We start from the raw sequence: 57671 nt of genomic DNA, 5'->3' as shown, positions 1-57671 counted from the left end.
CATCGAGCCCTGTTTGACTATCAAACAGGGCTTTTTTTTGCATAACCGGTTGAATTACGGTTGAAAACTAAAAATCGCAGCGTGTTTATTGGTTGGAAATCATCCCGATATTGGTTATGGTATAGACGGTTTGAAATTATCACCATCGTGTTGATACCAATAACGACCTAATTATCTTGTTGTTGGTAAGAAAATCACATTAAAGGAAATATTATGGAAAGTGAACAAAAAAACATGGACAACCTTGCGCCTACTTTTAGCAAAACTGATTTTAGCTTTCATGGTAAAGCCGGTGAATTTTTTGGCATCTGGATAGTCAATGTTCTTCTGAGCATTGTAACTCTGGGTATTTATTCGGCTTGGGCTAAGGTGAGAACCTATCGTTATATTTATGGTAATACCGAACTCGATAGTCACCGTTTTGACTATTTAGCAACAGGCGGACAAATTTTAAAAGGTCGTCTTATTGCCGTGGCTATATTTGCCATCTACTGGGTTATATCGGCGGTATCGCCGACCATTAGTATCTTATTTGGTTTGGCATTTTTATTCGCCATGCCATTTCTTATTTGCTCAAGTTTGCGTTTTAATATGCGAGTAACGAGTTATCGCAACGTTCGTTTTGATTTTACTGGTCGTTATGGTCAAGCCGCGATTAATTTTATTCTACTACCGGTATTGTCGGTGTTTACCTTGTATTTACTGTTACCTTGGGTACTTAAGCGCATTGATCACTTTATTGTTAGCAACACCAAATACGGTAATAAGCCGTTGCAGACAAATTTATCTACCAGTACTTATTATATGGCCAGTATCGTAACCATGTTGATAGCGATCGGTTTAGGGATTGTCGTGGCGATTACCTTTGGTATTGTCGGGCTAAATGCTGAACAAATGGCAGAGCAAACGGCCTTGTCAGGCGTTATGACCTTCTTAATTATTGCCCTTTATGTGGTCTTTTTTACCTTCATTCAAGCCTACTATAAAGCGACGATTCGTAACCATATCTTTGCTTCAAGTAAAATTGATAACCTGGTGAAGTTTGATTCGACGTTTAGCTTTGCAAGCTTAGCCTTTTTACAATTAACCAATTTATTGGCCTTAATCTGTACCTTTGGTTTGGCCTATCCTTGGACTCGGATCCGTAGTGTTAATTATCAAGTCAATCGCACCGACATTCATGTAGCTGAAAATCGTACAAAAGTCTTAGATAACTTGGGGGCTAATACGTCAGCGGTTAGTGATGAAGTTGCCAACGTGTTTGATGTTGACGTTGCCCTTACTTAGGCAAACGAATGCAAATTAATGCGACCTTATATCGTTCTGGTAGCGACAGCTGCCAGTCGATTACAATAGGCTTAACACCTCAGGGCTTATCGGTTGAGTGTCCTGAGGGGACGATGAAGCCACAAGTATACCCATACAATCAACTGTCGTTGTCAACTAAGTTGGGTCAGTTACCGACGGTTATAACGGTAGCTGAACTCGGTAACATTGAGTTTCGTCAACAACCCGATTTTGACCGCCAATTACGTATTCATCATAGCCCAAGAAAGCCTTGGCTGTACTGGTTTGAAGGTGCTCGCAGCTTTTGGTTTGCCTGTGTACTTCTCGTGCCATTATTATTTTATTTATGTGTCGAATATGTTGTCCCTACGATGGCCAAGTCGGTTGTCGGGGTGTTGCCATATTCAGTGGCTAGACATGTTGAAGACGAGACCTTACAACTGATGCAAGATCGATTTGTTAAGGAGTCAAAAGTTGATCAAGGCACTCAAGCTAAGGTTTTAACGCAATTCAACCAATTATTGGCCCAATTGCAGTTATCCGATAGTAAATACCGTTTATTCTTTAAACAGTCCGAATTCTATGGTGCCAATGCCTTTGCCCTGCCTGGGGGGGCTATTGTGATCACCGATGATTTATATACCCTGTTTAAAGATAAGCCCGATGCGCTGCAAGCCATTTTTTTACACGAAATTGCCCATGTTGAGTATCAACACGGATTGCAAGTGCTGGCGGAAACCGTAACCACGACTTTATTGCTCAATTATTTTTTGGGGGATTTGCAAGGGATGGCGGAATTGTTATCAGCGAGTTCGATGACCTTACTGCAAAATAATTTTTCGCGTTCGCTTGAAGGGCAAGCCGATGATTATGCTCTTGCCAAAATGGCAGAGCTGGGTATATCGCCCGATGGCTTTATTGACGCAATGACCGCATTTGAAATTGAACAAACTGGACAAGCCAAAATGATGCAGTATTTTAGTAGTCATCCGCAAATTAGTGATCGGATTAAAAAAGCCAAACAAGCCGCAAAAGACTAGTCAGTAAAGGACTTTATCTACTCTTGCAGACTGTTTGTAGGCGTTTAATTGACATAAGGGCAAGCAAAAGCTTGCCTAAAAACCTTTATATTCTCGCTGAGTAAGCAAAAACTTAATGGGATTGGTTTTATTGCGCCGCCATTTGACGCTTTTTGTGTTTACGGTGTTTAAAAGAATCCCAGCTATATAGCATCAACGCTGCCCAAATACAGGCAAAGGTTAATAATTTTTCAAGCGCTATGGCTTCATTGTAAAAACTGATGGCAACAATAAACATCAAACTTGGGCCAATATATTGGAAAAAACCTAAGGTCGCTAAAGGCAGACGTTTCGCCGCGCCGGTAAAGAATAACAACGGTGCTGTAGTCACTAAGCCTGCAGCGATTAAGGTGATATTTAATGATGCATTATTATCGAGCATATTACTGGTCGGGCTATCGAGAAGTACAAACCAGTAGGCAAGAGCCAAAGGCAATAAACAGGCCGATTCAATAAATAAACCGGCGAGTGAGTCAACGGGGATCTTTTTACGAATCAAGCCATAAACCCCAAAACTGGATGCTAAGGCCAAGGCTAAATAAGGAATGGAACCTAGGCTTATCACTTCAATTAACACCCCAATAAACGCCAACCCTACGGCGAAAATTTGCCATTTACGTAGGCGTTCAGCAAAAAATAACATGCCAAGTAAGACGTTAAATAAAGGGTTTATATAATAGCCCAAACTGGCTTCGAGAATTTGTCCACTATTTACCGCCCAAATAAAAATCAACCAGTTTAAGCCTAAAATAAGCGCACTAGCGAACAACCAAAGCAAGGTTTTTGGGCTTTTAAGGATCTGACTGACATTTGCCCACTTACCTAAACCAAGAATTAAGGCAATTAAAAACACAAATGACCAGACGATACGATTGACTAGGATTTCAGGTGCACTGACATCGATAAGTAATTTAAAATAAATCGGGGCGATACCCCAAAGAGTGTAGGCGCATACGGCATTAATCGCACCAGTTTTGGTATCGTCTGTGCTCATCTAGAATAGGCTTTAGGTCTGAATAAGAATTGGCGCGAGTTTAGCACACTGCTGACGAATTCACAGCTTTGGTTTGGTTAAACGGGCGCCAACCATGTAATTTAAAAGCAAACTTATTCGGTTAACCAACACCGTTAAAATAACTTTCAGCTTTAAACCATATAGGTACCTGTACCAAACGCTATGTGTTCACCTTTTTCGTTATGAAGTTCCATTCGAGTGACGGCAATTTTACTGCCGTGGCGAATGATTCGAGCCGTGGCGATAAAGTGATTGCCTCGACCGGGTCTAAGAAAGTCGGTTCTAAAGTCTATAGTACTTAACCGAGCTAGCTTTTTAGTGATGGTTGTTTTATCGGTTACCGGCAAGCGACTGAGCATATTGGCAGCTGCCACGACACCACCAGCCATATCTAACACGGCCGCCGTCACACCGCCGTGTAATGTTTTAGTGATGGGGTTGCCAATTAAATTGGCTTGCCAGTCAAATTCAATCTGAGCATGGTCTTGTTCCATTTTAGTCACTTTAAGGCCCAAGTGGCGATTAAACGCAATATCGGTGTTCCATACCTTAAGCATTTGAGCAAAAATTTGTTGTTTGTCCATAGGTTCTCATTTTTATCACCCTGTGTTTAACCACCTTAGCATTGATTCGAGTAAAAATTAACCAGCAGCAAGCGGGAGTTTAAAGTGGCCTAGGATAAAAACTATAAAACCCTATCGAAATACCCTTAAGCTGGGGTAAAATGGTTTTCTTTTTGTCTAATCGCGCCACAACCTTGAATCAATCTAATGCCCAGCTGCCAAGCCATGCTGATTTGCACCATTCGTTGCAACATCATTTTGGCTATACGGAATTTCGCAAAGGTCAACAACAAGTCATAGAACACTTGTTGGCGGGACAAGATTGTCTGGTGTTAATGCCAACGGGCGGCGGTAAATCTTTATGCTATCAATTACCCGCAACCATCATGTCTGGCTTGACGGTGGTCGTTTCACCTTTGATAGCGTTAATGAAAGATCAAGTCGATGGTCTTACTAGGCAAGGGATCAAAGCCGCTTTTGTTAATTCTTCAATGAGTCCAGAACAACTCAATGAAACCATGCGTCAAATTGGCCGCGGTGAGGTCAGTATTTTGTATGTATCGCCCGAGCGATTATTAAGCTATTACTTCTTACAAAGTCTGCAGAGCATGCACATAAGCTTTTTTGCGATTGATGAAGCCCATTGTATTTCGCAATGGGGCCACGATTTTCGGCCTTCATATACCCAACTTGGGCGTCTTAAAGAGCATTTTCCTTACACCCCAATTATGGCGTTAACGGCAACCGCGGATGTGACGACCCGCAAAGATATTTTACAGCAGCTAAAACTCAACCAGCCTTATGTGCATTTGGACAGTTTTGACCGACCGAATATTCGCTATACCTTAACCGAAAAATACAATGGTGAAACCCAGTTATTAGAATACTTAAATCGCTGCCCTGAAGACAGCGGTATTATTTATTGTAATAGTCGTTGGCAAGTCGATAAGTTAAGTCAAACCTTGGCGCAAAAAGGTTTTAACTGCGCTGGTTATCATGCCGGCTTAGAGCCTGAAATTCGTAATATTATACAAGAAGGTTTTACCAAAGATAACATTCGCATTGTCGTCGCAACGGTGGCCTTTGGTCTTGGTATTAACAAGCCTAATGTGCGCTTTGTGATTCACTACGAAATGCCTAGAACGTTGGAGTCGTTTTATCAAGAAACCGGGCGAGCGGGGCGTGATGGCTTATCCGCTGAAGCGTTGTTTCTATATGATCATCAAGACATTGATAAAATCAAAAAACGGATCAGTGAAAACGATAATGAACACCGAGTGAATGTGGAACAACAACGATTTTCAGCGATGGCAGGCTTTGCTGAAGCGCAAACCTGCCGCCGCCAAGTGTTACTGAATTATTTTGCCCAATACACGGACAATGGCTGTGGTAATTGCGATATATGTTTAGATCCGCCAAGTCAGTACGATGCCACCGTTGATGCACAAAAAGTACTGTCCTGTGTCTATCGCATTGAGCAAAGCGGAGATATTCATTACGTTATTGATGTATTGCGTGGACGTGAAACTGAGGCAGTTAAAAAGCGCCAGCACCAAGACGTTTCAACTTTTGGCATTGGTAAAGACAAAACTCGAGGGTATTGGTTTTCAGTGATCAGGCAACTGATTCACCTTGGTTTGTTACAACAAGACATTGAAAAACAATCGGCGCTTTGTTTAACCAAGGCGTCAAAGGTCGCGCTCAAAGGCGAACGTCCATTAATGATTGCCAGACCGCGATTGCAACAAAAAGGTTATTGGCAACAAAATAAGACCACGGCTAATTATGATAAAGCCTTGTTTAAACAATTGCGCTTATTACGTAAAGAACTTGCTGACTTGGAAGATATTGCCCCGTTTATAGTCTTTAACGATGCCAGTTTGATTGAAATGGCCAGACGTAAACCGATAACCACGGATGAGTTTTTAACCATCAGTGGTGTTGGTGACACTAAATTATTGCGTTATGGGGCGTCGTTTATTGAGTTGATCAAACGATACAAGTAGCCCATATAAGTGGCCTTTGAAATTTAATGGCTAACGCTTAACGCCTAAAGGATACGAACGGCTATATCCAAACCGGTTCATATTGAAAGATGATCGCAATCAATACACACAATAGGCCATAGTGATTGTGCAAAAAGGCTTTAAAGCAGTTAGCACGCTCTCTATTTTTGATCAGCTTTTGCTGATACATAAACATCCCCGCTAAGATAATTAAACCGAGATAATAAAACACGTTAAACTGCTCAATTTGACCGACCTTAAACAACAGCAATAAGGTGATCAATTGCAGTAGGCTAATGATCAAGGTATCGAATCGGCCAAAGATGATGGCCGTTGATTTTACCCCAATTCGTAAATCGTCATCACGATCTACCATGGCATACATGGTGTCATATGCGACGGTCCACACTAAATTGGCGGCAAATAAGAGCCAAGCGACCGTGGGAATAGATTGCCTGATTTCAGCAAATGCCATGATCATACCCCAGCTAAAAGCAGCGCCTAACACTACTTGCGGAAAATGAGTATAGCGCTTCATAAAAGGGTAAATGGTGGCCAAGATAACCGCCACTAAAGATAATCCAATGGTGTACCAAGACAAGGTCAAAACCAGCAATAAGGCGATAAGTAGCAGCGCAATAAAAATCACTATGGCTGATTGGGTCGTTAAACTACCTTTAATTAATGGGCGCTGCTTAGTACGTTGCACATATCCGTCAATTTTTCTATCGGCGATGTCGTTAATAATGCAACCAGCGCTGCGCATAATAAACACCCCCAAACTAAATACAATCAACAGATGCCAACCTGGAAAGCCACCCTCGGCAATCCAAAGTGCCCAAAGGGTTGGCCATAGTAATAAATAGGTACCTATCGGTCGGTCCATGCGAGTGATAAGTGTAAAAGCGTGCCATTTTTCGGCCAATGTTGACATATTTCATACCATGGTTACTGAGCAGAGCAAAAAAAGACGGCTAAGTTGAATAAAATTTAGACGTATCAATACAAATTGTTATAAAATTCGCGCCCTTGAAAATTAGGATAACAATTTGGTGATTTTTTGCTCTACAGCAGGGAAACTTGACGTTGAATTAAACGTACTAAAATTGTTTTTTATATTACCTTAAGCCCAAACGTGAATAAACCTTGATGTCTATTATTAATCGAACTGCCCTGAAAAACAGTTTTAAACTGGCTTGGCCAATCTCTTTACAAAACACCTTAGTGACCTTACTTAGCATGATTGATGTGATGATGGTGAGTCATTTGGGTAATGCCTCGGTTGCGGCGGTCGGCTTTGGTAACCGAGTTCAATTTGTGGTTTTAGTTATTGTCTCAGGCTTGGCTTGGGGGGTAGGTATTTTATCTGCGCAAAATCATGGTGCCGGTAATACCAGTCGCATTCGAAGTACCATTTTATTGGGGCTTATTTTAAGTACTTTAGCCTTATTACCTTTGGTCATTGGTAACTTTTTCTTTGCTGATAGTTTGATGGCTTTAGGTACGACCGATCAAGATGTTATCGATATTGGTGAAATGTATTTGTGGATCACTATGCCAAGCTTACTGTTTGTTGGTGGCATCATGGTGTTTGAAAATGCCCTGCGCAGTATTTCGCAAGTGAAGTTACCTATGGTGATTAGCACCTTTGCGATTGTGATTAATATTGTTCTTAACTACTGGTTAATCTACGGAGGCTTAGGGATTGAACCTTTAGGCGTTACGGGGGCGGCAATCGCCACGTTAATTGCCCGAGGTTGTCACTTGTTGTTGATTTTTATGGTGTTATCTATTGCCCGTCATAAGTTAAAACCGTCACGTAATGACGTTAAAGATCTAAGAATCGTTAAACCTTGGTTTGATATGATCAAACTTGTGGTGCCGTTGATGGCCAGTTTTGGGGTGTGGTCTATAGGTTCTTTTGTTTATCAATTAATTTACGGCCGACTAGGCACACAAGAGCTGGCGGTGATCAGTTTGCTGGTTCCTATTGAAGGCATGTTTATTTCACTGTTTTTTGGCTTTGCCTCTGCCTGCTCTATTATGGTGGGGCAAAACTTAGGCGCGGAAAAGTTTGACCAAGCGATTAGCATCGCCAAGAGCTTTGTTATTATGGCGCCTTTAGTCGCCATCGTTTTAGGCGTCCTATTATTGCTTGCTGAGCCCATCATTTTTATGCCTTTTAGCGACATGCCAGCAAGTACCTTAGCGTTAGCATCGGACGTGTTTTTAATCATTGCCCTAGGCGCGTGGATAAAAATCAGTAACATGACCATGGCTTTGGGCATATTACGAGCAGGTGGCGAAACCAAAGCTTGCTTGTATATTGATACCTTTGGCATGTGGATGGTGAGTATTCCGCTAACTCTAATGGCGGCATTTTATTTTGACCTACCATTGTTTTGGGTTGCTTTAACGGCGTATTCGGAAGAGGTCAGCAAGTTTGGTTTGTTTGTTTGGCGAATTTCAAAACAACGTTGGGTACGTAAAATTGTAAATTAAAACGATTTAATGCCGCCAAAAAAAGCCCTATCGTGTGCACGATAGGGCTTTTTTATTTGCTGTTTTATGCTCGCAGCTCAAATTCCGTTTGTAATTGGCAATCACTGCTATTACCAACCCACAGATGGAACTTACCAGGCTCGGTCACTTGTTGCATGCGTTGGTTGTAAAAGCTTAAGTCATCTTTGGTCAACGCAAACTTTACTTCGATACTCGAGTGTTTTGGTAAATGCACGCGCTTAAATGCTTTTAGCTCTTTAACCGGGCGGGTGACGTTCGCAACCAAATCGCGAATATAAAGTTGAATTACGTCATCGGTGTCAACGTCTCCTTCATTCATCACCTCAACTGACACATAAATGGTTTCATCCATCGCAGGGGTGTGCGTATTTAGCTGTAATTTACGACAATGGATGTTGCTGTAGGTAAGACCAAAGCCAAAAGGAAATAACGGAGTAAAGTGACAATCCAGATGCGTCGCGCTCATCCCCATAGAGGTTTGTGGTGCGCGCACGGGAAAGTCATCCATGTGAACAAAGTTGCTGTCACTGGCGGGTTTGCCAGTGTGCTTTTGCGCATAGTATAACGGCACTTGACCAACATGGCGGACAAAGCTTACCGGCAGTTTACCTGATGGCGAACATTTCCCCAGGAGCAGGTCTGAAATACCAGGGCCTGCCATTGAACCGGGGTGCCAAGCGTATAAAATCGCACCTACTTTATCGATAATATTCGATAAAGTTAAAGGACGGCCAGCCATAGTGACTAATACAATTGGCGTACCGGTGGCGGCAATTTGGTTAATCAATGCTTCTTGAGCTCCCGGTAAGTCGATGTTGGTACGACAATGGGCTTCGCCAGATAAAATGGACTCTTCACCTAAAAATAATAAGGCAATATCGGATTGCTGTGCTGCCTTAACGGCGTCGGCAAAACCTTCTTCGCTGTTACTGCGACTGGTACTAAGAGCGCGGGCTACATGGACCTTAGTATGCTCAGGTAACTCGTGTTTTAACGCTGCTAAAGGGGTAACACTGTGCTTTTCATCACCGTCAAAAATCCAAGTACCAAGTTGTTCATAGCCATCGTCAGCTAAAGGGCCAATAACCGCGATGTCATTAAGCTCATCAGGTTTTAATGGCAATGTTTGTTGCGCATTTTTTAATAACACACAACTTTTTCGTACCATATCACGAGCGGCATCAAGGTGTTGTTGATTGACTAAAGCTTTAAACTTTTTCGGCTCGGTATAAGGCTGATTAAACAAATTCAGTTTAAATTTAAGTCGTAAAATATTGCCAACCATAGCATCGACTTGGGTCATGGTCAGTTGATTATCACTAAGCAATTGGGCAATGTTTTCGTGGTAGGTGGTACTGACCATTTCCATATCAATACCGGCATTAGCGGCTGCATTTGCGGCCGCATAGGCAGAGTCAGCAAAGCCATGAACCGTAAGTTGAAAGATAGAATCCCAGTCGCTTACCACCATACCTTGGTATTGCCATTCTTCTCTCAATACTTGTTGCATTAACCATTGGTTGCCACTGGCGGGGACCCCGTTTAAGTCACTAAATGAGGCCATCATAGTAGCAACACCAGCTTCATGTGCCGCTTTAAACGGTGGTAAATACACATTGCGTAATTCGTTCTCTGGGATATTGGCGGTATTGTAATCACGACCACTTTCGCTGGCACCGTAACCGACAAAATGTTTGGCACAGGCTGCAATAGCATCGAATTGCGCTAAGTTATCACTCTGATAGCCTTGCACCATTGCCACCCCAAGTTTGGCATTTAGCAGAGGGTCTTCACCAAAGCTTTCGGCAATACGACCCCATCTTGGGTCACGACTGATGTCAATCATTGGCGAAAAGGTCCAGTTTACCCCACAACTTGCGGCTTCGTGTGCACTGATCCTAGCACCGAGTTTAACCAATTCAGGGTCGAAACTAGCGGCTTGAGCAATGGGCAGCGGAAAAATGGTTTTAAACCCATGAATCACATCTCGGCCAATCAAAAGTGGGATGCCAAGACGGCTTTCTTCGACGGCAATGCGTTGCAACTCATTCACAACGTCGACATTGGTTTCATTCAATACGGAGCCAACTTGACCTTGTTGAATCCCCATGCGTAAATGTTCACTGATATGGCCTTCACCACCTTGGGATTGACACATTTGGCCTATTTTTTCATCCAAACTCATCTGTTCAAGTAACTGAGCCACTAAGCGGTCGATAGTGGCGTCGTCGGGGTTGATTGTCGTGCTGAAATTACACTCTTGCTGTTGCGTCATTATTAAAACCATAAAAGATAATTGAAAAGTGCCTAAGGCATAACATAACTCGATAATAGGCGCTTTCAAGATAAAAGCGACTAAAGGGCATGAATCCTCGTTATAGCGGATTGGTATTATTTTTGTTGTGGCGGGGCATTACTAAGCGCTTGACCATTGTGGATGTTTGCAGGGCAAGAAAAAGCAGAACCTAAGTTCTGCTTTTCATGTTATTTACAAGCTAGGTTCGCGGTTAAGCGAGTTTACCGCGTCTTGCTTCTAACTGTTCCCTAATTTCATGAGCGCGTTGCTCGGTGATTGGGAATATGTACACTAAGTAGATAGCGATAACTGAGGCAATCACTGGGATCACCACATCATAGAATCGCATCCAAAATAGGGTGTCAGCGGTTTGGTCATTACCAAGGGCCACATCAAACCCTGTCGCATTTAACAAGAATCCACCAGCGGCAAGAGCCACCGCCATCCCAAGTTTAACAACCCACCAGTAAATAGAACCGAACATACCTTCTCGGCGTTCTTCTGTATTAAGTTCATCTAGATCACATACGTCGGCAATCATTGAGCCCATTAGGGTGAATAAACCACCTAAACCAAAGGCAATAAACGGTTGTGGTACCAGAAGCAATAGTGGGTAGTCAGGGTTATAGCACACCCACTTTAAGGCATAACCAATAATCGACATACCGATGGCGAAGAAGAATGTCTTACGCTTGCCCCAAAGCGTCGCTAATTTCGTTACTAATAAAATAACACAGAAAGTACCGATGGCCGACATGGTACCAGACCAGCCAACATATTCAGCACCAGCCGATTGGTCACCACCAAAAACGTAGTAAATAATTACGTAGCTTTGGAATGATGAAACCATCATAAAGCCATTAAACACTAAGAAAGTGGCGCCACATAAACATAAGAATGGCTTAAATTTCAAGGTGATCACAAAGCCTTTTAAGAACTGTTTTACGCGCTGACCAATGGTAAACGTTTCGGCCGGTGGCGTTTCGGCTTGCACGCTTGGTGCAATGGCAGACTCAGCTGGTGCTTTTTGTTCTAAAGTACCACGTTCTTTTAAGAAAATTGCCGGTAACACACCCACACAGATGGTAAAGGCACCGATAATAACGGCTAACCAGCCAGCGCCGGTGACCATATCATCAAAGAACATGTCTGATTGCATAAACCATAAGAACCATGGTGCCATTAAGTAGGCTAATTGGCCCATAAAGTTAGACACACCCATGAGTCGGGTACGTTCATGGTAATCAGGGGTTAATTCGTACCCTAACGCAACCCAAGGGGTCGCAAAAATGGTGTAGGCAAAGTAAAACAAAATACTGCCAATGAGGAAAAACCAAAAGTAAAAGGATTCACTTTTACCTGCAGGTAATTGCCACAATAGGGCGAAAACAATACCGGCTAAAATAGCCCCGATGAAAATATAAGGCCTGCGTCGACCCCATCTGGTTTTTGATTTGTCGGAGATAAATCCCATTAAAGGGTCGGTTATCGCATCGACAAATCGAGGTAAAGAGCCTAATAAGCCTACGAGGGCAGGGTTCATCCCTAGACCTAAATTTAACACAATGGCCATGCCGGCAATGGCAGCACCAAGAAGGTTGTTTACAAGAGCCCCAAGTCCGTAAATAAACTTGCGCAGAAAGGAGATTCTGTCTTCAGGAGCGGTAGTGTATGTTTTCGTATTATTCATCACTGGTTACCGTGTTGATAGCGCTTTTTATGTAAAATCACAAAAGCATGTTGTTGTTATAACCAAAACATACCTAAGGAAAACATGGAATTCGCGCATTGGAGAATGGGTTAACCTTGGGTATGGTTCAGAGATGGCTATTTTAGACTTTTCATTGTTATAAAAAATATCTCTGAATTTTTCACTATGACATTAATCCCTTCGTAAAAACAAGCAACCAATAAGCGATGAGTGGGACGAGAAATCGGTGAATGGGTAAACTAAGCGACGAACCTATAAACCAAGTTTGCTGCCCAATTATTATCATTCTAACTTTCCCTGTTGTCTCATTGCATGACCATTTGGTCTTATTTAAATTGAAAACTACAACTTTAGTAACATATGTTAATGTTATGGCTTCAGTGTAAGTAATTATTTTAAGGTTATTTTTTAATCTTATTAAGCGACTAAATCACAGCACCAAGCTGATGTTAAACTAATTTGTTCAAATCTTCACTACTTTACATTTTTATATGGACCTATGTTGAAACTTACTGTAAAAAATTCCATAAAAAATGATCATCAATCAGAGTTAAATAAGCAGATTGAGCAATGCTTATCAGCAATGACTCTGGATCAAAAAATTGGTCAAATGATGCAAGTAGAATGGAGCTCGACCAGCCCTGAAGATGTGCGCAAGTATCATATCGGTGGGGTCTTAAGCGCCGCCGGAAGCTATCCAAATATCAATACCCCACAACAATGGCTTCATATTAGCGATACATTTTGGCTATCGTCTTCTGTAAAATCGTCACAATCACCACGTCGTACTGATATTCCGGTGCTATTTGGGGTGGATGCGGTTCACGGTCACGCCAATGTTGAGGGCGGGACCATCTTCCCGCATAACATTGGTTTAGGTTGTACTCGAGATCCAGATTTAGTCAAACGTATTGGTCAAGCCACCGCCAAAGAAGTTCTTGCCAGTGGCATAAATTGGGTCTTTGGTCCCAATTTGGCGGTTGCCCAAGATTTTCATTGGGGTCGAGTGTATGAAAGCTTCTCTGAGAATACCGATTTAGTCAGTGAGTTAGGCCGAGCCCTGATCAGCGGCATTCAACACCCCTTCGAACACGAGTCCGTTGCTAGCTGTATTAAACATTTTGTTGGCGATGGCGGCACCTTATATGGTATTGACCAAGGTGATACCAAATTATCGTTTGAACAGTTGCAAGCAACCCATATCAAACCGTTTGAGCAAGGCATCGCCGAAGGCGCTTTAACGGTGATGGCGTCTTTTAGCAGTTGGAATGGTGCAAAATGTCATGGCAGTCGTTTTTTATTGACCGACATTTTAAAAGATAAACTACAGTTTCAGGGCTTTGTGGTTTCCGATATGGAAGGGATTGAATACCTGCCAGAGGGTACATACAGTGCGGTTGCGATTGCGGTAAATGCGGGCATCGATATGTTTATGGCGCCAAATAATTGGAAGCACTTAATTGAACACCTGCGCAATCATGTGGCTTTGGGTACCATTTCAATGTCACGAATTAATGATGCTGTGCGCCGCATTTTATGGGTTAAACATCGTCTAGGCTTGTTTGCATTAGCAAAACCCTCAGAGCGGAAGATGGCCAATACCCGCCACTTTGGCAGTGAAAAGCACCGAGCATTGGCTATTGAAGCGGTGCAGAAGTCTGCCGTATTGCTTAAAAATAACGCCAATGTATTGCCGTTAAATCGACAGCAAAAGATTTTTGTTGCGGGTAAAAACGCCGATAATATCGGCAGCCAATGCGGTGGCTTCACGCTTGATTGGCAAGGATGTGAGGGCAATGAGGCCTTTGCTCATGGTTGCTCCATTTGGCAAGCAATCAAGCAATCGGCACCAAATGCATCCTTGAGTCAGCAACCGTTCGGCGAAGATGCCGACCCCAAGCAACATGACATTGCCGTGGTTGTTGTGGGGGAGCTGCCATACGCTGAAGGTCTTGGCGATATAAGACGAAATAATAATTACTTGGTCAAATCAGGCTCGATGATTGATGGTCGATTCAATATTCTTGAGCCTTATGGTGATAGTCTTCGGTTATCCAATCTTCACCCTGAAGATATCCGAACCATAGAAAATATTCGAGCTAAAGGCATAAAGGTGGTGACCATATTACTCTCTGGTCGGCCACTCCTGATTAATCAGGAGCTTGACGCTTCTCAAGCCTTTATTGCGGCTTGGTTGCCAGGGATCATGGGCAATGGGGTGGTTGACTTATTGTTTAATCGAGTAAATTTTAGCGCCAAACTGGGTTTTACTTGGCCGGCCAGCATTGATCAAAAAGCTCATACCAAGCCAACGAGTAAGGTCTTGTTTAACTATGGATATGGTCTGCAATATCACAACTAATTAACCCTTGATTTACCATTTGTTTTTATTTTTATCGGCTTTTAAAACTTTTAGCTCTAAGATATTTGTTGTAGCCGTTTTATTCGTTTAAAATTGAGCGGATTACCCTGGAAATCGATCAATTTTAGTCAGGTATTAAGATTTAAACCTGACTTTCCCTCAGGTCGCAATCCAAGTCCACTTTATCTTATTTGTATTGTACATAGGATAATTTGTTGCTTTATTAGCACAAATTTCTAATTTTCAAAGATATTTGAAATAATTGGGGCAAATTAATGAAAGATATTACAGCAAAACTACCGACTTTTAAGGGCAACCGTGGCTTGTTAGCGTTTACGATTGGTATGTCACTTACCGTATTAACCGCGTGTTCTAAACCCGAGTCGGACAATGTGGCAACGGTTAGTGTTGAAACAGCTGAGTTTGAGTGGGCCGTTAATGTTGGTGGTGCAGAATATCTGGGTGTTGATGGTGTCGTGTATCATGCCGATACGCTAACTGTAGATGCACCAATAAAGTCGATGGAATACACCAAAGGTTCGCAAGATGGTGAGCTCTACGAAACGTTTCGCGAAGGTGAGTTGAGTTTTTCTAAACCATTAGAAAATGGCAAATATGACGTTACTTTCATGTTTGCTGAGCCAGAAGATCGTGCCATTGGCTCTCGTGTGTTTAATGTGTTTGTTGAAGATCAGTTGCATATTCGCAATCTAGATGTGCGCGGTGCGCGAGATGGTAAGCATATTTCGGCATTAGATCGTGCAGTCAGCCAAGTGGAAGTAACCGACGGACAACTTGATATTCGTTTAGAAGCGATTAAAGATTTACCGATTCTTAATGGGTTAATTATTCGCGATGCTCGACCTCGTGACGACGAAAAATGGGAATTGGTTTGGCAAGATGAATTCAACCAACCCGGTGCCCCAGATTCAAGTCGTTGGAGTTACAATATTTGGCCGGCTAAAAAAGTAAATGATGAAGATCAAGCTTACACTGATCGGGCGAAGAATGTGCGCGTAGAAGATGGTAAACTTATTATCCAAGCGTTTAAAGAGTCTTATAATGGCGCCGAGTATACCTCTGGTCGTATCCATACTCAGGGTAAAGGCGATATTCACTACGGTCGAATTGAAGTAAGAGCTAAACTGCCAGCAGGTCAAGGTACTTGGCCGGCGATTTGGATGTTACCAAGCGATCCGTATAAATACGCCACAACGTGTAAAGAAAACGAAGATTGGCAAGGTAGTAGCACCTGTAATGCGTGGCCAAATTCCGGTGAAATCGACATTATGGAGCATGTTGGTTTTGATATGAATAAAGTGCATGGCACCGTTCATACTAAAGCGTACTACTGGGCAGAATGGGAACAACGCAAGGGCAGTGTTGAAACGGTTAATGCAGAACAAGCGTTTCATACCTACTCATTGGAGTGGACTCCAGAACAAATCTCGATTTTTTTCAATGACACTCTATATTTTACATACGTCAATGAGCAAACCGGATGGAAAGCGTGGCCATTTGATCACCCATTTCATTTGATTCTAAACCTTGCCGTTGGTGGCATGTGGGGTCGCGCAGGCGGACCAGTTGATGACAGTATTTTTCCAGTGCAAATGGAAGTCGATTATGTCAGGGTTTACAAAGCCAAGTCATAATCAAACAGAATTAATTTTAATGATATAAAAGCCACACTTTTTGGCGGAGTTTTACATGAATAACTTAACTACACACGATGCGTCGGTAAGTGGCGAATTTGTCACCTTAAACAACGACCGCTTTTACGCTATTAAAAACGTGCATAAAATGGCACCGTTTTTTATCAGTGTTGTTTCTAACTCAGATCATTGGTTGTTTATTTCTTCCAATGGTGGCTTAACGGCTGGTCGCGTATCACCTGAAACGGCTTTGTTCCCATATCAAACCGTTGATCAAATTCAAGACAGTGCGTTAAACACCGGTAGTAAAACCATTGTTAAAGTACGTTCTGGCGAACAGGATATTTACTGGGAACCGTTCAACACCGAACACGACGATCGTTTTAACATTGAGCGCAACCTGTACAAAAATACCCTTGGTAATAAGTTATGTTTTGAAGAGCGTAACTTAGATCTTAACCTGGTGTTTCGTTACACTTGGGCAACCAGTGAAGAGTACGGTTTTGTTCGTGATTGTGAACTTGAAAACATCGGTGATAACCAAGCATCCGTAGAATTTGTTGATGGTTTACAAAACGTATTACCTGCTGGTACACCACGTTATACTCAAGCCAACTCAGCTAACTTAGTGGATGCTTACAAGTGGACTGAGCTTGAAGCCGAATCAGGTTTAGCCTTCTTCACTTTATTCTCAGGTATCACTGACCGTGCAGAACCTTGTGAATCGTTACGTGCGAACACCATTTTCGCGCTAGGTTTAGACAAGCCAACGACATTACTTTCGAGCTTACAGTTAGAAAACTTCAAACGTGGCGAAACGTTAACAACGGAAGCACAAAAGCGTGGTATTCGTGCGAGCTACTTTGTGAATACCAAGGTAGAACTAGCAGCAGGTGCCAAACAAACTTGGCAATTTGTTGCTAACATTGAGTTGTCACAAGTTCAATCAACTGAGTTATTAGTTGATTTACAAGACAAAACAGCTTTAGCTCAAAAACTGGCTGATTCAGTTGAGCACGGCAGTGACGACCTTGCTCGTATCATGGCTGCGACAGATGGCCTACAAACCACAGCCGAAGAAGAAGTATCGGTTCATCATTACGCTAACGTGTTATTTAACGCGATGCGTGGTGGTATTTTTGACGATCAATACCAAATTTTAGCTTCAGACTTTAGCAAAACGGTTAAGTTGTTCAACACGGCTGTGTATGAGCGTAATCAAGCATTCCTTGAGTCAATGCCAGAAAAGCAAAGCTACAATGATTTACTAGACAGTGTTAAAGAGCAAAATGATTTGCAATTAGAACGTCTATGTTGTGAATACTTACCAATTTCATTTGGTCGTCGTCACGGTGATCCAAGTCGTCCTTGGAACCAGTTTGTGATCAAACTAAAAGACGATGAAGGTAACCGCTTATTAACGTATCAAGGTAACTGGCGTGATATTTTCCAAAACTGGGAAGCCATCACTTTCAGCTACCCAAGCTTTATTGAAAGTGTTATCGCTAAATTTGTTAACGCCAGCACTATCGATGGTTACAACCCGTACCGTATCACCAAAGAAGGTATCGACTGGGAAGTAGAAGAGCCAGATGATCCATGGAGCTATATCGGATACTGGGGTGATCACCAAATCATCTATTTACAAAAAATGTTGGAGCTATCGGCTAAGTTCCATCCGGCCAAGCTATCTGAAATGTTCCACAAAAACATTTTCAGCTACGCCAACGTACCTTACCGTATTAAGCCATTAGCTGACATTTTTGAAAATGCTAAAAGTACCGTTATGTTTGACGAGAGATTAGCTGAAATCATTGACCAACGTGTTGAAAAATTCGGTGCCGACGGCAAAATGGTTTTAGAAGCTGATGCCACGGTTTATCAAGTGAACTTACTTGAAAAGTTAGCCGTAGCCTTATTGTCTAAATTAGGTAACTTTGTTGTTGGTGGTGGTATCTGGTTAAACACTCAACGTCCAGAGTGGAACGATGCTAACAACGCATTGGTAGGTCAAGGCTTGTCAATGGTAACTCTATGTTACTTACGCCGTTACGTATGTTTCTTACAAGAGCAATTAGCGAACGAGCAAGGCGATGTAGAATTATCTGCTGAAGTAAGTGAGTGGTTACAATCAACCCTAGCCGGTATGATTAAAATGGCACAAGCGACATCAGGTTCAATCTCTGATCAATTGTGTTTTGAATTGACCAAAGAATTAGGTCAATCAGCTTGTGATTACCGTCAAAAAGTATATCAACAAGAAGGTTTTAGCGCCAAAGTTAAGATGCCAATGGCAGACTTCCATGCGTTATTAGAAAATGCATTAACGGCTATCGATTACACCATTAAAGTGAACAAGCGTGAAGACGAGCTTTACGAAGCATATAACCTAATGAAACTGGGTGATGAGTCTTTAGGCGTAGACACACTTTATCAAATGCTTGAAGGTCAAGTTGCGGTATTAAGCTCAAAAGCGTTATCGACAGAAGAAACCATCAATGTATTAGAAAACTTATTTGCGAGTGACATTTACCGTCAGGATCAAGACTCATTCATCTTGTACCCAGATCGTCAGCTACCAAGTTTCTTACAGAAGAACCAAATTGCTGCTGAAGATATTTCAACTAATGCATTATTAGAGCAGTTGTTAGCAGACGGTCATGTTGCGATTGTGTCAAAAGACGCACTTGGTCATTACCGTTTTAACTCAGACTTTAAAAACGCAGATTGTTTGAAAGCACAATTAGCGGCATTACCGGCTAAATACGATGAGTTAAAAGCAGCAAATAGCGCGAAAACTTTAGCCCTTTATGAAAAAGTATTTAACCATAATGCCTTTACCGGTCGTTCTGGTGGTATGTTTGGTTTCGAAGGTTTAGGCAGCATCTACTGGCACATGGTGTCAAAACTGTTGTTGGCGGTAGAAGAAAACTACGAGCAAGCGCTTAGTGAAGGTAACGAAGAAAACATCAAGCGTTTAGGTCAGCTGTACTACCGTGTTCGTCATGGTATCGGTTTTAACAAAACACCAGAAGAATATGGTGCTTTCCCAACCGACCCATACTCACACACACCAGGTCACTCAGGTGCACAGCAACCGGGCATGACAGGTCAGGTTAAAGAAGAAGTATTGACTCGATTCTCTGAGCTCGGTATTCGTGTTGAAAACGGCTTAGTTCGTTTTGAACCAACACTATTACGCGCGCAAGAATTTATTGAGTCAGCGGCAAGCTTTAAATACCTAGACTTAAGCGACGAGTGGCAAACCATCCAGATGCCAGCAAACGCATTAGGCTTTACTTGGTGTCAGTTGCCATTTGTATACCAATTGACTGAAGCACAACCGCAATTGACCATTGAATACGCCGATGGTCGTCGTGAAAGCTTTGATACGTTAAGCTTATCGGCTGAAGATAGCCAACATATCTTCAACCGTGACGGTGCTATTAAGTGCATCGAAATTAGCCTAAATGCAAAGGATTTATTCCAAGGCTAATACCGAATAGGCGCTGCAAATACTTTGGTGTTGCAGCGCCTTTTTTTTGCCCTAATTATAAAAAGTATAAAAATCAACCCTATTTTGACTGCTTTGTGAGCATCGCAATTTGATTGTTAGGTTAACTCTGCAGCGGCAATTTATCGTGGTAAACAAGGAGAGAAAAATGTCTAAAAGATATAATAAATATATGTCCTTAGCAGGGATTAATTTTTTTAATTTATCAACAGAAGAATTAAAAGAAACGGTAAAATCGATTTTAGATAACAAAATTCATGGAATCTCTTTTAGCCCTTACATCGAAGGCCAAGGACCAGGAACGCAAATTACTAAAGAACAAATCGTTGAGCGCTTATCGTTAATTGCCGATAACGTAAAATGGATCCGTACATTTTCTTGTACCGAGGGCAATGAACTCATTCCTCAAGTTGCTAAGTCCATGGGCTTAAAAACTATGGTAGGGGTTTGGCTTGATGACGATATAGAAACCAATGAAGAAGAATTGGCTAATGCCATTGCTTTAGCGAATGAAGGCGCAGTTGATATTCTTGGTGTTGGTAATGAAGTCCTATTGCGTGAAGAGCTGAGTGAACAACAGCTGATTAACTATATTGAACGGGCCAAAGCCGCCGTTAATGTCCCCGTCGGTTATGTTGATGCCTACTACGAATTTGAAGACCACCCTAACATTGCTGATGCATGCGATGTGATTTTGGCAAACTGTTATCCATTTTGGGAAGGATGCCCAGCAGACTATTCATTACTTTACATGAAAGACATGTACCGCAGGGCAATAAAAGCGGCGAAAGGTAAAAAAGTTATTGTTACGGAAACGGGCTGGCCTACAGTTGGAACGTCAACGGGTGGCGCAATACCATCTTATGATAACGCTATTCGCTATTTTATTAATACATATCAATGGGCAGAAGAGGATAATATTGATATCTTCTATTTTTCGTCTTTTGATGAGACCTGGAAGGTTGAGGCCGAAGGGGATGTTGGTGCTTATTGGGGTCTTTGGGATAAAGACGGCAAGCTAAAATATTAAATTAAACAACACAGGTGACACACATGTTAGAGCAGTTTGGACGAGCAATTTGTTATTCGGGTTACCGAAAAGGGCAAGATCCAAGAACCGAAACATACCCAAGTTATGAACAAGTCAAACAAGACTTGTTGATTTTAGCTAACGACTGGGATTACATACGCTTATACGACTGCTCTACACACGCCAAAACCGTGCTTGAAGTGATCAAGCACGAAGGGTTAGCGCTTAAGGTTTTATTAGGAGCCGATTTAGGCGCAGAAATAAATAACCCTAATTGTCCTTGGGGCGGTGTATACCCAGATCATCAACTGGCTGAAAATACTAGCAGAAACCAAAAAAATATCGCGACCTTAATTGCGTTTGCTAATGCGTACCCAGAAACCGTACAAGCCTTATCGATAGGTAATGAAGCCAGCGTTGATTGGAACGACCATATGGTTTCTGTCGATGCGCTGGTGGCGTATGCAAAGCAAGTTAAAGCGGGAGCGAAACAGCCGGTAAGTTTTTGTGAAAACTATGTACCTTGGTTAGGAAAGCTTGAACCTTTGGTTGAGGTTGTGGATTTTATTTGTATTCATACCTACCCAGCGTGGGAGTATAAGACTCTGCGTGATGCCTTGGCTTATACTCAACAAAATTATTATGCAGTAGCCGATCGTTATCCACATAAGAAAGTTGTGATCACCGAAGCTGGTTGGACAACCCGTTCTAACAACCGTGGTATTGAACGTTGGAATGCCTCCGAAGAAATTCAGGCTGAATACATTCGCCAATTACTGCGTTGGACTGGCAGTGAAGAGATCCTTACGTTTGTTTTTGAAGCATTTGATGAACCTTGGAAAGGCTCAGATGATGCCAGCGAGCCTGAAAAACACTGGGGCTTATACTTTGAAGATAGAACCCCAAAGTTGGTCATTACGCAACGCTAGTTTTTAGCTCTGTTGAGCGCTAAAATATTGCTTTTTCTGAAAGCTTGTCTGTTTACTCCGGCAAGCTTTTTTTATGCTTTTGTCCGGCGAAAATTGAATGTAAAATCGCCGATTGTAACAAATTAGGTAAGATCTGATCGTAACAGGGCATGAAATATATGGTATGTTCTTTAACAGATTTTTTAATGGCAATAAATATGAACAAGCTAAAATCGCTCATTTTAAATAATTTCTTTACTCGCTCAGTTCAGCGGTTTTGGTGGATGCAATTAGGTTTTTGGGCGTTCTTATGCTTTGTGAGTGTGTTTACTTTGTCAATTTGGTATGACCAAAATGGCTTAATTTACCTTGCGCATACCGGCTTACAAGCTGTATTGGGGATGTTTTTGTCGTTACCTTTGGTGGTGTTATATCGACATATTTGGGAGTGGCCCTACCGTCGTCGACTGCTTGTTGCCATTATTGCTTTGTTCACCGTGTCATTACTTTGGACGGCGCTGCGCATCCACTCTTTTTCGTTAATGACCGGTGCTGGCAGTTTATGGTCTGACTTTGGCAACTGGGCTTTTGGCAGTATTTTTATCTTTGCTTGTTGGACTGGGGTGTTTCATGGCTTGCGTTATTATCAGCTATTACAAGCAGAACACGATATTATGCTGCAAGCTGAAGCTGAAGCTCGAGAAGAGCAAGTTAAGCGAATGATGGCGCAAACGGTTGCAAGAGACGCCAAAATCAAGATGCTGCGCTACCAATTAAACCCGCACTTTTTGTGTAATACCCTTAATGCCATTAACTCATTAATTGAATGTGATGAAGCTGAAAAAGCCCAACGGGTAACGGTGCAATTAAGTAACTTCTTGCGTTATTCTCTTGATCATAACCCCGATACTAAAATTTCACTAGAAAATGAAATACATGCTCTAAATTTGTACTTGGAAATTGAGAAAACCCGTTTTGAAGATCGGCTGAAATTAGATTTCAATATCGATGCTTTAGCGAAATCGGCACACATTCCCAGTTTGTTATTGCAACCTATTATTGAAAATTCAATGAAGCATGTAATCGCCCAAAATGAAGATGGCGGTACCATCAGCTTGCGGGCTCAGGTGCAAGATCAGCGCTTAATCATCGAAATTAGCGATACGGGTACCGGGCAAAGCATCAATAAGAGTAAATTAACCAGTAAAACCGGTCGAGGTATAGGTTTAAAGAACATCGATGAAAGATTGAAGGTTCTTTATAAAAGTGACTATCTGTTTGATTTACATCTACTGCCTATGGGTGGTTTAAAAACCACGATTGATATACCATATGAGTGCTTATTGGAAAAATATGATTTTTGAGTTTAGTGACCATGACACCCGCCAAAGGCACTAAAAGAGATTGGATTGAATGCGTAAAATAAGAACATTAATTGTAGATGATGAACCTTTAGCTCTTAATTTACTGCGAGCCAAATTACGAAAATTCCCAGAGATTGACATCGTTGGCGAATGTAAAAATGGCCGCCAGGCAATTGAAGCGGTCGCCGAACTTGAACCTGATCTAATGTTCTTAGACATTCAAATGCCAGGTATTGATGGCTTTATGGTGATCAAGAAGTTACAGAATGACATCATGCCTTTGGTGGTATTTACTACCGCGTTTGAACGTTACGCCATTGATGCGTTTGATGTGCATGCGGTTGATTATATATTAAAACCGGTCGATAACGAACGTATCGAACGAGCCATTGAACGGGTGCGCTCGCGCCTTGAAATGGAAGCTGAAACAGACAATAAGAATCGTATCATCAGTGCGATGGACAGTTTTAAGCAAGACGATGAAGACGCCAATAATGGACCGTCGTCTAATATCCGAGATTTGGCTTTTAACGATCAGAAAGAACGTAAGATTGTGATCAAAGAGCGAGACGATATCACCTTGCTTAAACAATCAGAAATTGAATGGATTGATGCCGCTGGTGATTATGTTTGCCTACACGTTAAAGGCGTTACCCATATCAAGCGCAGCACTTTAAAAAGCCTGCTTGACGAACTCGACCCCAGTATTTTTAAACGTGTGCATCGCTCCACCATTGTTAACTTGAACTTTATCGAAAAAGTTATCCCACTGCCTAAAGGTGAGTTTTATTTGATGCTAGGTGAGTTTGATAAAGTTAAAGTAAGTCGCAATTATCGTGATGTGATTAAGACGTTTCTGATGTGAGTTATCGATAGGCCTGGGCGCCCGGTAAAAACACTTCGGCGACCATTAAAGGCTTATCTTCAATGGTAAATAAAGAACGTCTACCCCACAAACTATGCTCCACTTTGAGGCCAATAATGGCCGCCAGTTCGGTTAACCTACCTGTTGCTGGTAATTGGGTAACTTGCAAAATTTCTCGATGTAATTTTGGATCGCTAAACAACACTTGACCTAAAGCTTGCTCGCCTAAACAACTTAAACTTTGTTGATTACCTGTTAAGCTTCTCAGGGGCAGGATACTGCGGGCAAATACCTGCGGCTTGTGGTCACAATATAATACCACCTCACGAACCAGTACTTGCTCATTAACCGCAATGCTGTCGTTAGCTTCATGGGGCTGACAAGCTTCTATCTTTTGACCTAAGAGTTTAACCTGAAAATGAGTACAATTAGCTTTTAAACGTGCGGTTAACGAGGTCAAGTCGAGCAACCAATCATTTAATACCGCGTTGTTTGGTGCCTGACTTACATCTTGCCAGTCGACGTTTAACCCTATTGGAAAGTGGGTCTTAAGCAGTTCAAATTCGTCTGCTTTAGGATCTTTTATAGACATAAAAGGCGTAACCTATCCCTGTTAATAATCCGACTAAATGGGCGGTGTTGGCAACATTTATTGGCATGAAATCGGTAAACCCAAGCAATAACCAAAACAGCATAAAGCCGATAATTGACTTTGATAATTCAATACCAGAGCTTGGGCGTAAATAGCCATACCACCAAACAAACCCCAATACCGCATACACCACGCCAGAGAGACCACCAAAGTTGGGTCCCGAGATCACAAACTGGGCACTATTCGATAAGAGCGCTGATAAGACAAACAACCAGACGATGGTGCTCATACTCAATTGCTTTTCGATCATCCCACCCAGTTGCCACCACCACATAGTATTAAACGCGATGTGCAATAGTGAAAAGTGAAAAAGAGCAGGGGTGAAAAAGCGCCAAGGTTGGCTAAATGTTTGCGCAATGTCGCCTTGATTAAACATTAATAAGGCAAAGCTTAGGTTAGGGTTATACAGCCAAGTAACGGCAAAAACCACCCAGCAAAGTGCAAAGATGCTGATCGTAAACACCCCCGCTTGGGCGACAAAACTGTTGGCAATACTTTGACGAGTATGACCCTTGTTACCCAGTTCAACGGGTTGTGAGCTATGCCAAGCCGATTGTTGATATTTAGGATGGTTGGGCTGGCGGATGAAATGTTCAAACTCAGACGTTGCCGTATCGACTTGCTCCTGTTCACATAAAATACTCCAACCTTCGTCGCTCCCTGATTCATCGTCATAACGATAGGGCTGTACGGTGGATTTAATACCAATGCTATTTAGATAATCGCTAAACAACACGGCAACATTACGTTTGGGAATGTGAACAAAAGGTACCATAGACCAATTAGCCTACATCGATTGCGTCAGGGTAGTGTTTAAGCCAATGCTCAAAACCACCATCTAGCGAATACACTTCGCTAAAGTCGAGTGACACCAAATAATTGGCCGCTTGTTGTGATGAAATGCCATGATAACAGCAAATCACCGTTGGTTTGTCTAGGTCGGCGTTGCGAACAAAGTCACTAAGGTTATCATTGGTCAGGTGAATGGCACCGTGGATGCGGCTGTTGGCAAAAGATTGCGGGTCGCGAATATCCAAAATGACCCAATCGTCATTACCAAGTTGTTGGTGCACCTGTTCGGCATTAATGTGTTTAAAAGTCTCAGATGTTTGCACAGTATTTCTCTCGTTAGAGTCTTTAGTATATAGCTTAAGGGGTTTGCTTGCAGATGTGAACAAAAGCTTTATCGTTGCGATAAAGCTTTTGTCATGGTGTCGAGGTTATTCCCAATTAAGAATAACTTTGCCTGAGTTGCCAGACAGCATGTCTTCGAAACCTTGTTGAAAATCGTCAATAGAGTAGTGGTGCGTAATGATTGGCGTTAAATCAAGCCCTGATTGAATTAAGCTCGCCATTTTGTACCAGGTTTCAAACATTTCTCGACCATAAATGCCTTTGATGGTTAAACCTTTAAAGATCACCTGGCTCCAATCAATGGCCATGTCTTGCCCTGGGATCCCGAGCATAGCAATTTTACCACCGTTATTCATATTGGCCAACATGTCACGAAATGCCATCGGAACACCAGACATTTCCATACCAACATCAAAGCCTTCCGTCATTTTTAATTCGGCCATGACATCGGTTAAACTTTCTTTGCTGACATTAACCGCACGAGTAGCCCCCATTTTTCTGGCTAAGTCGAGGCGATATTCATTGATGTCGGTAATAACCACATGTCGGGCACCGACATGCTTGGCCACTGCAGCCGCCATAATACCAATAGGGCCTGCGCCGGTTATCAATACGTCTTCACCGACAAGATCAAACGATAGGGCAGTGTGGACAGCATTGCCGAACGGGTCAAAAATAGCCGCTAAATCATCGCTTATTTCATCGGGCAATTTAAATGCATTGTACGCAGGAATTACTAAGTACTCGGCGAAACTGCCGCTACGGTCGACGCCAACACCGACGGTATTACGACATAGATGCGTGCGCCCCCCACGACAATTACGACAATGACCACAGGTAATATGGCCTTCACCTGAGACTCTATCGCCAATGCTAAAACCTTTTACTTCTTGGCCCATACCTACGACTTCACCGGCGTATTCATGGCCAACAACCATAGGCACAGGGATGGTTTTTTGTGACCATTCGTCCCAATTGTAAATGTGGATGTCGGTGCCACAAATCGCGGTTTTCTTAATCTTAATTAATAAATCGTTATGACCTACTTCCGGCATTGGGCTGTCAGTCATCCAAATACCCGGTTCAGGTTTTAATTTCGCTAAAGACTTCATTGCTATCCCCTTAAATAATGTCCATTTCTTTACCGATACGGATAAAGGCGGAAATGGCTTTATCTAATTGCTCTTTGGTATGGGCCGCAGAGATTTGAGTTCGAATTCGGGCTTGCCCTTTAGGAACCACAGGAAACGAGAACCCAATGACATAAATGCCTTCTGCAAGTAATTTGTCGGCCATCGTCGATGCGACTTTGGCATCGCCCAGCATCACGGGTACGATAGCATGGTCAGCACCTGCACAGGTAAAGCCGGCGGCTTCCATTTTTTCACGAAAATACGCTGCATTGGCTTTTACCTTGGCACGCAAGTCGCCACTTTCTGATAACAGTTCTAGGACTTTAATCGAGGCGTTAACAATAGCAGGCGCTAATGAGTTGGAAAATAAATAAGGACGTGAACGTTGACGCAACCATTCAATGATTTCTTTTTTACCAGAGGTGTAACCACCTGAGGCACCGCCCATCGCTTTGCCTAGGGTTCCGGTAATAATATCCACACGATCCATGACTTCACAGTATTCATGTGAGCCACGGCCTTGTTCGCCAACAAAGCCAACAGCGTGAGAATCATCGACCATGACCATGGCATTATATTTATCGGCTAAATCGCATACGCCTTTTAGGTTGGCAATAACCCCATCCATTGAAAACACACCATCAGTTGCAATCAGCTTAAAGCGTGCACCGGCTTCATCGGCCGCAATTAATTGCTTCTCTAAGTCGGCCATATCATTGTTGGCATAACGAAAACGCTTGGCTTTACACAAACGAACACCATCAATAATTGAAGCATGATTGAGGGCGTCAGATATAATCGCATCTTCCTGAGTTAAAATAGTTTCAAAAAGACCGGCGTTTGCATCAAAACACGATGAATACAAAATCGTGTCTTCGGTACCTAAAAAGGCACTTAATTTTTGCTCTAAGGTTTTATGAATGTCTTGAGTACCACAAATAAAGCGTACCGATGCCATCCCAAAACCATGTTGTTCTAACCCTTTCTTTGCCGCTTCAATTAATTTAGGGTGATTGGCCAGCCCTAAGTAGTTGTTGGCACAAAAGTTGATAACCTGCTCGCCACTGGCAACGGCAATATCGGCTTGTTGTGCGGTTGTGATCACACGTTCAGCCTTATAAAGACCATCACGTTTTACTTCATCAATCTGGTGTTGTAAGTGGGAAAGAAATGTGGATGACATATCAGCCTCGGAAATTCGATTATGGTTATAAATTTTTGCGCCATTGTATGTTTTTACTGGTAAAGTTACTAGCCAAAGACCTTTAAATATACGGTTTTTTTGGCAATTTTTGTTGCCATCTGCCGTTTATTTTATCGTGACAAAATTACGGCCTTGCAAAGATTATAGTTGAGTGCTGCGTTGATCCAATTTGCTGACAGGATTTGGCTATAAAAATCGATTAACTAGATGATATACTCAAGCCTAAAGTCATTTAACACCCTGATGATGGGACCAAAACCTTGAATAAAGAACAATTTTCGTTACGTATATATCAGCTCATTATCTTATTGCTAACCCCTGTGCTGGTGTTGGTATTATTATTCAGGTCAACCAGTCAAAAGGCTTATCGGCAACGACTGAAAGAGCGTTTTGGTATTCTCCCTAGAACATTTAACTCTGGCTCTATTGTGATTCATGCCGCCAGTGTCGGTGAAGTTCTAGCAATCAAACCTTTTATTGAGGCGGTGTTACAACAACACCCTGACACTCCAGTTACCGTCACAACCTTTACCCCGACAGGATCAGAACAAGTGCTGAAATTATTTCAAACCAGAGTTCAGCATTGCTACATTCCATTAGATAATCCGTTATCGGTTCACTGGTTTTTGCAAACTTTAAAGCCCAAAGCGTTGGTTTTGATGGAAACGGAATTGTGGCCAAGTTTGATCCATCGTTGTTATCAGCGCAATGTCCCAATGCTATTAATTAATGGTCGTTTGTCGGCAGGTTCAATGCGCTCGTATCAAAAACTGCGCTGGTTGATAAGCCCAGCATTGAATAAAATAGAGCAGATACTGTGTCAAAGTGAAGACAACGCCAACAACTTTATCGCTTTAGGAGCATGCGCTAACAAGGTGCGTAATAGCGGCAATTTAAAATATGATATGGCGATTAATAAGGCGCTGGAAAGTAAAAGAGCCGAGTTATTATCGTACATCCCAAAGCAAAGCAAAATTGTGGTGGCCGGCAGCACCCACCAGAATGAAGAAAAACTGATCATCGACAGCTTTAAACGCTTAAAACAACATGATAAATCATTACTATTAGTGCTGGTACCACGCCATCCTGAACGGTTTGATGCTGTCGCCAAGTTAGCACAGCAACAAGACTTATCAGTGGTCAGACGCAGTCAGCAGGCCAATGTAACCGAACACGATGATGTCTGGTTAATTGATACGCTCGGTGAGTTGCTTGCGGTTTACGCTTTAGCGGATGTTTGTGTGATTGGAGGCAGTTTTTATGATGTTGGTGGCCATAATCCGTTAGAGCCAGCCTTATTCGCTAAGCCTGTCATTGTCGGCCCTAATATGAGTAACTTTGTTGAAATCAATCAAAAATTAAAAGTCGCCAAGGCTTTAGTGCAGTTGGGCGCTAATGAAGATCTTACCCAAGAGCTGACTCGATTGTTACATTCGCCGTCCATTTGTCGGGCAATGGGGGCGCAGGGCTTAGACGTCGTGGCTCAAAACCAGGGCGCCACCCAAAAAAGTATCGAAGCTTTAGCGCAATTATTGAATTAGCGATTTAATTGCAGGATCAAATTATCGATTTTTTGTTGCACCATTTCAAAAGTGATTTGGTGCATTAATTCACCTTTAGCGCGAGTGCCCCAAGACAGTTGCTCTGCTGACTTACCTGTTTGCGCTTTTATGCTTTGTTCATAAACACTCACCACATGTTGCAAAGAAGTATAAGGGCCAGTTCGTTGCGGATTTGAGTGGGCATATAAACCAATAACCGGCGTATTGACGGTAACGGCCATATGGGCGGGACCAGTGTCTGGGGCGATAACAAAACTGGCGTGTTCAAGCACGGCCAATAATTGTTTTAAACTGGTTTTTCCGACCAAATTATGCAGTGTACTTGGGCATTGCTTGATGATGTTCTCGGCCAGTGATTTTTCTAGCTCAGTCGGTCCGCCACAAAGTATCACTTGAAAGCCTTTTTGAGTACAGTATTGAGCAGCTTTTGCGTAACCTTCAACATGCCAGTTGCGCTCTGCTTTACTGGCGGCTGCACTGATGACCACATAAGGCTGGGCGTTGTTTATCTGCTCTTTTACCCATGTTCTGTCATCTTCACCAAAGGGCATTAACCAGGTTGGCGCTTGTGGAGCGACCCCAATTGCTTGAGCAAAGCCCAAAAAGCCATCGAGTACATGAGCACTGGTTTGAGGTGCAATTTTTTTATTGGTAAATAACCATTGCCCCTCTTTCGCTCGACGTTTATCAAAACCGACTTTGACTTTCGCTGGAATAAATACACTGGCAATACTTGCTCTTAATGCCACTTGCATATGCAATAAGACGTCAAAGTATTTATCTCTCATTTGCTCTTTTAATGCTTTATAGCCTTTCCAGCCAGCACTCTTATCGAAAACAATAAATTCAACCCCAGGCAAGTTTTTCAATAATAAATACTCAACTTTGCCAATAACCCAGGTAATATGAATATCTGGATATTGTTTTTGAATTTGTTGTACCATAGCCACAGCGTGGCAGACATCCCCTATCGCTGACAGTCTAAGGATGCATAATGATTTGATATCTGGGGTTTGACTGAGCATAAAAGTTTCACCACATTAAACGATAAATGAATAAGGTCTATTATCTTGAACCTGACAAGATTTGTAAAACAATCCTCAGTAAAACTGCTGAAAAAAGGCCGATTTATCTGGTTATATAATCCAGAGTTACTTGATGATTTTTGTCCATCGATGTTCACTATTGAATATTGGCAACAAAAACAGGCGATTATTGGCAGTGCAACAGGCCGAGGAACCAGTTGGTTTTTGTCACACCCTAACGTCAACTTGGTTTGGCGCCATTACTTACGTGGTGGTCTGGTTGGAAAAATCAATAAAGATCATTATTTATACACCGCGTTAGCTCACACCCGAGCAACCAAAGAATATCAATTGTTAGCTCAGCTTCAGCAAGAACAACTTCCAGTGCCAAAGCCGATCGCACTGCAAATAAAACGTCATGGTTTAAGTTATCAAGCTGATATTATGATCGAACTTATCCCCGGGGCTAAAGATTTAGTTGGGGTTTTAAGAGCACAACCCATGGCGCAAGCTTATTGGCATAAAATTGGTCAAGTGATCCGTCAATTTCATGATAAGCAGGTCTATCACCACGATCTAAATGCCCATAACATCATGCTCGACCATCAAGATAAAGTTTGGTTAATTGATTTTGACCAAGGCGCGATTAAAGCAACATCATCCAGCTGGAAAAAACAGAATTTGCAGCGCCTGTTACGTTCTTTTGAAAAAGAAAATGGCTTACATAAAAGCTCAAGTAAACCTTTTCATTGGCAACCGCAAAATTGGCAGTGGCTAATGGATGGCTATGAAGGTAGAGCATAGCAAGCCCGAGATCTTAACCTTCTAAGTACCACAGCAAAATGAATGATGTTGCACTTAGAATTTTACCCGCAGAGTGACTGCCTAAAGCTGTTGTTGCGGCTGCTTAGATTTTTGTTCAAGCGCAATGTAGTGGCTTCTTGCTCGTTCAAAATCTGCTCTTGCGTTGTCAGTAATGTACGGACTAAGGAGGGCAAAAATTTTCAGTAGGCCATCGTACAAATTGGCGTCATCGACAAGTGTTTCATCTTGTTGCGTTTGCAAATAGCTTAACCAAAAGGTGGTGGTTAGCCGAAGCAAGCAGGTGATATCGTCCAACTCTTCTTCTTTGATATTTAAAATACCCGCATCTTTGAGCTGCAATAACATCGCAGTTACTTTTACTGCGATCTGTTTTTGGATCTCGCTGTAACGTTTTTTAAGGGCTGGATTTTTACTTAATAGGACGGGTAGGTTACTGTAAAAGAATCGAAATTTTGATACTAGCTGAAAGACGATATCCATATAGTTCATGATGCTCTCCAATGGATGGGAGATGTCATCAAGTAAATCAAACTTTGAAATTAAATCATCAGCGTATTCGGTATAAATCGCAAAAATAATGTCTTCTTTGTTACGAAAGTGATAATACAAATTGCCTGGGCTAATGCCTAAATGAGCGGCAATATGATTTGTCGTAATGTTACGTTCCCCATTTTTATTGAACAATTCGATACTGGCTCGGATGATTCTTTCTCTGGTTTTCATTAATAAGCGAACTCTTATGGTTGTAAATAGGTCTAGCTAGGTCGTTATTGTTGTTTTGGTGTACGACCGATTTAAAAATCAGCAGGCTTAGAATGTTAAAAATTCGTTACCAGTTGATTTGGTTATCAATGATACTATTAATTTACAATTAATAGAAAGTATTATTGAGTATTTACTTTAGTTTCAATGTTAAATGATGGTTTTCTCGCCCGGATTTGATTGCTCAAACAGGCGTTTATTGTCCTTGATGATTTGATTTACCGAATGGGCAAGGTAGAATATTAAAATACAAATCTTAACCGAAAATGATTATGAAACATAAAGCCATTTACCCCGGCACGTTTGACCCTGTTACCAATGGTCATTCCGACCTTATTGAACGAGCGGCGCAACTCTTTGACCAAGTGATTGTTGGTGTGGCGGCGAGCCCGAGTAAACAACCTCGCTTTGATTTAAAAGAAAGGGTTGAAATGTTAGAACAAATCACCAGCCATCTCGATAATGTTACGGTGATTGGCTTTAGTGGTTTATTGGTTGATTTCGCCAAAGAAACGGGGGCAAAGGTTCTTATTCGAGGGTTAAGAGCGGTTTCCGACTTTGAATATGAATTTCAATTGGCCAATATGAATCGCCGTTTATACCCAGAATTAGAGAGCGTTTTCTTAACCCCCGCAGAAGAAAATTCATTTATCTCATCGACCTTAGTCAAAGAAGTTTCACTGCATGGCGGTGACGTGAGTGAGTTTGTCCACCCAGTGGTAAAACAAAAACTTGCTGGCTAAGCAAATATAAGAATCGGTGCATCTGTTATGATTTTATAGCTTTAGCAGGTGCATTGATGTTTTTTCCCGTGATTTTCTCATAACACCCAGCTCCAATACCGCTTAGGTATGTTCTTAACGTTTTTGACATTGGGGGCAATAAACCGTTGCTCTTCCTGCTTGCTTAATTTCTTTTAAAAGCGTTTTACATTGTACGCAAGGTTGTTTGGCTCTGCCATAAACCTGTAGCGACTGAGCAAAATAGCCAGGTTTTCCATCCGCTTGAGTAAAGTCTTTTAAGGTAGTACCGCCTTGGGTGATTGCTTTGGCTAACACTTGCTTAATAATGTGAGTCAATGTTACATAGCGTGCTTTACTAATGCTACCAGCGGCAACCGTGGGTTTTATACCGGCTAAAAATAACGACTCATTGGCGTAGATATTACCCACACCAACCACCACTTTATTATCCATGATAAAGTTTTTAATCGGGGTTTTACGTTGACGGGAGCTTAGGTACAAATGGCTCTCAGTAAAATCGCTCTGCAAAGGTTCTGGCCCCATTGAAGCGAATAATGGGTGCTCTTGCACGTTACCGGTGAGCCATAACACTGCGCCAAAGCGACGGGGGTCATTTAGCCTGAGAGCTTTATTGTTGTCTAAGACTAAATCAAAGTGGTCGTGCTTTTGTGCTAGCAACGTTTTATCTATCACTCTTATGGTGCCAGACATACCTAAATGAAGTACTAACGTTCCGACTTTCGTCTTTAAGAGCAAATATTTCGCTCTTCGTTCGACTTGGGTAATTTGATGACCACAGATGTCATTGATGTCAGCACTGACCGGCCAACGTAATTGCCAATGCCGAACGATAACCTTAGTGACGGTTTGCTTAAGAATGTGTGGTGTTATGCCAAGACGGCACACTTCGACTTCTGGGAGTTCTGGCATACGGTGTTTTTGTCAATGAGCTAAATGACCATCTTATCGTATTTATCGGGTTAGCAAAAGTCAGTACATTTATCGTACAAAAGAGATTGCTATTAAGTTAAAAAAATGTAACTTTAAAAATATGCAGTTTTATAAACTCAGTGTTTTAATCCGAGCTCAGATACAAGCGAGGCGTTATGGAAAGAATTGAATCGGTAAAATCTCAAATCGACGAATTATACGTTGAATATTACACTAAACTGGGCAAGCCCGCGCCAGAGGTTGACCTAGATGATCCTAAGTCGGTCGAAAAAGCATTTGAAAAGGTATTTAATGCCGATTACAAAGCCACTCGTAATAAGACCAGTTTTCCACGCTCCGTGGCACTGAATTTACGTAAAGCCTTTGCTGACTTGCTGCTGTTAATGGAAGGCAAAGATATTAAAGATGTGAAAAAGGATGCAACAGAAGAATCCGAAGAAGAAGAATCTGAACTGTAATCTGTGTTGTGCAAAAACTTAATGGGATTGCTATAAAATATAAACTTATTGAGATTTTAAGATAAAAAAAAAGCCCGTTTAAACGGGCTTTTTTTTGAAGAAAGATCAATTACTTGATTTTAGCTTCTTTGTAGATCACGTGCTTACGAACGCGTGGATCAAACTTTTTGATTTCCATCTTTTCTGGCATAGTCTTTTTATTCTTGTCAGTAGTATAAAAATGACCAGTGCCTGCAGATGAAACTAAACGGATTTTATCGCGCATGGTTTAATTCCTTAGATCTTTTCGCCACGGGCACGGATATCTGCTAATACAGAATCAATACCATTCTTATCGATAATACGCATTCCTTTCGGAGTTAAGCGTAATTTTACAAAACGGTTTTCACTTTCAACCCAAAAACGGTGGGTTTGTAGGTTTGGTAAAAAACGACGACGAGTAGCATTTAACGCGTGAGAACGGTTGTTACCTACCATCGGTTTCTTGCCGGTTACTTGGCAAACTTTAGACATGTGAGTCACTCCAATAATTAATTTTCAGCTCGAGCTTGTTTACTATATCGAGACATATTTAAAAGTATCAATTGATACTTTGATATCTGAATCGATATCAACTCCTCAGGCCGTCGCCTATAGGAGCCTGAAAAAGGTCGCAAATTATATAGACGTCCTAAAAAATGGTCAAGCTTTATCGGCTACAAATTAGGCTGATATTCAATTTTGCGGCGATTATACGGTTATTTGCTGAAAAACCCAACATAAATTATGGCATTGTTGTGAAAAACATAGCAAAAAAGCGGTCAGTTTGCCTGTGTAAGTCTTTATCGGTCGTCGCCATAATGGACTGTTGATAGCGATATTCTAGCCACAACCTTAGTTTAAATTGGGATTCGAGCCAGTTCACTGCTAAATTTTAAGCGAGATATGTTCGGAGGTGGACTATGCGTTGGCAAGGTAAACGAAAAAGTTCAAATGTTGATGATCGTCGTGGTCAAAGGGTTGCGGCATCTGGGGGGCTTCTCGCTGGGGTTGTTCGATTTGTTCCTATGCTAATAAAAACAAAGGTTGGTCGGTTTGTTTTAATTGTTGGGGTCATCGGTTATGTTGCCGCCCATATGTTGGGTTTTAACCTTAATCTAGCGCCTGGTTTAAGTTCTGACCAACAAGCCAGTGCCAATGCGCCTTTAACCGCAGAGCAGCAACAATTAGGCGAATTTGTTGCGGTTATTTTAGCGGATACCGAAGATACCTGGAATCGGTTGTTATCACAGCAACAGCTTAGTTATCGTGAACCGGTACTGGTGCTGTTCACTCAATCCGTGCAATCTGCTTGTGGTATGGCCGGCGCGGCTATTGGGCCATTTTACTGTCCGGCCGATGAAAAGGTATATATTGATTTATCATTTTATCAAGACTTAAAAAATCGTCATGGCGCCCCAGGTGATTTTGCCCAAGCCTATGTTATTGCCCATGAGGTTGGGCATCATTTACAAAAAGTGATGGGAACAACCCAAAAAGTACGCAGTGCGCAACAAGGCGTTGGTGAAGCAGAAGCCAATCAACTGTCGGTGCGACTTGAACTGCAAGCGGATTGTTATGCCGGCGTCTGGGGTTATCATGCTGATAATCAAAGAAACATGTTAGAACCGGGAGACTTAGATGAAGCGCTTACTGCTGCGGCAGCGATTGGTGATGACAGGCTGCAAAAACAAGCGCGGGGGCGGGTAACCCCAGACAGTTTTACCCATGGAACTTCTGAGCAAAGGGTACGTTGGTTTCGTAAAGGCTTTGAAACGGGTGACTTTAATCAGTGCAATACCTTTGCAACAGAGCGGTTGTAAGACCTCAAACGTACACGTTGATTTGACGAGTCTTATCATTAAAGTAACCGAGTAAAAGAAGGTTTAACAAAGATTACAATTCACCTCGCTCGGCAAAGCTGCAGGTTAAGTGACCCGCGACAATAATATGATCAAGAACGCGTACATCAATCAGTGCTAGGGCCTTAATTAATCGTTGGGTGATCTGTTTATCGGCGATACTGGGTTCTGCGATGCCACTGGGGTGGTTATGCGAAAAAATCACGGCGGCGGCTTTGTGCTTTAGCACCGACTCGACCACAACCCTTGGGTATACCGTAGCGGCATCAATGGTACCAAAAAATAGTTTCTGAAAAGCAATGATTTGGTGCTGATTATCCAACAACAACATGGCGAACACTTCATGCGGTTCGTGTTTCAGTTGTGAGGTCAAATAATGCTTGGTATTGGCCGAGCTGGTTAATGGCATTCCGATAGGCAATTGAGCGGCTAGATAGCGCCGAGAAAGCTCTAAACTAGCTTGCAGTTTGGCGTACTGTGCCTTGCCTAGGCCATGATGCTGACAAAATTGTTCACAGTCACTAATGCACAAATTATGTAAGCCCCCAAATGACGTTAACACTTGGCGGGCAAGGGACACCACACTAATCCCTTTAACACCAGTATGTAAGCATATTGCCAGAAGCTCGGCATCGCTTAAGTTTTGACTTCCTAAGGAAAGTAATTTTTCACGGGGGCGTTCAGCCACAGGCCAATCTTTTAACATAGTCGCATCCTTGCGGTTGATGTGCCGAAGTTTCCAAACCATAATCGAATGTTTTGGTCTTAATGTGAATACTTACTAATTCGTATGTCGCTATTTAATCTAGTATAAAAAACATGTTATTGTATCGGCACTATTTTTTCGGGTGTGAGTACATATCCTTATTCACATCGATTTTATTTTAGCAGGTGATGATGTTTTTACAGAATAAAAATATCGTATTGGGTGTGACCGGAGGTATTGCGGCCTATAAAAGTCCGCAATTGGTTCGTCGCCTAAAAGAGCAGGGCGCCAACGTTAGAGTGGTAATGACCTCGGGGGCTAAAGCCTTTATTACGCCATTGACCTTGCAAGCGGTTAGTGGCTATCCCGTTAGTGACAGTTTGTTAGACCCTGCCGCTGAAGCTGCAATGGGCCATATTGAGCTGGCTAAATGGGCTGATCTTATTATCATTGCACCGGCCAGTGCCAACACCTTAGCCAGACTTGCGCATGGTTTGGCGGATGACTTATTAGCCACCATCGTGTTAGCGAGCGATGCGCCTTTAGCCATTGCACCTGCGATGAATCAACAAATGTGGCATGCCAAAGCAACGCAAGACAACTTGGCGATATTACAAGCGCGTGGGGTTGTTGTTATGGGCCCAGGCAGTGGTGAACAAGCATGTGGTGATATCGGCTATGGCAGAATGCTAGAGCCAGATGAATTGGCAAGTTTGATCCTTGGTTTGATGCAAGAACATGCACAACACCTTGAGCTAGCAGGTCAACACTGGGTGATCACCGCAGGTCCAACCCGTGAAGCCATTGACCCAGTTAGGTACATTTCCAACCATAGCTCTGGAAAAATGGGCTATGCCATTGCGCAAGCTGCTCAACAAGCAGGCGCTAACGTGACGATAATTAGTGGTCCAGTAAATATTGCGGTACCAGAGCATTGTCATTGCATTCAGGTCAATAGTGCGAATGAAATGCATCAACAAGCGTTGCAGTTAGCTAAGGATGCCGATGTCTTTATTGCCTGTGCGGCGGTTGCGGATTATCGAGTCGCTGAAATACAATCTCAAAAGATTAAAAAGTCAGCCGATAAGATGACCATTGAATTGGTTAAAAACCCAGATATTGTGGCCGATGTTGCCGCTTTGAAAAGCAAACCTTTTACCGTCGGTTTTGCCGCCGAAACTCAACAGGTTGAGCAATACGCCAAGTTGAAATTAGCGCGCAAGAACCTTGATATGATTTGTGCTAATAATGTGGCCAGTGACAAGCAAGGCTTTAACAGTGATAACAATGCCTTACATTTGTATTGGGATGAAGGTGAGATTGAATTGCCACTGACCAGTAAAAGCTTGTTGGCCAAACAATTGGTGCAAAAAATCGACCAGCGCCGACAATCGTCAAAACCAAAGCATTGATGTTATCAATGGCAATGTTAATGCAAAAAAAAGCTTTAACTTTAGAAAGCTTTAAATCACCATGATGCGTTTTGTTACAGCTCGGTCTTGATCCTTGCTGTACGCTAACGTATAAAAATGAACGTCTTCAATAACGAAAAATAAATAGCTTAAAGTCTAAGAAAAATAATATGTCAGAGAATCAGAAACCTAATCGTAGACAACAAATCCTTGAGTGCCTTGCTCACATGCTTGAAACCAGTCCGGGTCAGCGTATCACTACGGCAAAACTTGCTGCTGAAGTAGGATTTTCAGAGGCCGCTTTGTATCGACACTTTCCTTCAAAGGCACGCATGTTTGAAGGACTTATTGAATACATCGAAGAGTCATTGTTTACCCGAGTTAATTTAATTTTAAACGACCAAAAAGAAACCTTGACCCGTATTTACCACATTTGCCATGTTATTTTGGTATTTGCTGAGCGTAACCCGGGTATGTGTCGTATTTTATCAGGTGATGCCTTGATGGGTGAAAATGAACGTTTAAGACTTCGAGTTCACCAGTTATTTGAAAAAATAGAAACCCAATTCAAACAAATTTTACGCGAACGAAAATTGCGAGAAGGTAAAGGCTTTCCAATAAGTGAAGTGGCGTTAGCGAATATCATTTTGTCGTATTGTGAAGGAAAAATCAGCCAATATGTGCGTTCGGGTTTTGATAAAAAACCAAGTGAGAATTTCGCCGAACAATGGCCCTTTTTAATGGCCGGTTGTTAAGGTAAATCAACCTAGCAGTTGATTGCTTTCTCTATCCCAATTTCTTGGGGTCGGAGCTAACGACCCCATCTTTTGTTTAATTAATTTCCACCTCTTTTACAGGTCAAGCGAGTGTTAAGACAGCTATGAGCGAATTAAATCAATTATCCCCACAACCGTTATGGCAATTATTTGCCAATATTTGTGCGATCCCACACCCTTCAAAACATGAACAACAAATTTCACTTTGGATCCAAGATTGGGCGAAACAACAAGGTCTAAGTGTGAAAGAAGATGAGGTCGGTAATTTATTTATTAAAAAACCAGCAACGGCCGGGATGGAAAATAAAAAAGGGGTTATTTTGCAAGCCCATATGGATATGGTGCCGCAAAAGAACTCTGATACCCAACATGACTTTTTAACCGATCCTATTCGTCCTTACATCGATGGCGATTGGGTAACCGCAGATGGTACAACCTTAGGTGCTGACAACGGCATTGGTTTATGTTCAGCATTAGCCGTACTGGCCAGTAATGATATTCCCCATGGCCCATTAGAAGTACTCATTACCATTGATGAAGAAGCGGGGATGAGTGGTGCTTTTGGTTTGAAATCGGGTTGGTTAGACGGTGAGATTTTAATTAATACCGACTCAGAGCAAGAAGGCGAAGTTTATATGGGCTGTGCTGGTGGTGTGGATGCCAGTTCAACGTTTAGCTTAGAAATGGTTTCCGTTCCAAGCGATTATGAATCTTTTAATTTGTCTATTTCAGGTTTAAAAGGTGGTCACTCAGGAGTAGATATTCACACCGGTCGTGCCAATGCAAATAAATTACTGGTACGCTTTTTACTGCAAATGAGTGAGACATTTGGTATTGGGTTAACCGAGCTTAATGGCGGTAGTTTACGCAATGCAATCCCTCGTGAAGCCAATGCCAGCTTGGTGATTGCTAAGACTAAAGTTGAAGCTTTTAAACAAGCATTAAAGCAATATATTAACACCCTAAAGAGCAATTTAGCCGTCGTTGAACCTGACCTTGATATGATGTTGCTGCAACCTGAAACGTTTGAGCAGATGTGGAGCCCTGCGTGTCAAAAACGCATTTTATCGGCACTAAATGGTTGCCCTAATGGCGTGTTACGAATGAGCGATGACATTCAAGGGGTGGTAGAAACATCATCTAATTTAGGGGTTATGCGCACGAAAGGGCCTAAGTTTGTTGCCTTATGCCTAATTAGAAGTTTACATGATGATGGCCGCTTAGAAGCTCAAGAGATGATTCAATCGGTGTTTTCACTGGCCGGTGCCAAGGTGGAGTTTTCGGGCGCATACCCAGGCTGGAAACCCAGTACAGACTCGGCGGTTATGAATATCGTAAGTGATACTTATAAACAGTTATTTGGTAAATCTCCAGAAATCATGGTGATTCATGCGGGCTTAGAATGTGGGCTATTTAAAACCGAATATCCAGATTTAGACATGGTTTCTATAGGCCCAACCATTAAGTTTCCACATTCTCCAGATGAGAAAGTGGAGATTGCCAGTGTTGGAGAATACTGGAAGCTGTTAACCAAAGTGTTAGCCAATATTCCTGATAAAGGCTAAACAGCGTGGTGCCATATAGACCTTAACGATATGATCGCGCGCTTATTCGCGCGACGACATAGTCAAATATAGACATAGCTAAATATTGCCAAAGCCCGTGACCAATGTGTTGCGGGTTTTTAGTTTATAGGGCTAGCTAAAATATCGTCGATGAGTGTTCGGTAGTCGGTGATGGTTGGAAAACCTGAAATTGCATTATGTTCGCGTTTACTGTCAGGGTTGGCCACTGCCAATATGTGTTCAATGCCATATTTTTTCGCCGAATTAAGCACCGCCAAACTGTCATCGACAAAGAGCGTGGTGGCATTATCAAAGCCGACATGGGCTTGTAGGCGTTGCCAAAGTAACTGGGACTCTTTGGTAGTGCCAAATTGATGGCAGGAAATCAGTTGGTCAAAATATTTGTCTAATTGAGTACGTTCAATTTTTAAGGCCAGTGAATCAGGGTGAGCATTGGTCACTAATATAACCTGACGTCCCGAATCCCTTAACGCGGTTAAAAAGTCGTGAGCATCATCACGTAGTTGAATAAGATGTTGAATTTCTCTTTTTAATTGATTGATCGGCAGTTGGGTTTTTTCTGCCCAATAATCTAAGCAATACCAAGAAATGGTGCCTTCAACATCTTGATAGCAGGAGGTTAAATATTGCTTGGCCGATGTTTCGCTGACGCCTTTTTGTTTGGCATAACTTAGAGGCAAATGGTGCAACCAAAAATGATTGTCAAAATGTAAATCTAAAATGGTGCCATCCATATCCAGTAATACGGTATGAATTTTTGCCCAATCAAACATAGATATAGTCCTGTTAAACATTGAATGAATTAAGTATATTAATACACTGTATGTTGAGAATCATACTTGTATGTTGAGCAGATGAAAATGGATTATCAATTTCGAGCTGAAATCAGGCTTGGGAAGTCGGCTTAATCTCGGTGTGATTATTTAAATTTTCCAACCCTGACAAAACAGGTTGACCAATTAGCATGGACAAAGACTCTAAACAGACCTTACCCAAGGTGCTCGATACCAAAGAAGTTGCCAAAACACGGTTGATTGCCATTGACGAAGTACAGTTAAAATTTAGCAATGGAGAGCAACGAACATACGAGAAAGTGCGCAGCGGTGGGCGCGGAGCCGTGTTAATAGTGCCTATGCTAGATGATGACACCATGTTGTTGATTCGTGAATATTCTGCCGGTACCCACTCATATCAACTTGGCTTTCCCAAAGGGTTAATCGACCCGGGCGAGAATGCTGAACAGGCCGCAAATAGAGAGCTACAAGAAGAGATTCATATGGCTTCTAATAACATCACATTTTTAAAGCAAGTTTGTTTGGCCCCAGCGTTTTTTAACGCCCGCATGGATTTATTTATTGCTACGGACTTAATTCCGAGTAAGCTTATTGGTGATGAGCCTGAACCTCTTCAAGTTGTCCCGTGGAAATTATCTGAATATCAACAATTGTTAGCACAACCTGACTTTACCGAAGCACGAAGTATTACTGCCTTAATGTTGGCAAGAGAGTATTTAGAAGAACGATATGGCTGATTTACATAAACTGCTAGAAACTGCGTTAACGGCAGCTAAAGAAGCAGGAAAAGAGATCATGAGCTTTTACCATCATGATCAATTAAAAAAATTTACCAAAGATGATGACACCCCTGTCACCGAAGCCGATTTAGCGGCAAATCAAGTGTTGGTAGAACACTTGCGCCAAGCGACCCCAGAGATCCCCATTATTTCAGAAGAGAGTGACAACATTGCTTTGGCCGAGCGCGCTCAATGGCCGATGTATTGGTTACTCGACCCTATTGATGGTACGGGCGAGTTTATTGCTCAAAGTGGGGATTTTGCCGTTAATATTGCCCTTGTGCAAAATGGCTGGCCTGTTATTGGCGTTATTCATGCACCCGCACACGAAGTCACCTATTATGGCTGTAAAAAGGGGGGCGCATTTAAACAAGACAATCAGGGCACGAAACAAATTAAGGTGGCGCCATATGATGGCAAGCGCACTCTAAATGTTGGTGTAAGCCGACGTCAAAAACTCTCGACCATTGCCAACTTTTTAAATGAACGCTACCAGTATCAGCATATCCCTCTTGGAAGTTGCTCATTAAAAAATTGTCAAATTGCCGAGGGTACCACAGACTGCTACTTGCGCATTGGTCCGACAGGCGAGTGGGATACGGGGGCTAGCCAATGTATTTTAGAAGAAGCTGGTGGCACCATTTTAGACAGTGAACTGCTACCGCTAACATACAACCAACGTGAGAGTTTAATGAATCCTGACTTTATCAGTTTGGGCAACCCCGCCATTGATTGGCAGGATGTGATCATTAAACACAAGTGTGCAAGAGACTATTAAATAGGACTTAACATGGCTAAATTTAAAACCTTGATATGTATTGTCGCCTTAGTTTGGCAATTGCCCGCTATGGCAAAATGGCAGTTAGACAATACCAGTTCCAATTTGAGCTTTATTTCCACTAAAAAGCACACGGTTATGGAAGTGCATCAATTTAATCGTCTTAGTGGTTATATTTCAGAGCAAGGCAAAGCGCGTTTAGAAATTGATCTGGCCAGTGTCAATACCGCAATCCCGATTAGAGATGAGCGAATGAAGCAATGGTTGTTTGAAACGCAACAATATCCAAAAGCAGACGTTGAACTAAGCATAGACAAGGCGCTTATTAACAGCTTAGAGGTAGGTCAAAGTAGCCAAATTTCTGTTAAAGCTGAGTTGTCCTTACATGGTGAAAAACAAGCGGTAGTTGCTAGCATACTGGTTACTAAAACGGCTGAAAATTCAGTGTCAGTGAGCAGTTGGCAACCTGTTTTGATTCAAGCGGGTGATTTTAATTTGCTGGCTGGGCTTATAAAACTGCAAGAAATAGCTCAACTTACTAGCATCAGTCCCGTAGTACCAGTAAGTTTTGTTTTAAACTTTAAAGCCCAAGACTAAGAACTTTGCTCAAATTGCTCTTTGGGTAAAATATTTACCGTTTCGTGTAATTCAGAATAGACAATAACTAAAGCGCCTTGTTCTAGCTGGCGCTTTAGTTGTTGCTTTTTATCCGCCAACGACATTTCAACCGCGCCGTAATCGGTACCATCTCTTAAAATATAACTTTCAATGATGTTTTCAAGCGCTTGAGGGCTGATTTCGGAAATTGGAATGATCATATGTTTACTTATTTAAATAATCGGCAAAGAACTCAAGGACTCTGTGCTCAAGCCAAAATTCAGGTTTAAACGGATTTCGACCGCTAATAAAACCAACGTGACCACCGCCATGGCTGATTTCAAATGAAATGTTGGGGTTGTTTATCTGTAAGTCTTCAATTTCTTGGTGGGATAAAAATGGGTCGTCCTTAGCGTGAATGAACAAGGTTGGTTTGACAATTTGATCAATCACATACATCCCACTGGCTTTATGATAATAATCTTCGGCACTGTCAAAACCGTTAATGGGTGCCGTAATTTTGCTATCAAATTCATAAAGGGTCGAGATGCCTTTAATTTCTTGTTTACTGTAATTGGGGAGCAGTTGCAGATCTATTTTTTGTAAGGCACTCGATTTAAGCATATTGATCAAATACCTTTGATAGACTTTGGAAAAGCCTCGCGAAATTCTTTGGCTACAACTTTGTAAATGCAATGGAGCGCAAATAACCGCAGCGCAGTTAAAAGGGTTATTGGCTTCTTCGGCCAAATATCGGGTCAACACGTTACCGCCTAAAGAAAAGCCTAATATACCTTTAGGGTGATTTGGGTGGCGTTGGTGCAAGAGATGACTACAGTAGTGTAAGTCCCAAGTATCGCCACTATGGTATGAATGACTTTGACGGTTCGGGCGGCCACTGCAACCACGAAAATGCATTAGTACACCAATCCAGTTGCGTTGGCTAATGGCATTCATCATCCCTTTGGCATAAGGGCTATTGATCGAGCCTTCTAAGCCGTGCAAAACCATGACGATGGGTTTGTTTGGGTGCTCCTTGGGATCCGCAGTCCAAGCCAGATCGAGAAAATCACCATCGGGTAGCTCAATCGTTTCGGTGTCGACTTTTATTCGTTGCTTGTTACGAATAAGTTTAGGCGCCATGGTTTGCAAATGGGGGTTGTTAAGCCACCATGCTGGCTTAAAGGTACTGCTTTTTTTCATTTTTTCCTCTGCTTAATGGTGCAAAGTATAACGTGAATTATCCCGTCTGAGTACTGTCTTTCGCTTGTTTTAACTAAGAGCAGATAAAACAAAGCCGATCTTGGGCGGTCAATATTTGCCGCTCAATAGTCGTCTCACTAAATTAATCGGTTACTAGGAGTTGTTAAAATTAGGTGTGATTTTAATAACGGCCAAAAAATATATTCAACAATACAAATGGTTGCTTTTTATACTGTAGTGATGCAAGATATTGGTAATTTGCCTGTAAAATTTATGTAACTAATTTGTGGCGATAAGAAAAATCCGCAATAAATGCGTCGTGTCATCCAAAGTGTAGCTAAAGCCAATAAAGGTATTTAGCTTTGGAAAATGCTTGGTTAACACTCTTGGCACAACATACGTTGCCATTTAAAAATGGTCAAGCGCGAGCAGGATGTACGCGTTTTAATAAAAAAAATAATAACAAAAGGAAATTGCACATGCATAACCTTCGTGTTTATCACTCCCAACTTTTAAAACTGCTATCAATAAGTCTTTTATCTCTGACTTTAGTAGCATGTGGTGACTCAGATCCGAAACCTGAGCCCGAAATAGTACTCCCACCACCACCACCGCCACCACCTAAGCCTGAGGTTATTGACATTACTGGTGGCGGTGTCAAAGGCCCGATGGCTATGGCAAGTGTTACCGTTTATCAAATAGACCCGCTCGCCAGTGACTTTAAAGGCGCTGTTGCTGGGGAAGGTAATACCAACGCGGCGGCACAAATTGAGAACTTATCCTTAACGTTCCCTTTGACTGCGCCTTATTTGCTTGAAATAAGAGCAGATGAAGATACCTATGACATTACCACCAATCAATACCCAGTTATTGAGGTCATGCGCACCATTTTAACCTCTGAGATGTTAGACAGTGGCGAGCAAATGTTTGCAACCCCGCTGACTGACTTATCTGTTTCTTTGGTTTTTCAAAATGCCGACTCAAACATCGCGCCATTTACCGGTAACAATGATGGCACAGTGACCATGGCCGAAGTTATCGCCGCGATGACCAGTGCGCAAGAGCAGGTTAAGTCGACACTTGGGTTTGGTCTTGAAAGTGATGTGGACTTATTTAATACCCCACCGCTGATCAATGCGTCTACCGAAACAAGTGAACAGCAAAGCTCGACAACGGCGTACCGAAGCGCTGTTGAAGCGATCACTGCTGTGGTATATGAAATTAAGCAATTAAGTGGTGAAACAGAAATCACTACCGACGATATTATTAACGATCTTGCTGGCGATTTATCAGATGGGGTTATTGATGGTTTTATTCATCAGCAAGCTGTTAGCAGCTATCCGGTAGCGGCGTTGGATGTACTAGCTCAAGATCCAGCCACCTTGCCTATTCCAAATGATCCAAACGGTCGCACCGTAAGCGATGTTAAACAACTTATCGTAGAAGAAACGGCGACAACAGGTAGCACAACAGATACCAGTGAATTTGTAGCCAGTGAAGAAGTTGTTGAGCTTAAACCCGCTGAAATGTCACCAGACATTGACGGTGACGGCGTTTTAAACTCTCAAGATGCGTTTCCTGAAGATGCCTCTGCCGACAGCGATTTTGATAACGACGGAAAACCCGATGTAGCTTACGTTTTAGAATCTGGTGCGCGTACTGATGTCATCGATGTCGCTCGCTCTGATGACGATGATGATAATGATGGCGTACTTGATGCAGAAGACCGCTTTCCTTTTGATCCAAGTGAAAGCACAGATACCGATTTAGATGGCACGGGTAACAATGCCGATACCGACGATGATAACGACGGTGTGTTAGATAGCGAAGACGATTTTCCACTTGATAACAGTCGTTCAAATGCTGTCGATCAAGATAATGACGGTTGGCCAGATGGTCAAGATACAAATGATAATGATGCCAGTGTCCCAGGTGAAGATTTTATTGATAGCGATGGTGATGGTCAGGCAAACCAAGGTGGTTTAGCACCAGATAATGACGATGACAATGATGGTGTTAAAGATACAGACGATGCCTTCCCATTAAATGCCAGTGAATCACGAGATTTAGATGCTGATGGCATTGGTAATAATTCTGATGGTGATATTGACGGTGATAACATCGCCAATGAAGATGATGTATTCCCGTATGATCCGCTCGCATCACAAGATACCGATAAAGATGGTATTGCCAACGTTTATGATAGAGATGATGATGGCGATGGCATTGAAGATGAATCGGAACTGCTATTAGGTACAGACCCTCTTAAAAGAGATTCCGACGGTGATGGTGTATTTGATCATATAGATGCTTTACCTCTTGATCCAAGTGAGCGCTTTGACTCAGATAAAGATGGTATAGGTAATAACCGTGATAATTGCCCTCTTATTGCGAACACGTTCCAAGTTAACTCAGATGATGATGCTTTTGGTGACGCTTGTGATAAAGATGATGATAATGATGGTGTATTAGATTCTGAAGACGACTTTCCAACGGATGCCAGTAAGTTTGATGCGGTCGACGCGGATAATGATGGTTGGCCAACCGAACAAGACACTGATGATAATGATGCCAGTGTTCCAAGCGAAGATTTTATCGATACCGACGGTGATGGTTTAGCCGATTCCGGTGGTTTAACGCCTGATAGCGATGATGACAATGATGGTGTTGAAGATATTAATGATGCGTTTAGCTTAAATGCCAATGAATGGCTTGATAGTGACGGTGATGGTATTGGTAACAATGCCGATAATGACGATGATAATGACAATTACGTTGATGTCGATGAAATCGCTGTAAACTCAGACCCACTAGATGCCAGCAGTAAACCAAACGACTTTGATGGCGACTTTATTGCTGACTTTAGAGATAACGATATCGATAATGATGGCGTTGTAAACTCAGAAGATGCTTATGATTTTAACCCAGCAGAGTCTGCCGATAGTGACGGCGATGGCGTTGGCAATAATGCCGATGCGTTCCCTAATGATGCCTCAGAAACGCTAGATAGCGACGGCGATGGCGTTGGTAATAATGCCGATGCATTCCCTAATGATGCTACTGAAACCGTCGATACAGATGGCGATGGCGTTGGCAATAATGCCGATGCATTCCCGAATGATGCCTCAGAAACCGTTGATACAGATGGCGATGGCGTTGGCAACAACGCGGATGCGTTCCCTAATGACGCCTCAGAAACGCTAGATAGCGATGGCGATGGCGTTGGTAATAACGCGGATGCATTTCCAAATGATGCTACTGAAACCGTAGATACAGATGGCGATGGCGTTGGCAATAATGCCGATGCGTTCCCTAATGATGCAACTGAAACTGTCGATACGGATGGCGATGGTGTGGGTAATAATGCCGATGCGTTCCCAAATGACGGTTCTGAAACAACCGATTCTGATAATGACGGTATTGGTGATAACGCGGATGCGTTCCCTAATGACTCATCAGAAACCGTGGATAGCGATGCAGACGGTGTTGGTGATAACGCTGATGCTTTTCCTAACGATTCTACTGAAACAAAGGACACTGACTCTGATGGTGTAGGTGATAATGCCGATGCTTTCCCAGATGATGCATCAGAAACCGTGGATAGCGATGCAGACGGTGTTGGCGATAACGCTGATGCGTTCCCAACTGATGCTTCAGAAAGTAAAGATACCGATAAAGATGGTGTCGGTGATAACAGTGATTTGGACATTGATGGTGACGGTGTCGCTAACGATGAAGACGCCTTTGCCTATGATAAAGACGAATGGTCTGATTTAGATGGTGATGGCGTTGGTGATAATGCCGATTTAGATGCGAATAATCCAGACGTGTCAGTGGCATTAGCTTTTACCAGTAGCGATTTAAAATCTGATTATGTTGAAATCACTCTTGGTAATCAAAGCGAGCCAACCATTGCTATAGGTTACTCTAATGGTCAGCGTTTTAGCTTTACTGAAGGAGTAGGAAGTATCCTCAGGCGCTATGATGAGCAGGAGTTTAGCTATGAATTTAGTCAAGACAAGCTGATCATTACACTAATTGAAGAAGACGTATACGAATATAATTGGCCTCAATATGTCAGTGAAGCAGCTGATTTAGGTATTATTGACCAAGTTAAAGCAGATGAATTTATCGCGAACCATGGCGATCAATCATTTGAGTTTATCATGCGCGATCCTGCTTATTCGTGGCAGTTGCTAGAAGACAATGGTGTTACACAAACATTCCTTATTAAAGATTTGTCGGAGTTTCACATCACAGAGGCGTGGGCTCATGATCTTTTAATTGGTGATGGTCAAGTGGGTCGTTATGATTTTGTCTATACCCAAGAGTTAACAGATGTTGCTAGTTTTAATGTTTCAGCATTTAGTGAAGATGAGCTTATTGACCAGCAGTGGGCGCTACCATCATCCCTAGATGAAACTAGTGTCGGAAGCTTCGATAGCGATGTTCGTTTAAGTTCAGATGTCGTTACGTTTAACAGCGATTATACCGCAAGTTCGCACTTTTTCTCTGCAACCTTTGCTTGGGCTGTGGTTGATGGTGATTTAGTTTTAACCTACCCATCTGGCGCTACGGTGACTCTAACTCGGGTTCAAAATCAGGATAACGTCGATGAAGTGCTAGTGGTTGCCGATGCCAATGGCTATCAAACCAGTGAATATGCACTAATAACTCAGTTTTCTGAAACGACGTTAGAGCCATTCATGAATAAGTTTGCTCAAAGCAGTTTGCAATTAACGCATGATCAATCTCTTGATGACGATGGGCGTTTATTACCAGGAAGAGAGTTTGGTTTTCGTATTGAACCTAGTGGAGTCGCAACTCGCATCGCCGGTGCATGGACACATCAATACGGATGGTCATTGGGTGACTTGGGTTCAGTAGAGCTGTATGCAACACAACATAAAACCGACGGAAGTTATACCAATTGTGATCCAGAAGCTTGGGATTGTAATAAAAGACGTAAGCGTACTTGGGTACCTCTTAAGCAAGTTGGCGATCGCGTTTACGTACTGGAATATGCGTATACAAATTATAATGCTTGGAAGTTTGATGGCTCAGAGCCTGATTGGAGTTTGTATATTCCTCCTCGCGTGGTGTTCTATGAAGCATACGATTTAGGCCTTGATCAAGACGGCGATGGTATAACCGACCATAATGATGATGACATCGATAACGATGGCGTTGCCAATGCTGATGATGCATTTGCATTTGATAGCTCAGAGTGGGCTGATACAGATAGCGATGGTATTGGTAATAACAGCGATTGGGATATCGACAACGATGGTGTTGCCAATGAAGACGATGCTTTTTCTTATGATGCCACAGAATGGTCAGACTTAGATGGCGATGGTATTGGCGATAACACCGATACCGACCGTGATGGTGATGGGGTTGAAAACGCTGCTGATTTAGACCCAAATCACCCTGATGTGTCAGTAGCATTAGCCTTTACCAGCACGGATTTAAAAGCGAACTACGTACAAATCCTAACGGGTAATCAAACCGAACCAAGTATTAAAATAGGTTTTGGTAGTGGTGCGCAATACTTATTTAGCGATGGTGTCGGGGAGATCATTAATAATTCTGCTAATCAAGCGATGAGCTACGCGCTTGTTGATGGTGTTTTAACGATCAACCCTGATGAAGCGACAGAGTCGGTAACTTATCTAAACATCAGCCAAGCGGCAGCGATGGGGATTATTGAACAAACCGCGGCCGATACGTTTATTACCAATAATGGTGATCCGCAATATGAATTTGTTGCCCGTACTATGTCATATCAATGGCAGTTAATTGCCGATAATGCTGATAGTCAACGTTTTTACCAAACTACGACCACTGCTTATCATATGACAGATACATGGGCTCATGACGCTTTAATTGGTAATGGTATGGTGAGCACCATTACAGATTCGAACACTCTTACCTTAACAGATAAAGCTAGTCTTAGCGTAAGTGCCTTTACCGAAGATGAATTAAGCGACTTGATGTGGGCTATGCCGGCGAATTTAGACGAGTTTTCTTGGCAAGGTAATAGACGGTTAAGCTCAGATATAATCACGTTCAATAGTGATTTCAGTGCGAGCACGCATTTTAATCAAGCCAGCATAAGTTGGGGTATTGTAAATGGTGATCTTGTACTTACTTACCCATCGGGTGGTACGGTCACTATGACGAGGGTACAAAATCAAGATAACGTTGATGAAGTGTTAGTGGTTTCACAAGCCAATGGTTATACAACCAGCACTTATTCGTTGGTAACCGAATTCACCGAAACGACGCTAGATCCATTGTTAAATCAGTTTGCCCAAAACAGTTTCTCATTAACCAATGATGAGCAACTCGATTCAGAAGGGCGTGTATTGCCAGAACATATATTTGGCTACCGGATTGAAAATGGTGGGATCGCAACCCGTATTTGGAATGGTAATGCCAACTTAGACAACTACAAAGACGGCTGGGATCGTTGGTCATGGCAATGGAGCGATTACGGCTCAGTAGAAATGCTAGCAACCTGGCAAGAGTTTGACGGTAGTTACAGTATGTGTAATACCGACGAATATGGTTGTAATCCATGGCGTAAGCGTACTTGGGTACCATTAAAACAAGTTGGTGATCGTGTCTATGTGCTCGAATTTGAGTATTGGAATGATGCAACTTGGGACTTTAATGCAACGGAGCCAGCATGGCGTATCAATATTCCAGGTCGAGTGGTGTTCTATGAGGTTTATGATTTAGGCCTTGATCATGACGGTGATGGCATCACCGACCATAATGATGAAGACATTGATAACGATGGCGTTGCCAATGCTGATGATGCGTTTGCTTTTGATAGCTCAGAGTGGGCTGATACAGATAGCGATGGTATTGGTAATAACAGCGATTGGGATATCGACGGCGATGGTGTAGCTAACGAAGAAGATGCACTTCCTGAAAATGCTGATGAATGGTCAGACTTAGATGGCGATGGTATTGGCGATAACATCGATACCGATCGCGATGGTGATGGGGTTGAAAACGATGCTGATTTAGACCCAAATCACCCTGATGTGTCAGTAGCATTAGCCTTTACCAGCACGGATTTAAAAGCGAACTACGTACAAATCCTAACGGGTAATCAAACCGAACCAAGTATTAAAATAGGTTTTGGTAGTGGTGCGCAATACTTATTTAGCGATGGTGTCGGTGAGATCATTAATAATTCTGCTAATCAAGCGATGAGCTACGCGCTTGTTGATGGTGTTTTAACGATCAACCCTGATGAAGCGACAGAGTCGGTAACTTATCTAAACATCAGCCAAGCGGCAGCGATGGGGATTATTGAACAAACCGCAGCCGATACCTTTATTGACAATAATGGTGATCCGCAATATGAATTTGTTGCCCGTACTATGTCATATCAATGGCAGTTAATTGCCGATAATGGTGATAGTCAACGTTTTTACCAAACAACGACCACTGCTTATCATATGACAGATACATGGGCTCATGACGCTTTAATTGGTAATGGTATGGTGAGTACCATTACAGATTCAAACACTCTTACCTTAACAGATAAAGCTAGTCTTAGCGTAAGTGCCTTTACCGAAAATGAATTAAGCGACTTGATGTGGGCAATGCCGGCGAATTTAGACGAGTTTTCATGGCAAGGTAATAGACGGTTAAGCTCAGATATAATCACGTTCAATAGTGATTTCAGTGCGAGCACACATTTCAATCAAGCCAGCATAAGTTGGGGTATTGTAAATGGTGATCTTGTACTTACTTACCCATCGGGTGGTACGGTTACTATGACGAGGGTGCAAAACCAAGATAACATTGATGAAGTGTTAGTGGTTACACAAGCCAATGGTTATACAACCAGCTCTTATTCGTTGGTAACCGAATTCACCGAAACGACGCTAGATCCATTGTTAAATCAGTTTGCCCAAAACAGTTTCTCATTAACCAATGATGAGCAACTCGATTCAGAAGGGCGTGTATTGCCAGAACATATATTTGGCTACCGGATTGAAAATGGTGGGATCGCAACCCGTATTTGGAATGGTAATGCCAACTTAGACAACTACAAAGACGGCTGGGATCGTTGGTCATGGCAATGGAGCGATTACGGCTCAGTAGAAATGCTAGCAACCTGGCAAGAGTTTGACGGTAGTTACAGTATGTGTAATACCGACGAATATGGTTGTAATCCATGGCGTAAGCGTACTTGGGTACCATTAAAACAAGTTGGTGATCGTGTCTATGTGCTCGAATTTGAGTATTGGAATGATGCAACTTGGGACTTTAATGCAACGGAGCCAGCATGGCGTATCAATATTCCAGGTCGAGTGGTGTTCTATGAGGCATACGATTTAGGCCTTGATCATGACGGTGATGGCATCACCGACCATAATGACGACGATATTGATAATGATGGTTATTTAAACGCTGATGATGCCTTCCCATTCGATGATAGTGAATGGGTTGATACGGACTTTGATGGGGTGGGTGATAACGGTGATATGTTCCCTAATGATCCACTTGAGCAATATGACTCAGATGGGGATGGTATTGGTGATAATGCGGATTCACTTTCATTCACCGTTTTTTCTGAACAACCAAACTCAAGTTGGCCTTTATGGGATTGCTGCGGTGGTTCGCTGCCAACGGTGGTTCAAGATGATGGGCTTCACGGTAATGTGGGAGAGTTTACAATTGGAGCTTCACCAACCGTAATGGGCTTTATCTCTCGTGACTGGATAACCGATACGCCACAGCCTATCGATGCAAGATCTATTGTCTCTAATGGTGTACTTGAATTTGAAATGAAAATTGTTAATGCACCATTTGATGCATCTGCTGTTTGGTTATTCAAAGTCGAGTCAGAATATGGATCAACTGCTGTTGAGCTACCACTTAATCAAAGCCTTGAAGGTGTAGACCCTATTGTTGGTGAATGGCAAAGATACACCTTTAAGTTATCAGATTTAGCGAATTGGGGCCTAGATCTCAGTGCCATTGATGTCATCATGGTCTTCCCTTCTTGGGGACAAGGTGATGGTGCTGTATATCGCTTAGATAACGTGAGGTTTTATGATCCGAACGTTGATCATGATGCAGATGGTATCACAAATAGCTTTGATCTCGACATTGACAACGATGGTTACTTAAATGAAGACGATGCTTTCCCATTTGATAATAGCGAATGGATTGATACCGACTTGGACGGTGTGGGTGATAACAGTGATATGTTTGCCAATAATCCAAATGAGCAATACGACTCAGACGGTGATGGCGTTGGAGATAATAGCGACCACTTCCCTTACAATCCTAACTTAACAGTAGGTACCGAATTGTCGACACTAAGCTTTGTTGATCAAAACCTTTCGATCTGCATTAGCAATGTTGGAGTAATTTATGCTGAGGACATTGAAAGCTTAGACTGTTCATTCTCTGAAATTAGCGATTTAAGCGGAGTTGAACATTTGACCAGTCTTAAGCATATCGATTTAACGTATAATGAGTCTTTGATTGACTTTTCACCTCTTGCACTAATCATAGGCTTTGAAAGTTTAGAAGCTTATTCTACTGGCTTTAATAATGATGCTTTTGCAGCTTTTAGTGGCCATCAGAGTATTCGTCGATTTGTCATCGATAATCCAAGTTTAACCGACATCAGCGCTGCCGCCACGATGCCTAACTTGGAAGAGCTGTTTTTATGGACGGATCAAATTTATGACTTAAGCCCGCTAGTTGATTTAAATAAGTTTAAATCATTGCTTATCTGGACTCATCAACTGCAGGATTTTAATCAACTGGGTTTATTAAACCTAGAATCATTATATTTATATGGTGATTTAACGCCTGAGCAGTCAAATGTGTTCTCTTCTATTAATACGCTTAAATTTGTAGAGTTTAAATATACCAGCTCTATTAACAATGATGTGTTAAATAAAGTGGTTCACAATAACGCTCAGTTAAGCACCTTGTCTATTAGTGAGATGGCTATTACAGATTTATCAGTATTGTTTGTTGATGGTATGTATTGGAACCCATTATCGGTTCCCTTAACCGATATTTACATTGACAACCTACCAGTGACTGGCCAAACCGAGCTAGAGCAACAGGTACAGGCATTACGAGATCATGGTGTAAATGTTGTTGGTGAATTAGCCTATGGAAGCTTATTGGTGGATGCTATTGATAATATTTTTGATCCTGTACTGAAACAGTGCTTAATTGATTCCACCAATGGATATTTGGTTACTGGCCAAGTTAAATTTTTGTGGTGTCGTGACCAAAATATTGCAAGTTTGACAGGTATCGAATGGTTTGAAAGTCTAGAAAATGTCAACTTGGGAAATACTTTCATAACAGATATTTCGCCATTAGCGGCTTTATCGAATTTGGTAAGTTTAAGTCTTGCTAATACGCAAGTGCGAGACTTAAGCCCACTAATGAATAACAACAGTCTTGATACGTTATGGGTTCATAGTTTGCCACTTGAAGATCCTAGCCAAGTTGATACTTTTGCAAGTATTGTTTATGGGTCGGTAAAACAAGACTTAATATCTAATGTGGTGATTAACGACCCAGGATTATTGCAGTGTTTTCTTGACCACAGTGCCGGTTTAACCTATGTCGCACAGCTTCATACTTTAAGCTGTACAAGTAACTATGATATAGCTGATTTATCTGATATTACTCAGCTTTATGGTTTAGATACGTTTTATCTGCAAGGAGAAAATCATAGCGTAAATGATTTTCAACCAATAATCGCTTTACCACAATTATCAAATCTGATGATAAATCATATCTTAGGATTTGATGACAGCAAGTTAGCTGTTGTTGCAGCTACCCCAATTTTGAGCTCGTTAGAACTATTTGGTCTGAATATTAATGATGTATCGGCTTTAGGTAATGCGCAACACTTAAGTGGCTTGTGGCTTTACGGTACGGGTAAAGTAGATCTTTCATCGTTATCCTCACTTCAGTCTTTGCATAGTTTGGGGATCGATTCAAGTCAACTCGATAGCCCAGATGTTAATGTTGATGCACAGGATTTGCTTGAGTTAACCCATTTAAAAGAGCTTCAAATTCAAGGTTCTCTTGCAAGCGCAGAACCAACTGATACTGATTTAAAAGATGTAATAATCCAATTATCGCAGTTAGATAGCTTATCTATAGTAAGTGCAGATGTTGATAATATGATGATGAATGATATTTCAACGAACTTGTCAGAGCTTTATTCTCTAGCTTTACACGGAACTCAAGTTAGTGATTTATCAGCCATTACGTCGCTAACAAATCTACAGTATTTAAATATCAGTAATTCTGGCTTAATCACCGATTTAGCCCCTGTAATAACATTACGTCAAAATCAAGATCTTGAAGCTGCTAACGATGCGTGGTACCCAACATTACATACTTTAGAAATGTATGATGTAAATGCTGTTGATCCGATGCAGGTGACGTCCTTACAAGAGCTAGGCGTTGTAGTTAATCAATAACCTAAAGGGGTAGGAATACCCCTTTTTATTTGAGGTATTATGAAAACATTACTTTTATCAACCACGGTTGGATTGGTTATTGGAGTTTCGGCAACCTTATGGTCGACCAATAACAAAATCGAACAATTAGAACAGCAAAATAGCAAAGCGACAAAAGATGTTGCCAGTTTAACACTCCAAGTTAAAACGCTAACAGCTCAACTTACTCCGCAAACAACTGCTCATCAGCCTTCAGCTTTAAAGCCGTCGACGGCTAGAAATCATGGACTTACCGGGCGTAATCTATCGCTTCAGGCAAGAGCTACGAAGAATAGCCGTTTTGCCAGACAGCCTTCTAGTAACCGGGTTGATGTGATGTCGGTAAAAACACAAGTAAAATCCCGTCAACACATAGAAAGGCAATCAAAAGAACGAACGAAAGATCCTGCGCAACCAGAAACCCTAGATAACGGCATTGTGTTGTAAGATTCTAAAGTTCAATACATAAAAAAACGAGTAACTTAGTTACTCGTTTTTTTATGTATTGAAAAATTTTTAACAGGATTACGAAAAGTATTAATCATGAATGATCTTATAAAAGAAAAATCTATCTTACAAAAAATATCCTAATGTCATCAGGGTTTTATCTTTCGTGGTTATTAAGTGAACATATTCGTTTCATAATTGTAGCTGAAAGTCTAGAAAATTAATTGTAAATATGGAGTAAAAAACAGTGATTCTGAGTAACAAAATTAAACAGATTTCTGTATATTACTGCCGTTTTCATCACTGATGGGGTCAACCTCCGCCTACAGAAACCCAATTCCATTACGGTCACAGTGATGAAATCAGATCAACCCGCTTAAAGATAAAATAATAAAATAATAGGACATTACAGATGCAACCCATCCGTGTTTATCATTCCAAGCTAGGAAAGCTTTTAACGATAGCTCTTTTGTCGCTCAACCTAGCGGCATGTGGTGACTCAGATCCGAAACCTGAGCCCGAAATAGTACTCCCACCACCACCGCCACCACCTAAGCCTGAGGTTATTGA

General features: G+C 42.0%; 44 protein-coding genes (1 of these 44 running past the window's edge). 25 read left to right on the top strand and 19 right to left on the bottom strand.

The genetic code is table 11. The annotated features are described in order from the left end of the window. The first annotated feature begins 213 nt into the window (after positions 1-213). Positions 214-1287, top strand: coding sequence for a YjgN family protein (locus tag ACAY00_RS13400; protein ID WP_371374703.1), 1074 nt, complete (start codon positions 214-216; stop codon positions 1285-1287). Positions 1288-1295: 8 nt separating this feature from the next. Next, the gene (locus ACAY00_RS13395; RefSeq protein ID WP_371374700.1) at positions 1296-2327 is read left to right on the top strand and encodes a M48 family metallopeptidase; all 1032 of its coding nucleotides are present in this window, start codon (positions 1296-1298) and stop codon (positions 2325-2327) included. 127 nt (positions 2328-2454) lie between these two features. Here the strand turns inward: ACAY00_RS13395 and rarD are convergent, their stop codons facing one another. Next, entirely contained in the window at positions 2455-3360 is a 906-nt protein-coding gene (gene rarD, locus ACAY00_RS13390) for an EamA family transporter RarD (RefSeq protein WP_371374697.1), read from the bottom strand. Between the two features lie 152 nt (positions 3361-3512). After that, positions 3513-3965: a thioesterase family protein gene (locus tag ACAY00_RS13385; RefSeq protein WP_371374694.1), complete on the bottom strand. Its 453-nt coding sequence runs from the start codon at positions 3963-3965 to the stop codon at positions 3513-3515. Between the two features lie 140 nt (positions 3966-4105). Between ACAY00_RS13385 and recQ the strand changes: the two genes are divergently transcribed. After that, positions 4106-5950 carry a DNA helicase RecQ gene (recQ, locus tag ACAY00_RS13380; protein WP_371374691.1) on the top strand — a complete coding sequence of 615 codons (1845 nt, stop codon included), beginning with the start codon at positions 4106-4108 and terminating at the stop codon, positions 5948-5950. Positions 5951-6011: 61 nt separating this feature from the next. Here the strand turns inward: recQ and ubiA are convergent, their stop codons facing one another. Then, entirely contained in the window at positions 6012-6884 is an 873-nt protein-coding gene (ubiA, locus tag ACAY00_RS13375; RefSeq protein ID WP_371374687.1) for a 4-hydroxybenzoate octaprenyltransferase, read from the bottom strand. A gap of 215 nt (positions 6885-7099) precedes the next feature. On the opposite strand from ubiA, the gene ACAY00_RS13370 reads away from it, so the two are divergent. Further along, a complete protein-coding gene (locus ACAY00_RS13370) occupies positions 7100-8452 on the top strand; it encodes an MATE family efflux transporter (RefSeq protein WP_371374685.1) in 1353 nt (450 codons plus the stop codon). Positions 8453-8516: 64 nt separating this feature from the next. Here the strand turns inward: ACAY00_RS13370 and ACAY00_RS13365 are convergent, their stop codons facing one another. Further along, on the bottom strand, positions 8517-10748 hold the full coding sequence (locus tag ACAY00_RS13365; RefSeq protein ID WP_371374682.1) for a glycoside hydrolase family 3 N-terminal domain-containing protein: 2232 nt from the start codon (positions 10746-10748) through the stop codon (positions 8517-8519). Positions 10749-10980: 232 nt separating this feature from the next. After that, on the bottom strand, positions 10981-12459 hold the full coding sequence (locus ACAY00_RS13360) for an MFS transporter (RefSeq protein WP_371374679.1): 1479 nt from the start codon (positions 12457-12459) through the stop codon (positions 10981-10983). 520 nt (positions 12460-12979) lie between these two features. Here ACAY00_RS13360 and ACAY00_RS13355 point away from each other — a divergent pair. The 7 genes from ACAY00_RS13355 (at position 12980) to ACAY00_RS13325 (ending at position 24178) form a co-directional block, all read left to right on the top strand. Then, positions 12980-14842 carry a glycoside hydrolase family 3 protein gene (locus ACAY00_RS13355; protein WP_371374676.1) on the top strand — a complete coding sequence of 621 codons (1863 nt, stop codon included), beginning with the start codon at positions 12980-12982 and terminating at the stop codon, positions 14840-14842. 275 nt (positions 14843-15117) lie between these two features. After that, complete coding sequence (locus ACAY00_RS13350) at positions 15118-16497, top strand: family 16 glycosylhydrolase (protein ID WP_371374674.1); 1380 nt, start codon at positions 15118-15120, stop codon at positions 16495-16497. A gap of 55 nt (positions 16498-16552) precedes the next feature. Further along, entirely contained in the window at positions 16553-19993 is a 3441-nt protein-coding gene (locus tag ACAY00_RS13345; RefSeq protein WP_371374671.1) for a hypothetical protein, read from the top strand. A 166-nt stretch (positions 19994-20159) separates the two neighbouring features. Next, positions 20160-21041, top strand: coding sequence for a glycosyl hydrolase family 17 protein (locus tag ACAY00_RS13340; protein WP_371374668.1), 882 nt, complete (start codon positions 20160-20162; stop codon positions 21039-21041). Positions 21042-21064: 23 nt separating this feature from the next. Further along, positions 21065-21970: a glycosyl hydrolase family 17 protein gene (locus tag ACAY00_RS13335; protein WP_371374666.1), complete on the top strand. Its 906-nt coding sequence runs from the start codon at positions 21065-21067 to the stop codon at positions 21968-21970. Between the two features lie 197 nt (positions 21971-22167). After that, positions 22168-23313 (top strand): sensor histidine kinase, encoded by a 1146-nt coding sequence (locus ACAY00_RS13330; RefSeq protein WP_371374663.1) that lies wholly within the window; start codon positions 22168-22170, stop codon positions 23311-23313. A 49-nt stretch (positions 23314-23362) separates the two neighbouring features. Next, positions 23363-24178 (top strand): LytR/AlgR family response regulator transcription factor, encoded by an 816-nt coding sequence (locus ACAY00_RS13325; RefSeq protein ID WP_371374659.1) that lies wholly within the window; start codon positions 23363-23365, stop codon positions 24176-24178. Position 24179: 1 nt separating this feature from the next. Here ACAY00_RS13325 and ACAY00_RS13320 read toward each other — a convergent pair whose 3' ends face one another. From ACAY00_RS13320 to ACAY00_RS13300, 5 genes are all read right to left on the bottom strand, one after another. Further along, complete coding sequence (locus ACAY00_RS13320; protein WP_371374656.1) at positions 24180-24770, bottom strand: chorismate--pyruvate lyase family protein; 591 nt, start codon at positions 24768-24770, stop codon at positions 24180-24182. Further along, positions 24751-25605: a rhomboid family intramembrane serine protease GlpG gene (gene glpG / locus ACAY00_RS13315; protein WP_371374653.1), complete on the bottom strand. Its 855-nt coding sequence runs from the start codon at positions 25603-25605 to the stop codon at positions 24751-24753. The genes ACAY00_RS13320 and glpG overlap by 20 nt, the downstream gene beginning before the upstream one ends. Before the next feature lie 7 nt (positions 25606-25612). Further along, positions 25613-25945 carry a thiosulfate sulfurtransferase GlpE gene (glpE, locus tag ACAY00_RS13310; RefSeq protein ID WP_371374649.1) on the bottom strand — a complete coding sequence of 111 codons (333 nt, stop codon included), beginning with the start codon at positions 25943-25945 and terminating at the stop codon, positions 25613-25615. Between the two features lie 105 nt (positions 25946-26050). After that, positions 26051-27076, bottom strand: a complete 1026-nt coding sequence (gene tdh, locus ACAY00_RS13305) for an L-threonine 3-dehydrogenase (protein WP_371374647.1) — start codon at positions 27074-27076, stop codon at positions 26051-26053. Positions 27077-27086: 10 nt separating this feature from the next. Further along, on the bottom strand, positions 27087-28280 hold the full coding sequence (locus ACAY00_RS13300) for a glycine C-acetyltransferase (protein WP_371374644.1): 1194 nt from the start codon (positions 28278-28280) through the stop codon (positions 27087-27089). A gap of 281 nt (positions 28281-28561) precedes the next feature. On the opposite strand from ACAY00_RS13300, the gene waaA reads away from it, so the two are divergent. Further along, complete coding sequence (gene waaA, locus ACAY00_RS13295) at positions 28562-29842, top strand: lipid IV(A) 3-deoxy-D-manno-octulosonic acid transferase (RefSeq protein ID WP_371374642.1); 1281 nt, start codon at positions 28562-28564, stop codon at positions 29840-29842. Here waaA and ACAY00_RS13290 read toward each other — a convergent pair. Then, entirely contained in the window at positions 29839-30888 is a 1050-nt protein-coding gene (locus tag ACAY00_RS13290; protein WP_371374639.1) for a glycosyltransferase family 9 protein, read from the bottom strand. The two genes, waaA and ACAY00_RS13290, sit on opposite strands and share 4 nt — an antisense overlap. 45 nt (positions 30889-30933) lie before the next feature. On the opposite strand from ACAY00_RS13290, the gene ACAY00_RS13285 reads away from it, so the two are divergent. Next, positions 30934-31692 carry a 3-deoxy-D-manno-octulosonic acid kinase gene (locus tag ACAY00_RS13285; protein ID WP_371374636.1) on the top strand — a complete coding sequence of 253 codons (759 nt, stop codon included), beginning with the start codon at positions 30934-30936 and terminating at the stop codon, positions 31690-31692. Positions 31693-31773: 81 nt separating this feature from the next. On the opposite strand, the gene ACAY00_RS13280 is transcribed toward ACAY00_RS13285, so the two are convergent. After that, positions 31774-32436 carry a TetR/AcrR family transcriptional regulator gene (locus ACAY00_RS13280; RefSeq protein ID WP_371374633.1) on the bottom strand — a complete coding sequence of 221 codons (663 nt, stop codon included), beginning with the start codon at positions 32434-32436 and terminating at the stop codon, positions 31774-31776. Positions 32437-32747: 311 nt separating this feature from the next. Between ACAY00_RS13280 and coaD the strand changes: the two genes are divergently transcribed. After that, positions 32748-33218 carry a pantetheine-phosphate adenylyltransferase gene (gene coaD, locus ACAY00_RS13275; RefSeq protein ID WP_371374630.1) on the top strand — a complete coding sequence of 157 codons (471 nt, stop codon included), beginning with the start codon at positions 32748-32750 and terminating at the stop codon, positions 33216-33218. Positions 33219-33332: 114 nt separating this feature from the next. On the opposite strand, the gene mutM is transcribed toward coaD, so the two are convergent. Then, positions 33333-34148: a bifunctional DNA-formamidopyrimidine glycosylase/DNA-(apurinic or apyrimidinic site) lyase gene (mutM, locus tag ACAY00_RS13270; protein WP_371374627.1), complete on the bottom strand. Its 816-nt coding sequence runs from the start codon at positions 34146-34148 to the stop codon at positions 33333-33335. 176 nt (positions 34149-34324) lie between these two features. On the opposite strand from mutM, the gene ACAY00_RS13265 reads away from it, so the two are divergent. Continuing rightward, complete coding sequence (locus tag ACAY00_RS13265) at positions 34325-34627, top strand: hypothetical protein (RefSeq protein WP_371374624.1); 303 nt, start codon at positions 34325-34327, stop codon at positions 34625-34627. Between the two features lie 109 nt (positions 34628-34736). Here the strand turns inward: ACAY00_RS13265 and rpmG are convergent, their stop codons facing one another. Together rpmG and rpmB are read right to left on the bottom strand one after the other, a co-directional pair. Beyond that, entirely contained in the window at positions 34737-34892 is a 156-nt protein-coding gene (gene rpmG / locus ACAY00_RS13260; protein WP_348391045.1) for a 50S ribosomal protein L33, read from the bottom strand. Positions 34893-34903: 11 nt separating this feature from the next. Continuing rightward, complete coding sequence (gene rpmB, locus ACAY00_RS13255; protein ID WP_371374621.1) at positions 34904-35140, bottom strand: 50S ribosomal protein L28; 237 nt, start codon at positions 35138-35140, stop codon at positions 34904-34906. Between the two features lie 428 nt (positions 35141-35568). Here rpmB and ACAY00_RS13250 point away from each other — a divergent pair, with 428 nt between their 5' ends. Beyond that, on the top strand, positions 35569-36468 hold the full coding sequence (locus ACAY00_RS13250) for a neutral zinc metallopeptidase (RefSeq protein ID WP_371374619.1): 900 nt from the start codon (positions 35569-35571) through the stop codon (positions 36466-36468). Between the two features lie 73 nt (positions 36469-36541). Here ACAY00_RS13250 and radC read toward each other — a convergent pair whose 3' ends face one another. Next, positions 36542-37213, bottom strand: coding sequence for a RadC family protein (gene radC, locus ACAY00_RS13245; protein ID WP_371374616.1), 672 nt, complete (start codon positions 37211-37213; stop codon positions 36542-36544). 188 nt (positions 37214-37401) lie between these two features. Between radC and coaBC the strand changes: the two genes are divergently transcribed. The 3 genes from coaBC (at position 37402) to ACAY00_RS13230 (ending at position 40966) form a co-directional block, all read left to right on the top strand. Further along, positions 37402-38625: a bifunctional phosphopantothenoylcysteine decarboxylase/phosphopantothenate--cysteine ligase CoaBC gene (gene coaBC / locus ACAY00_RS13240; RefSeq protein ID WP_371374614.1), complete on the top strand. Its 1224-nt coding sequence runs from the start codon at positions 37402-37404 to the stop codon at positions 38623-38625. 170 nt (positions 38626-38795) lie between these two features. Then, entirely contained in the window at positions 38796-39380 is a 585-nt protein-coding gene (slmA, locus tag ACAY00_RS13235; protein WP_371374612.1) for a nucleoid occlusion factor SlmA, read from the top strand. A gap of 125 nt (positions 39381-39505) precedes the next feature. Continuing rightward, positions 39506-40966, top strand: coding sequence for an aminoacyl-histidine dipeptidase (locus tag ACAY00_RS13230; RefSeq protein ID WP_371374608.1), 1461 nt, complete (start codon positions 39506-39508; stop codon positions 40964-40966). A 119-nt stretch (positions 40967-41085) separates the two neighbouring features. Here the strand turns inward: ACAY00_RS13230 and yrfG are convergent, their stop codons facing one another. Further along, positions 41086-41760 (bottom strand): GMP/IMP nucleotidase, encoded by a 675-nt coding sequence (gene yrfG / locus ACAY00_RS13225; RefSeq protein WP_371374605.1) that lies wholly within the window; start codon positions 41758-41760, stop codon positions 41086-41088. Between the two features lie 191 nt (positions 41761-41951). On the opposite strand from yrfG, the gene nudE reads away from it, so the two are divergent. Genes nudE through ACAY00_RS13210 form a run of 3 tightly spaced genes read left to right on the top strand, consistent with a single transcriptional unit; the run spans position 41952 to position 43935 of the window. Further along, the gene (nudE, locus tag ACAY00_RS13220; protein ID WP_371374603.1) at positions 41952-42518 is read left to right on the top strand and encodes an ADP compounds hydrolase NudE; all 567 of its coding nucleotides are present in this window, start codon (positions 41952-41954) and stop codon (positions 42516-42518) included. Further along, complete coding sequence (gene cysQ, locus ACAY00_RS13215) at positions 42511-43338, top strand: 3'(2'),5'-bisphosphate nucleotidase CysQ (RefSeq protein WP_371374600.1); 828 nt, start codon at positions 42511-42513, stop codon at positions 43336-43338. Before nudE ends, cysQ begins: the two co-directional genes overlap by 8 nt. Before the next feature lie 12 nt (positions 43339-43350). Next, positions 43351-43935 (top strand): YceI family protein, encoded by a 585-nt coding sequence (locus ACAY00_RS13210; protein WP_371374597.1) that lies wholly within the window; start codon positions 43351-43353, stop codon positions 43933-43935. Here the strand turns inward: ACAY00_RS13210 and ACAY00_RS13205 are convergent. After that, the gene (locus tag ACAY00_RS13205) at positions 43932-44156 is read right to left on the bottom strand and encodes a YheU family protein (RefSeq protein ID WP_371374594.1); all 225 of its coding nucleotides are present in this window, start codon (positions 44154-44156) and stop codon (positions 43932-43934) included. The genes ACAY00_RS13210 and ACAY00_RS13205 overlap by 4 nt on opposite strands. Before the next feature lie 4 nt (positions 44157-44160). Next, positions 44161-45138, bottom strand: a complete 978-nt coding sequence (locus tag ACAY00_RS13200; protein WP_371374592.1) for a hydrolase — start codon at positions 45136-45138, stop codon at positions 44161-44163. Between the two features lie 479 nt (positions 45139-45617). On the opposite strand from ACAY00_RS13200, the gene ACAY00_RS13195 reads away from it, so the two are divergent. The 3 genes from ACAY00_RS13195 to ACAY00_RS13185 form a co-directional block, all read left to right on the top strand. After that, positions 45618-56636, top strand: a complete 11019-nt coding sequence (locus ACAY00_RS13195) for a leucine-rich repeat domain-containing protein (RefSeq protein ID WP_371374589.1) — start codon at positions 45618-45620, stop codon at positions 56634-56636. 39 nt (positions 56637-56675) lie between these two features. Continuing rightward, positions 56676-57101, top strand: a complete 426-nt coding sequence (locus ACAY00_RS13190; RefSeq protein WP_371374587.1) for a hypothetical protein — start codon at positions 56676-56678, stop codon at positions 57099-57101. A 412-nt stretch (positions 57102-57513) separates the two neighbouring features. Further along, positions 57514-57671, top strand: partial view of a family 16 glycosylhydrolase gene (locus tag ACAY00_RS13185; protein WP_371374584.1) — the 5' portion only. The gene runs 8512 nt beyond the window's last position; only the first 158 of its 8670 coding nucleotides appear in the window; its start codon is at positions 57514-57516; its stop codon lies off the right edge, out of view.

It is taken from the genome of Thalassotalea sp. 273M-4 (assembly GCF_041410465.1).
Lineage (GTDB): Bacteria > Pseudomonadota > Gammaproteobacteria > Enterobacterales > Alteromonadaceae > Thalassotalea_A > Thalassotalea_A aquiviva.
This window is presented reverse-complemented; position numbering and strand designations above follow the sequence as displayed.

What these genes read in the sequence shown, in the direction of transcription:
- ACAY00_RS13400 (WP_371374703.1), top strand. Translation starts at nt 214, where the DNA reads ATGGAAAGTGAACAAAAAAACATGGACAACCTTGCGCCTACTTTTAGC.
- ACAY00_RS13395 (WP_371374700.1), top strand. Translation starts at nt 1,296, where the DNA reads ATGCAAATTAATGCGACCTTATATCGTTCTGGTAGCGACAGCTGCCAG.
- rarD (WP_371374697.1), bottom strand. Translation starts at nt 3,360, where the DNA reads ATGAGCACAGACGATACCAAAACTGGTGCGATTAATGCCGTATGCGCC.
- ACAY00_RS13385 (WP_371374694.1), bottom strand. Translation starts at nt 3,965, where the DNA reads ATGGACAAACAACAAATTTTTGCTCAAATGCTTAAGGTATGGAACACC.
- recQ (WP_371374691.1), top strand. Translation starts at nt 4,106, where the DNA reads ATGGTTTTCTTTTTGTCTAATCGCGCCACAACCTTGAATCAATCTAAT.
- ubiA (WP_371374687.1), bottom strand. Translation starts at nt 6,884, where the DNA reads ATGTCAACATTGGCCGAAAAATGGCACGCTTTTACACTTATCACTCGC.
- ACAY00_RS13370 (WP_371374685.1), top strand. Translation starts at nt 7,100, where the DNA reads ATGTCTATTATTAATCGAACTGCCCTGAAAAACAGTTTTAAACTGGCT.
- ACAY00_RS13365 (WP_371374682.1), bottom strand. Translation starts at nt 10,748, where the DNA reads ATGACGCAACAGCAAGAGTGTAATTTCAGCACGACAATCAACCCCGAC.
- ACAY00_RS13360 (WP_371374679.1), bottom strand. Translation starts at nt 12,459, where the DNA reads ATGAATAATACGAAAACATACACTACCGCTCCTGAAGACAGAATCTCC.
- ACAY00_RS13355 (WP_371374676.1), top strand. Translation starts at nt 12,980, where the DNA reads ATGTTGAAACTTACTGTAAAAAATTCCATAAAAAATGATCATCAATCA.
- ACAY00_RS13350 (WP_371374674.1), top strand. Translation starts at nt 15,118, where the DNA reads ATGAAAGATATTACAGCAAAACTACCGACTTTTAAGGGCAACCGTGGC.
- ACAY00_RS13345 (WP_371374671.1), top strand. Translation starts at nt 16,553, where the DNA reads ATGAATAACTTAACTACACACGATGCGTCGGTAAGTGGCGAATTTGTC.
- ACAY00_RS13340 (WP_371374668.1), top strand. Translation starts at nt 20,160, where the DNA reads ATGTCTAAAAGATATAATAAATATATGTCCTTAGCAGGGATTAATTTT.
- ACAY00_RS13335 (WP_371374666.1), top strand. Translation starts at nt 21,065, where the DNA reads ATGTTAGAGCAGTTTGGACGAGCAATTTGTTATTCGGGTTACCGAAAA.
- ACAY00_RS13330 (WP_371374663.1), top strand. Translation starts at nt 22,168, where the DNA reads ATGAACAAGCTAAAATCGCTCATTTTAAATAATTTCTTTACTCGCTCA.
- ACAY00_RS13325 (WP_371374659.1), top strand. Translation starts at nt 23,363, where the DNA reads ATGCGTAAAATAAGAACATTAATTGTAGATGATGAACCTTTAGCTCTT.
- ACAY00_RS13320 (WP_371374656.1), bottom strand. Translation starts at nt 24,770, where the DNA reads ATGTCTATAAAAGATCCTAAAGCAGACGAATTTGAACTGCTTAAGACC.
- glpG (WP_371374653.1), bottom strand. Translation starts at nt 25,605, where the DNA reads ATGGTACCTTTTGTTCACATTCCCAAACGTAATGTTGCCGTGTTGTTT.
- tdh (WP_371374647.1), bottom strand. Translation starts at nt 27,076, where the DNA reads ATGAAGTCTTTAGCGAAATTAAAACCTGAACCGGGTATTTGGATGACT.
- ACAY00_RS13300 (WP_371374644.1), bottom strand. Translation starts at nt 28,280, where the DNA reads ATGTCATCCACATTTCTTTCCCACTTACAACACCAGATTGATGAAGTA.
- ACAY00_RS13290 (WP_371374639.1), bottom strand. Translation starts at nt 30,888, where the DNA reads ATGCTCAGTCAAACCCCAGATATCAAATCATTATGCATCCTTAGACTG.
- ACAY00_RS13280 (WP_371374633.1), bottom strand. Translation starts at nt 32,436, where the DNA reads ATGAAAACCAGAGAAAGAATCATCCGAGCCAGTATCGAATTGTTCAAT.
- coaD (WP_371374630.1), top strand. Translation starts at nt 32,748, where the DNA reads ATGAAACATAAAGCCATTTACCCCGGCACGTTTGACCCTGTTACCAAT.
- mutM (WP_371374627.1), bottom strand. Translation starts at nt 34,148, where the DNA reads ATGCCAGAACTCCCAGAAGTCGAAGTGTGCCGTCTTGGCATAACACCA.
- ACAY00_RS13265 (WP_371374624.1), top strand. Translation starts at nt 34,325, where the DNA reads ATGGAAAGAATTGAATCGGTAAAATCTCAAATCGACGAATTATACGTT.
- rpmG (WP_348391045.1), bottom strand. Translation starts at nt 34,892, where the DNA reads ATGCGCGATAAAATCCGTTTAGTTTCATCTGCAGGCACTGGTCATTTT.
- rpmB (WP_371374621.1), bottom strand. Translation starts at nt 35,140, where the DNA reads ATGTCTAAAGTTTGCCAAGTAACCGGCAAGAAACCGATGGTAGGTAAC.
- ACAY00_RS13250 (WP_371374619.1), top strand. Translation starts at nt 35,569, where the DNA reads ATGCGTTGGCAAGGTAAACGAAAAAGTTCAAATGTTGATGATCGTCGT.
- radC (WP_371374616.1), bottom strand. Translation starts at nt 37,213, where the DNA reads ATGTTAAAAGATTGGCCTGTGGCTGAACGCCCCCGTGAAAAATTACTT.
- coaBC (WP_371374614.1), top strand. Translation starts at nt 37,402, where the DNA reads ATGATGTTTTTACAGAATAAAAATATCGTATTGGGTGTGACCGGAGGT.
- slmA (WP_371374612.1), top strand. Translation starts at nt 38,796, where the DNA reads ATGTCAGAGAATCAGAAACCTAATCGTAGACAACAAATCCTTGAGTGC.
- ACAY00_RS13230 (WP_371374608.1), top strand. Translation starts at nt 39,506, where the DNA reads ATGAGCGAATTAAATCAATTATCCCCACAACCGTTATGGCAATTATTT.
- yrfG (WP_371374605.1), bottom strand. Translation starts at nt 41,760, where the DNA reads ATGTTTGATTGGGCAAAAATTCATACCGTATTACTGGATATGGATGGC.
- nudE (WP_371374603.1), top strand. Translation starts at nt 41,952, where the DNA reads ATGGACAAAGACTCTAAACAGACCTTACCCAAGGTGCTCGATACCAAA.
- cysQ (WP_371374600.1), top strand. Translation starts at nt 42,511, where the DNA reads ATGGCTGATTTACATAAACTGCTAGAAACTGCGTTAACGGCAGCTAAA.
- ACAY00_RS13210 (WP_371374597.1), top strand. Translation starts at nt 43,351, where the DNA reads ATGGCTAAATTTAAAACCTTGATATGTATTGTCGCCTTAGTTTGGCAA.
- ACAY00_RS13205 (WP_371374594.1), bottom strand. Translation starts at nt 44,156, where the DNA reads ATGATCATTCCAATTTCCGAAATCAGCCCTCAAGCGCTTGAAAACATC.
- ACAY00_RS13200 (WP_371374592.1), bottom strand. Translation starts at nt 45,138, where the DNA reads ATGAAAAAAAGCAGTACCTTTAAGCCAGCATGGTGGCTTAACAACCCC.
- ACAY00_RS13195 (WP_371374589.1), top strand. Translation starts at nt 45,618, where the DNA reads ATGCATAACCTTCGTGTTTATCACTCCCAACTTTTAAAACTGCTATCA.
- ACAY00_RS13190 (WP_371374587.1), top strand. Translation starts at nt 56,676, where the DNA reads ATGAAAACATTACTTTTATCAACCACGGTTGGATTGGTTATTGGAGTT.